This is a genomic window from Defluviimonas sp. SAOS-178_SWC (assembly GCF_039830135.1).
Lineage (GTDB): Bacteria > Pseudomonadota > Alphaproteobacteria > Rhodobacterales > Rhodobacteraceae > Albidovulum.
The window spans coordinates 2165605-2220601 of the sequence record NZ_CP156081.1; the positions used below are offsets into that span (position 1 = coordinate 2165605).

The following is a 54997-nucleotide window of genomic DNA, read 5'->3' on the forward strand; positions in this document are numbered from 1 at the left end:
TCCAGAACGTCTCGTAGCGGTCCCGGTTAGCCTCGAACCAGCTTCGCCGGTTATTTTCCTTCAGATCGGCGAGAAATGCGAAGGTCTCGGGGGGGAATCCGGTGAAACGGGTCATGGGCGTCCTTTCTTGCCGGGGGAGTATTCGGTTGCCACTATAGCGACCGAACCCGAAAGGACCAAACCGATGCCCCTGCCCGACTTCATCCTGGCCTTCCCCGCGATCGACATCCCCTTTCCCGACGACGTGGTCAGAACCAATGTCCTGCGCTCCGATGCCGGGCTTGCGGTGTTCTTCACGTTCCTGAAGGACGTGAACCTGCCCGCCCATTCGCACAAGGGCCAGTGGGGCACCGTCCTTGAAGGGTCGATCGAACTGACGATGAACGGCGAGACCCGCATCTACCGCCCCGGCGCGACCTATTCGATCCCGTCCGGAGTCGTCCACGCGGTGAAGATCTCCGCCGGGACGGTGGCGCTCGACGTCTTCGAGGAACCGGACCGCTACAAGCTCCGGGGCTGACATGATCCCTCCGGCTTGCGCGTGCGCCGGTTTCCCGGCAAAGGACGGGAATGCGCGCACGCCCTGACATCCTCTGCATCGGGTCGGTCCTTTGGGATATCATCGGCCGCTCTGCCGTCCACATGACGGCGGGCGCCGATGTCCCCGGCCGCATCACCCGGCTGCCGGGCGGTGTGGCGATGAACATCGCGATGACCCTTGCCCGGTTCGGCCTGCGCCCGGCTCTTCTCAGCGCCATCGGCCGCGACCCCGAAGGCGATGAACTCATCGCGGCCTGCGCCCGCCTTGGTGTCGCGACCGGCCATGTCTACCGCTCCGACGATCTGCCGACCGACCGCTACATGGCCGTCGAAGGGGCGAACGGCCTTGTCGCCGCCATCGCCGACGCGCATTCGCTGGAGGCCGCCGGCGACAAGATCCTGCGCCCGCTCGGCGACGGCACTCTTGCCAGCGCCGCGGCCCCGTGGTCCGGGCCGGTCGCGCTCGACGGCAACCTCACCCAAGGGCTTCTGGCCGATATCGCCGCCTCGCCGCTTTTTGTCGCCGCCGATCTCCGCATCGCGCCCGCAAGCCCCGGCAAGGCGGAGCGGCTTCTGCCGCTTCTGCCGGTGCGGAACGCGACGCTCTACGTCAACCTCGAAGAGGCGGGCCTCCTCTGCCAGCGCCGCTTCGCGTCGGCACCCGAGGCCGCCGAGGGACTTCTCGACCGTGGCGCGATCAGGGTCCTTGTCACCGATGGCGGTCGCAAGACCGCCGATGGCGCGACGGGCGGCATCGTGACGGCCGAACCGCCCGCCGTCCTCGTCACCCGCGTCACCGGCGCGGGCGATACCTTCATGGCGGCCCATATCGTCGCCGAAATGCGGGGCGAGAGCCGCGAGGCCGCGCTCAGATCGGCGCTCGATGCCGCCGCCCACTATGTCTCCGGAGATATTGGCTCATGACCGACCTGCCCCTGACCGTCGCCCCCGAAGTTGCCGACGCGCGCGCCAAAGGCGCCCCCATTGTCGCGCTGGAATCAACAATCATCACGCACGGTATGCCTTATCCGCAGAATCTGGAAACGGCCCGCCGGGTCGAGGCCGAGGTTCGCGCATCCGGCGCCGTGCCCGCCACCATCGCGGTAATGGCCGGCCGGATCCATATCGGCCTCACCGAGGCCGAGCTTGACGCCCTCGCAAAGGCAAGCGGCGTGATGAAGCTCTCCCGCGCCGACCTCGCGGCCTGCCTCGCCGCCGGCCGGACCGGCGCCACCACCGTCGCCGCGACGATGATCGCCGCCCGCCTCGCCGGGATCGCGGTCTTCGCCACGGGCGGCATCGGCGGCGTCCATCGCGGCGCCGAGACGAGCTTCGACATCTCCGCCGACCTGCGCGAGCTGTCCGAGACGCCCGTCACGGTCGTGGCCGCCGGGGCCAAGGCGATCCTAGACCTGCCGAAGACGCTCGAGGTTCTGGAAACCTTCGGCGTCCCGGTCATTGCCTATGGTCAGGACAGCTTTCCGGCGTTCTGGTCGCGCGATTCCGGCCTTGCGGCGCCGCTCCGCATGGACACCGCGGACGAGATCGCCGCCGCGCATCTGATTCGCGGACGGCTCGGCCTGCCGGGCGGCCAGCTCGTTGCCAACCCGATCCCCGAAGCCGCCGAGATTCCGCGCGCGGTCATCGTCCCGGTGATCGAGAAGGCGCTGGCCGAGGCTGGCGCGCAGGGCATTGCCGCCAAGGAGGTCACGCCCTTCCTGCTCTCCCGCATCTTCGAACTGACCGACGGTCGGTCGCTCGACGCCAATATCGCCCTCGTGATGAACAATGCCCGCCTCGGTGCCGCCATCGCGGCCGGGATCGCGGCCGCAACCTGAACGCCCCATTGTAGGCGCCCGTCGAAGTTCATACATTCAGGCGCGGAGCGGAGGGAAGCGCGCGCGATGGCACCACATGAGGACGGCCCGGACCACAGCATGGTTCATCCGCCGAGGCGGCGGGGTGTGCTTGCACGGCTGCGCGCGAACTTCCTCACCGGCCTTGTCGTCGTCGCCCCCGTCGGCCTGACGCTCTGGCTGGTCTGGACCGTCACCGGCTGGATCGACAGCTGGGTCTGGCCCTTCATCCCGAGCGGATACCGCCCCGACGCGCTGATCCGCTTCTATTTCTGCGACCTCAGCGACCCGACCAACCTGCCCTTCTACTGCCAGCCCGACGCAATCCACCTGCGCGGCATCGGCGTCGTCGTCTTCCTCATCTTCATGGTGTTCGCGGGCTGGATCGCCAAGGGCATCATGGGCCGCTCGCTCATCGCCTGGGGCGAAAGCATCGTCGACCGGATGCCGGTCGTGCGCTCGGTCTACAACGGCGTCAAGCAGGTGGCCGAGACGGTCTTCAACCAGACCGAGGCGAAATTCGACAAGGCCTGCATGATCGAATACCCCCGGCCCGGCATCTGGGCCATCGGCTTTGTCTCCACCGTGGCCAAGGGCGAGATCCTCGCGAAGCTCCCCGATGACGAGGTCATGACCGTCTTCCTGCCGACAACGCCGAACCCGACATCGGGCTTCCTCCTCTACGTGCCGAAACGCGACGTCACGTTCCTCGACATGTCCGTCGAGGACGCGGCGAAACTGGTGATCTCGGCCGGCCTCGTCTATCCGTCGGCGAAAGAACCGAAGGAAGCGAAGGACAACGGCGGCCCGGCGGCCCGCTGATCGCCAGTCAGGAAAAGAGCCCTTCCAGATCGACGCTGCTTTCGTGGTTGAGCGCGCCGCCATGCCGCTCGAGGAACCCATCGGCGGCCGCCCGGCCCGCCCCTTTCAGCTCCCACAAAAGACCGGGCGTCGGCACCAGCTTCGTCGCCGCCGTCAGAGAGGTCATCAGCGCGTCATCGGCGACGATATGGACCAGCACGTCCTTCATCGCGCCGTGTTCGACGCGCCCGTCCGCGATCAGTTCCTTCACGAAGTTAATCGCCCGGAACTCCCGGAGCAGGGAGGAGTTGAAGCTCACCTCGTTGATGCGGTCGAGGATCTCCTGCGCCGACCGCGGCACCGCCTCGCGGCGCAGCGGATTGATCGAGACGACGACGATGTCATCCGGAAGTGCGGGATCGAAAAGCGGGAAGAGCGCAGCGTTGCCGGTATAGCCGCCATCCCAGTAGGCCTCCTTCCGGCCGGTCTCCGCATCGTCGATCTCCACCGCCCGAAAGAGCGTCGGCAGACAGGCCGAGGCGAGGATCGCATCCGTGGTGATCTCGTCGCCGGAAAAGACCCGGATCTTGCCGCTCCGCACATTGGTCGCCGCGACAAAAATGGCCGGACCTTGCGATCCGCAGACCAGATCGAAACGAAACTGCGACACGACCCGCTCCAGCGGATTGACGTAGAAGGGGCCGAAATCGTAGGGGCTGAACAGCCGCGTGAAGGTCTCTGCCGGCGAAAAGGGGGCAAGGCGCCCGGTCAGGCCGGACCAGAGATCGCTGACCGGCAGGAAGGCGCGGAACCACGACGCCATCCGCATGTCGCCCACCGCGCCCACCTGCGCCCAGAGCCAGTCGAGGTTAGCGCGCGCGCCGGCCCGCCCGCCCATCGCCATTCCGGCCTTCAGCGCCGCGCCGTTCAGCGCGCCCGCCGACGTCCCCGATATCCCCGCGATCTCGATCGTCTCGTCCTCGAGGAACCGGTCGAGCACGCCCCAGGTGAAGGCGCCATGCGCGCCGCCGCCCTGCAGGGCAAGGTTGATGCGCCGGACCCGGCTTGCCATGTCATGCCCCTTCTTCTTGGCTCAAATACTCCGGGGGGACCGGGGGGCAGCGCCCCCGGCGGATCGCCTGCGCCAGCAGGCGAAACCGGTCAGAGCGCCGTCCAGCCGCCGTCGACCGAGATCGTCGTGCCGGTGATCTGCGCCGCCGCCGGCGAGCACAGGAAGACCGCCGTGCCGCCGATCTCCTCGACCGTCGCGAACTGGCGCGACGGCTGGCGCTGCAACATCACCTCGCGGATCACGGTCTCGCGGTCCATGTCGTGGACCTTCATCTGGTCGGGGATCTGCGCCTCCACGAGCGGCGTCAGCACGTAGCCCGGGCAGATCGCGTTGCAGGTGATCCCCTGCCCCGCCGTTTCCAGCGCGACGGTCTTCGACAGGCCCACCACCCCGTGCTTGGCCGCGACATAGGCCGACTTGAAGGGCGAGGCGGTCAGCCCGTGCGCCGAGGCGATATTGACGATCCGGCCCCAGCCCTTCGCGCGCATTCCCGGCAGCGCGGCGGCCGTGGTGTGGAAGGCCGAGGAGAGGTTGATCGCCAGGATCGCCTCCCATTTCTCGACCGGAAACTCCTCGACCGGCGCGACATGCTGGATCCCGGCATTGTTGACGAGGATGTCGCAGCGACCGGCCTTTTCAACCAGTGCCCGGCACTCCGCGCCTTTCGACATGTCCGCCGGGACGTAACGCGCCGTCACGCCGAACTCCCCGCCGAGGCTTTCGGCCAGCGCGTGATCCTCGTCCCGGTCAGTAAAGGAGTTCAGCACCACGTCCGCGCCCGCCCGGGCCAGTTCGCGGGCGACGCCCAGTCCGATACCGGAATTGGAGCCGGTGATGATCGCTGTCTTGCCGGTCAATGTCATGGCGCGTGCCCCCTCTTGTTGCGATGCGGCAAGAATAGATGCCGCGAGCGCAAAGAACAGGGGGTTTCTTGGCCGGCGCCGAAGGGGCGATTCCCCGACCGCCGCCGATCTCCCCGCCAGACCGCGAAATGCCCAGAAAAAAACGCCCGCGCGAGGCGGGCGTTAAGTTATTGAGGCAGGTTTCATACAGGCAAGAAACCTATCGAGCAGTAGTCACTTTATACGCGGTCCTTTGCCACTGGCCAAGCTAAAAGTTTGAAAAGGCAGGGAAGCCCGGATAGCGTCGGCGCCAACGAAACAAGGGCAGTCAGGATTGTTGCTGAAATGCGACCGGATTTTTTCATTCGTTTCGGATGCGCGCTGACCCTCGGCCTTGGCCTTCTGGCCGGGCCGGCCGTGCAGGCCGAACCGCAGCACGGCATAGCTATGTATGGCCGCCCGGCGCTGCCACCCGATTTTGTGTCCCTGCCCTACGCAAACCCCGACGCACCGAAGGGCGGACGCATCGTTTTCGGCGAACCCGGCGGTTTCGATTCGCTCAACCCCTATATCCTGAAAGGCAACGCGCCCTGGGGCCTCGGCATCCACACGGTCGAGACATTGATGGGCCGGTCCATCGACGAGCCGTTCTCGCTCTACGGCCTTCTCGCCGAATCGGTGGAGACCGATGCGGACCGGAACTGGGTCGAATTCACCCTCCGCCCCGAAGCGCGATTCTCCGACGGCAGCCCCGTCACTGTCGAGGACGTGATGTGGAGCTACGAGACCCTCGGGACCGTCGGCCATCCCCGCTACAAAGGCACCTGGTCGAAGGTCGCGTCGATGGAACAGACCGGGGCGCGGTCGGTCCGCTTCACCTTCAACGCTCCCGACCGGGAACTGGCGCTTCTCATGGGAATACGGCCGATCCTGAAGAAGGCACAGTGGGAGGGCAAGGATTTCGCCGAAAGCTCGCTCGACGTGCCGATGGGCACCGGCCCCTATGTCGTCGCTGATTTCGAACCCGGCCGGTTCATCACCTTCAAGCGCAACCCCGACTATTGGGGCAAGGATCTTGCCTTCAACAAGGGCCAGAACAATTTCGACGAGATCCGCTACGACTATTTCGGCGATGGCGACGTGGTCTTCCAGGCCTTCACCGCCGGCGAGACGACGAGCCTGCGCGAGGCCAATTCGGCCAAGTGGGCCAGCCAGTACGATTTCGCCGCGATCCAGTCCGGTGAGGTGGTGAAATCCGAGATCGCGAACCAACGGCCTTCGGGGATCACCGGTCTCGTCATGAACACGCGCAACCCGATTTTCGCCGACTGGCGTGTGCGCGAGGCGATGATCCTCGCCTTCAACTTCGAATTCATCAACCAGACCCTGAACGGCGGCACCGAGCCGCGCATCACCTCGTATTTCTCGAACTCGGTTCTCGGCATGGGTCATGGGCCGGCGACCGGCCGGGTGGCGGAACTGCTCGCCCCCTATGCCGCCGACCTGCCGCCCGGCACGATCGAGGGCTATGCGCTGCCCGAGGGGAACGCCGCCAAGGCGCTCGACCGCGGCAATCTGAGAAAGGCCATCGCGCTTCTCGAAGAGGCCGGCTGGTCGGTGCAGGACGGCGCCCTCAGGAATGCCGGCGGCGCACCCTTCGAATTCGAGATTGTCCTGTCGTCCGGCGCGACCGAGACCCAGACGATCACCGACATCTATGTCGAGGCGCTGAAGACCCTCGGGATCACGCCCCGCGTGACCAGCGTCGACAGCGCCCAGTACAAGGAGCGCACCAACAACTACCAATTCGACATGGCCTGGTACACGCGCTCGCTCTCGCTCAGCCCCGGCAACGAGCAGATGCTTTACTGGGGCGCCAATGGTGTCGCCGAACCCGGCAGCCGCAACTGGATGGGCATGAACTCGCCCGCCGCCGAGGCGATGGTGGCCGAGATGACCGGCGCCCGCAGCCAGGAGGATTTCATCGCCGCGACGCAGGCGCTCGACCGCATCCTCACGGCGGGGCGCTATGTGATCCCCGTCTGGTTCTCGAAAGTGTCGCGGATCGCGCATTCGGCGCATCTTCACTACCCCGAGCGGATTCCGCTATACGGGGATTGGCCGGGCTTCCAGCCCGAAGTCTGGTGGTACGAAGAATAGGAATTGGCCCATGCGCAGACTGATCCTCATCGCGCTCCTGTCCGGTCTCGCGGCCTGCAACACGATTGCGGGTGTCGGCGACGATGTTTCGGGCGGCGCGCGCACCGTGCAAAGCTGGTTCTGATCCCGAACGTCGCAAATCCGTTACAGGAGCGCCGTAGAGGACGGGCATGAACATTCTTGTCCTCTGCACCGGCAACTCCGCCCGCTCGATCCTGCTCGAAGCGATCCTGAACCGTGACGGCGCCGGCCGCGTCCTGGCGTTCTCCGCCGGATCGAAACCGGCCGGGCGCGTCCACCCGCGCTCGCTGGCGCTGCTCGCGGCCAAGGGCTTCGACACGGCCGGGCTGCGCTCCAAAAGCTGGGATGAATTCGCCGGACCCGACGCGCCGGCGATGGACCTCGTGATCACCGTCTGCGGCTCGGCGGCGGGGGAGACCTGCCCGATGTGGCCCGGAGCGCCGCTTCGCGCCCATTGGGGGGTCGAGGATCCGGCCTCTACCGCCGATGCCGACGCCCCCGCAGCCTTTGAAGCCGCCTTCTCGGCACTGAACGCCCGAGCCGCGCGGTTTCTCGGCCTGCCCCTTGAAACCCTTGACCGGGCCACGCTTTCGCGGGAGATCGGAGCCATCGGAGTGGAGGCTTAGATGGGCATTTTCGAACGGTTCCTGTCGGTCTGGGTGGCGCTCTGCATCCTTGCGGGCGTTCTTCTCGGTCTCGCCTTTCCGGGCCTTTTCCAGCTTGTCGCAGGGCTTGAGCTTCATCGGGTCAACCTTGTCGTCGCTGCCTTCATCTGGATCATGATCTACCCGATGATGGTCCAGGTCGATTTCGCCGCGATCAAGGATATCGGCACACGCCCGCGCGGCCTCATCCTGACGCTCGTCGTCAACTGGCTCATCAAGCCCTTCACCATGGCGGCGCTCGGCTGGCTCTTCTTCCGCGTCGTCTGGGCGGATTTCGTCGATCCCGGCACGGCCGGGGAATACATCGCCGGGATGATCCTTCTCGGCGTCGCGCCCTGCACCGCGATGGTCTTCGTCTGGAGCCAGCTGACGCGCGGCGATCCGAACTACACGCTCGTGCAGGTCTCGGTGAACGACGTGATCATGATCTTCCTCTTCGCGCCGATCACCGCCTTCCTGCTCGGCGTCACCGATATCGTCGTGCCGTGGGAGACGCTTCTTCTCTCCGTCGTGCTCTATGTGCTCCTGCCGCTCACCGCCGGGATCGTGACGCGCCGGCGGCTGGAGGCGCGGTCGGACAGCCACGCGGTCGAGGCGTTCCTCGCCCGGATGAAGCCCTGGTCCGTGATCGGGCTTCTCGCGACCGTCGTCCTCCTCTTCGGCTTTCAGGCCGGAACGATCCTTGCCCAGCCGCTGGCCATCGCGCTGATCGCGGTGCCACTTCTCATTCAGTCCTACGGCATCTTCGCGCTGGCCTATGTCGGCGCCCATGTGCTGCGGCTTCCGCACACCGTCGCGGCGCCCGCCTGCATGATTGCCACGTCGAACTTCTTCGAACTGGCGGTCGCCGTCGCGATCTCGCTCTTCGGGCTCGAGTCCGGGGCGGCGCTCGCCACCGTCGTCGGGGTCCTGGTCGAGGTGCCGGTGATGCTGTCGCTCGTCTGGTTCGCCAACCGCACACGGGGTTGGTTTCCGGCCGGCTGAATGTCGCGACGCCCCTTTCCCCCGCGCTCAAACGGGGGCAAGATCGGTTCTAACGACAGATCCGAACCGACAGAGATCCCACAATGAAATGGCACCACGTCCAGGAAAACTGGCCCGCATTCTTCGAAGCGATCATCGACAAGTGGCCCGACGCCGACGAGGACGAGCTTGAGGAGATCGACGGCGACCAGCGCGCCTTCATCGCCTATATCGCCCGGCTGACCGAGACCGAGCCCGGCGATGCGCGCGAGGAGATCCGCGACTGGCTCTCGGGCGAACTGCCGTCAGACGTGGTGATGGATCCCCGTCATGACGACCACTCGATCCGGCTTTCGGGGAAGTTCCTGCCGGAGGGCGAGGACGAATCCGACGACGATTCCCGCTTCGGCGACGACGGCGGGGAATAGCCGGGCGACCTGCGGTCGCGCAGACGTGACCGGAGTGACGCAGATGCTCCGCGCCGCGGGATCAGCCGAGCGCATACCCCGCACCGCGCACCGTCCGCACCGGATCTTCGCCGCCATGAATGCAAAGCGCCTTCCTGAGGCGGCCGACATGGACATCCACTGTGCGCGTGTCGACGTAGATGTCGCGCCCCCAGACCCGGTCGAGCAACTGTTCGCGGCTCCAGACCCGGCCGGGCTTTTCCATGAACGTCGTCAGAAGCCGGAACTCCGTCGGCCCGAGCTTCAGCACCTTGCCGCCGCGGTGGACACGGTGTGTTTCGGGATCGAGCGTGATGTCCTCGTATTCCAGCACCTCGCCCATCGCCGAGGGACGGGAGCGGCGAAGCTGCGTGCGCACCCGCGCCATCAGTTCGACCACGGAATAGGGCTTGACCATGTAGTCGTCGGCGCCGGTTTCAAGCCCCCGCACCAGATCGACCTCTTCCGACCGGGCCGAGAGCATGATGATCGGCACCGCCTTGGTCTCGGGCCGCGATTTCAGCCGCCGGCAGACCTCGATCCCGGAGACGCTCGGCAGCATCCAATCGAGCACGATCAGATCAGGCGTTTCCTCGGCGACAAGCAGCAGCGCCTCCTCGCCGTTATCGGCCTGGGAGACGCGGAAGCCTTCCGCTTCGAGGTTGTAGGCGAGAACCTCCCGTTGGGCGGGTTCGTCCTCAACGACAAGAACCGTCGGCGCCTGCATCTCAGTTTCCCTCGACCCCGATCGAGGTCACGCTGTCGGCCTTCGGGCGGCTTTCCTCGGGAACCGAGCCGGTGACGAGGTAGATCACCTGTTCCGCGATCGTCGTCGCATGGTCGCCCATCCGCTCGACGTTCTTGGCGATGAAATGCAGATGCATGCAGGCGGTGATGTTGCGCGGGTCTTCCATCATGTGGGTCAGGAATTCGCGGAACAACGCGTTATACATCTGGTCGACGTCGCGGTCGCGGTTGCGGACGTCCTCGGCCAGGGCCACGTCGCGGGTGTTGTAGGCGTCGAGCGCATCCGAGAGCATCGCGACGACGGTCTTCGCCATTCGCCGAAGCGATCCCGCAGCCCCGGCGACCGCCGCCATCTGGCCGAGGACATTGGCCCGCTTGGCCATGTTCTTGGCATAGTCGCCGACCCGTTCGAGGCTGGCGGCGATCTTCATCACCGACAGAACGGTGCGGAGGTCCGACGCCGTCGGCGCGCGAAGCGCGATGAGCCGGGCCGCCTCTTCGTTGATCTTCTCTTCCAGCGCGTCGATGGCCTTGTCGCCTGCGCGGACCTTTTCGGCCAGGTCCTCGTCGCGGGTCTCGAGCGCCTGCGCCGCTTCGAGGATCGCGGTTTCGACCATGCCGCCCATTCTCATGACCAGGGCCTGGATCGTCTCCAGATCGCGGTCGAAGGCGCGCATGATATGTTGTTCGCTCATGTCCGGGTCTCCCTCAGCCGATCCGGCCGGTGATGTAGCTTTCCGTGCGCGGATCGCGTGGATTGGTGAAGATCTGGCTGGTCTCGCCGAATTCGACGAGGTTGCCGAGATGGAAGAAGGCGGTGCGCTGGCTCACGCGGGCGGCCTGCTGCATCGAATGGGTCACGATGACGACCGAGAATTGCGAGCGGAGCTCGTCGATCAGTTCCTCGACCTGCGCCGTGGCGATCGGATCGAGCGCCGAACAGGGTTCGTCCATCAGCAGCACCTCGGGCGAGGTCGCGATGGCGCGCGCGATGCAAAGCCGCTGCTGCTGGCCGCCCGAAAGCCCGGTGCCGGGCTGGGCGAGCCGGTCCTTCACCTCGTTCCAGAGCGCCGCCTTCCTGAGCGAGGTTTCGACGATCTCGTCCAGCTCGGCCTTGTTGCGGTTCAGGCCGTGGATCTTCGGACCATAGGCAACGTTATCGTAGATCGATTTCGGGAAGGGGTTCGGCTTCTGGAACACCATGCCAACCTTGGCGCGCAGCTGCACCGGATCGACGCGCTTGTCGTAGATGTCTTCGCCGTCGAGAGTGATCTTGCCCTCGACCCGGCAGATCGGGATCGTGTCGTTCATCCGGTTGAGGCAGCGCAGGAAGGTCGACTTTCCGCAACCCGACGGCCCGATGAAGGCCGTCACCGTCCGGTCGTCGATGTCGACATCGACATCCTTGATGGCGTGGTTGTCGCCATAATAGACCTGCACGCCCCGCGCGGCGATCTTGACCTCGGCTGCGCTCACTGTCTTCTCCGCCAGTCGCATATCGTCCATTGTCGCAGTCTCCGCCATTTTTACCAGCGCCGTTCGAATTTGCGGCGCAGCACGATCGCCACCGCGTTCATGATGAGTAGGAAGACCAAGAGCACGATGATCGCGCCCGAGGCCCGTTCGACAAAGGCCGGATCGGCGCGCTGGGTCCAGTTGTAGACCTGCACCGGCAGGGCCGAGGCCGGATCGAAGAATCCCTCTGGCGGGGCCCCCGGATAGTCGCGCACGAAGGCGACCATGCCGATGAGAAGCAGCGGCGCGGTCTCGCCCAGGGCCTGCGCAAGGCCGATGATCGTCCCGGTCAGGATACCGGGCATCGCCAGCGGCAGGACGTGGTGCAGGATCGACTGCATCTTCGACGCACCGACGCCAAGCGCGGCTTCGCGGATCGAGGGCGGCACCGACTTCAACGCCGCACGCGTCGGAATGATGATGCGCGGCAGCGTCATCAGCGTCAGCACGAGGCCGCCGACGATCGGCGCGGATTGCGGCAACCCGGCGAAATTGATGAAGATCGCGAGGCCAAGGATGCCGTAAACGATCGACGGCACGGCCGCGAGGTTGGAGATGTTGACCTCGATGAGGTCGGTCCAGCGGTTCTGCGGCGCGAATTCCTCAAGATAGATCGACGTGGCGACGCCGATCGGCAGCGACAGCACCAGGACGATGATCATCATGTAGGCCGATCCGAGGATCGCCACGCCAAGGCCCGCCGCCTCGGGTCGAAGCTCGGAGGCGTCGGCGGCCGTGAGGAAGTCCCAGTTGAAGTCCCGGCTGAGGATGCCCTTGTCGCGCAAGGCGTCGGCCAGCAGGAGCTGGTTGGGCGAGACGTTGCTGTCGCGCTCCGCGCTCTCTTTCGTCACCCGTCCCTTGAGGTAGCCGTCGATCCGGCCATTGGCGAGAACCTTGAACGACACCGTCTGCCCGACGAGATCGGGATGGGCGAGAACCCGGTTCCTGACCAGCGCGGCCGCCTCCTTGGAGGTCATGTCGGACACGTCTTTGGCAGAAAGCCCTTCGATGGCGATCCCTTCGGCTTCGATCATCGCCTTCAAGGCGCCGTCGATCAGCTTGCCGTAGCCGATGGTCGTGACCTTTTTCATCACCTCGATGTCGCGGGCGCCGGATTTGTCGAGCACCTTTTCGTCGAGATGGATGTCGAGATGCAGGAAGGTCTGACGAAAGGCGCTGCTTCCGTTCCAGAGGATCGAGGTCAAAAGGACGATCAGTGCCGCGATGGCGATGCCGACGGCGACAAGGCCGTAGAGGCGGAAGCGGCGTTCGGCCGCGTTGCGTCGGCGCGTGCGGTCGTCGGCCGACAGAAGCGAGCCGTGGCGCGGCGGCGTGGCGGCGGTGGCGTCGGTCATTCGTACTGCTCCCGGTATTTGCGCACCACGACCAGCGCGATGACGTTCAACCCCAGCGTGAAGATGAAGAGCATCATCCCGAGCGCGAAGGCGACCAGCGTTTCGGGCGAGGCGAATTCGGTATCGCCGGTCAGCTGGCTGACGATCTTCACGGTGATCGTGGTCATCGCCTCGAACGGGTTGAGGCCCAGACGCGCGGCGGCGCCTGCCCCCATGACGACGATCATCGTTTCGCCGATGGCGCGGCTTGCCGCCAGAAGGATCGCGCCGACGATGCCCGGCAGCGCGGCGGGCAGGATCACCTGCCGCACGGTCTCGGACTGCGTGGCGCCAAGGCCGTAGGATCCGTCCCGCATGGATTGCGGCACCGCGTTGATGACGTCATCGCTCAAGGACGAGACGAAGGGGATCAGCATGATCCCCATGACGAGACCCGCCGTCATCACCGACGACGACGAGGACCCGAGGCCCATCGGCTGGGCGAAATAGTCGCGCAGGAACGGGCCGACCGTGATCAGCGCGAAAAGACCGTAGACGATGGTCGGAATGCCCGCGAGGATCTCGATCGCCGGCTTCGCCACCGACCGCATCCGCTTCGAGGCATATTCCGAAAGGTAGATCGCGATCATCATGCCCACCGGCACCGCGAAGAGCAGCGCCACGAACGAGACGTAGAGCGTCCCCCAAAGCAGGGGCCAGATGCCGAGGTCGGAGCCGCCCCGGAACTGCGGGTTCCATGTCAGCGAGAATAGGAAATCCCTGGCGGGGTAAAGCTGGAAGAAATGAATGCTCTCGAAGAGGAGCGAGGCGACGATGCCGAAAGTCGTCAGGACCGCGACCAGCGAGGCGCCGATCAGGAGCGCGACGAGGAAGCCCTCGAAGGCGATGCGGGCACGGAATTCCGGGCGGACGAGCCGGTAGGACAGTGCGAGCCCCGCAAGCGAAACGGCCAACACCGCCACCGCCATCGCCAGGCGCGACGACTTCAGCGCCTCGCGATAGACCGTTGCCGCCTCGAACACGTTCGGCTTCACCTCGGCGCCAAGCGCCACGCCGACAGTGGCGAGCCGGGCGCGGACGGTGGAGACATCGGCTTCCATTGCCTCAAGCTGGTCCTCGCTCAACCCGTCCGACGCGGCAACCGCATCGAGGCCGCCCGCGACCCGGCGCACGTCGCTCATCACCAGATCGAGCGATCCGCCCTCGGGGATATCGGCCGGGGTGATGATCGACGCGACCCGACTCTCGATCACGATGGGCTGCGCGAACAGCCAGGCGCCCAGCAGAAGGAGCGCCGGCACCGAGGCGAAGAGAAAGACGGTCTGGCCGTAATAGCCGATCAGCGAATGCAGCTTCCGCTTGTCCCCGCCCGAAAGCGCCAGGGCCCGGCGGCGGGCCAGGACATATCCGGCCAACGCGATGGCCAGGACGATCAGGACGAGGACGGATATGCTCATGTCGGCCTTCCGGAAAGGGAAACGGGCGGCGCCAAGGCGCCACCCGCGCGTGTCAGATCAGTTCAGCGGAGCCATCGGGGTGCCGGCCGCAACCATTTCCTGCGTCGCCGCAAGCTCCGGATCCGAGACGAGGCCGTATTCGGCGAGCGGACCATCGGGGCCAGCCATGTCGTCGGAGACGAAGAAGTCGATGTATTCCTGCAGGCCCGGGATCACGCCGAGATGCGCCGTCTTGACGTAGAAGTAGAGGGGACGCGAGACCGGATAATCGCCCGAGGCGATGCTCTCGGTCGACGGGACGACGCCGTCCATCGTGGCGACGCGCAGCTTGTCGGTGTTGTTCTGGTAGAACGACAGGCCGAACACGCCGATGGCGTTCTTGTTGGCGTCGATGCGGGCCAGCGTCTCGGTATAGTCGCCGTCGATATCGACCGACGCGCCGTCGGTGCGCAGCGACAGGCAGCCTTCGGCCTTCTCGTCGCCTGCGGCCTTCATGGCTTCGGCGGCGCCGGTGGCCTCGCAGCCCGCTTCCAGCACCTTCACGTCGAAGACTTCACGGGTGCCGTGCTTGGTGCCCGGGATGAAGGCGAGGATGTCCTGCGCGGGAAGCGCCGGGTTCACGTCGGCCCAGGTCTTCGCGGTGTTGTCGACAAGCGCGCCGTCCTTCATCACCTTCGCGGCCAGCGCGCCGTACCAGTCGGCGGGGGTGAAGGCGAATTCGGCGCCGGCGATGTCCGAGGCGAAGACGATGCCGTCATAGCCGATGCGCACTTCCATGATCTCGTTCACGCCGTTCTGGGTGCAGAGGTCGATATCCGACTGCTTGATGCGGCTGGAGGAATTGGCGATGTCGATGGTGTTCTCGCCCACGCCTTCGCAGAGTTTCTTGCGGCCGGCACCCGAACCGCCGCCTTCGACGACCGGGGTCGGGAAGTCGAAGTTCTCGCCGAACGCCTCGGCGACGATCGTGGCGTAAGGCAGCACAGTCGAGGAACCGGCGATCTGGATCTGGTCGCGGGCGTCGGCGGCGGTGGCGGCGGCGGCCATGGCAAGCGCCGAAACGGTGAATTTGACGGTGTTCATTGCATTCTCCTGCAAGTCTCGTTGCGGCCACCATCCCCGGCGGCCTCGTGCACCCTCTAGGCATCCGTGGCTATGCTTTTGTGACAGCGATGTAACGGTTTCATGACACCGTGCCACCCGTGCCGGTTTCTCGTACTGACGCCTGTCATTCCGCCGGCAGGATCACGATGAATCGGCTGCCTTTTCCCACGTCGCTTTCGATTCGGAACCGGCCTCGGTGGCGGTTGACGATATGTTTCACGATGGCGAGGCCAAGGCCGGTGCCGCCCTTTTCGCGCGACCGGTCGCTATCAACCCGGTAGAATCGCTCGGTGAGACGCGGCAGGTGCAAGGGGTCGATCCCCTCGCCGCGGTCGATAACCTCGACCTGCACGGCGGGACCGCGCAGCACCGGCTCGCGTTGCAGTCTGGACACGCGGACAATGACCTCATTTCCCGAACCGCCATACTTCACGGCATTCTCGACGAGGTTATGAAAGACCTGCGTCAACTGGTCGGAATCGGCCCTGAGCGTCACCCGGTCCTCGCCCGCCTCCAGCCGCAGCTCGATGCCGGCGGCCCGGGCCTGATCCCGGTGCGTGGCGAGCGTGGAGCGCAGGAGGCCGACGATCTCCACCTGTTCGGCCGGCCGGCGGCGTTCCTCCGCCTCGACCCGGCTCAGCGACAGAAGATCATTCACCAACCGGATCATCCGGCCGGATTCGCGTTCCATGATGCCAAGGAATCGCTCGCGCGCCGCCGGATCGTCGCGCGCGGCGCCCCGCAGCGTCTCGATGAAGCCGACCAGCGCGGTCAGCGGGGTTCGGAGTTCGTGGCTGACATTGGCGACGAAGTCGCGCCGCATCGCCACCGCGTGCTCAAGCGCGGTCAGATCCTCGAACGCGACGAGGACGCCCCGCCTTCCGCCGACGGGCAGGGCCGAGAAGGTCAACGCCAGATGCGTCTCGCTTGCCGGGCCGGTCATGACGATCCGCGCCGTGCGCCTTTCGCCGTCGGACAGGCAGGCCTCCAGCCCGTTCAGGAAGTCCGGATGGCGCAGGAACGCGCTGCATGACCGGCCTTCGAGCGCAAGGCCGAACAGCGCGGTCGCCGGCTGGTTCGCGGCGACGACCCGCTGATCGGCACCGACCAGTACAAGCGCCGTCGGTACCGCCTCGAGGATTACCTGTGTATCGGTCCTCTGCATGCCGGTCTCCCAATCATTCCCGCCCTCTGTCTCGGGCGAAAATACCGGCAAATCAACCCGTCGGGCGTATTGCTCTTCCACGCAGATCGGCTAAACCTGTCAGGGAAGGCGTGCGCCACAGATCGCCTTAAAGTCGATCCGCGCGGACTTCGCGCCATTCCATGCTGCGGAAATACCGATGCAAAACCCTAACGGCAGGAAACCGACGACACCCCCGGACACGACGGAGGCGGCCGCATCGGCATCGGCCGATGGCGGCCCGCGCGTTCTGGCGCTCGACCTCGCGCCCGGCATTCTCGATGCCCTGCGCGAGGACTTCGGCGGGGCCTGCATCGCGGCGCGTTTCGAGGAGCTGACCCTGCAATTCCTCGCTCAGGTGATGCCCGATACGGTCCTCGCGCCGTTGCTCGGATCGAATTTCGACATTCTCGACCTGGTCGACCGCCTGGCCAAGATTGGCTTTGGCGGCGCCCTTCGCGCCCTGACGCCGCCCCTGCCCGACCTGGATGCGGTGCGCGCCGAAGTGCGCAGCCACGCGGCCGGGCTCGATTTCGACCTGATCATCCTTCCCGATGCCGGGCGGGTCAACGGCTGAGTGCCGTCGCCTTGATGCCGGCGCCGATATCGCGACGGAGAAGGTCGATATCCTCGACACCCACCGACACCCGGAAAAACCCTTCCGAAATGCCAAGCGCGGCGCGGCCCTCGGGCGTCAGCGCGCGGTGGGAACTCGACGCGGGATGCGACAGCGTCGTGCCGATGTCGCCCAGCGTCGGCGCGAAGGCGACATCGGGCATCGCCCGCGTGAGCGCGTTCGCCGCCGCCCGACCGCCCTCAAGCTCGAAGGACAGCATGTTGCCGCCGCGCTTGCCGAGAAGCCCGGCCGCGCGGTTGTGGTCCGGATGATCGGAGCGGCCGGGATAGATCACCCGCCGGACGCCCGGTTGCCCCGCGAGAAACCCGGCCAACGCCGCTGCGTTCTCCTCCGCCCGGTCGTAGCGCAGGTGGAAGGACATCAGTCCGCGCTCGGCCAGCCAGCAGTCGAACGGGCTTGGCGTCATCCCGGTCGTGACGGCAAAATCGCGGATCGCCTGCCTTTGCGATGGGTCCCGCGTCGCGACATAGCCAAGCGTCACGTCGGAATGGCCGGCCAAGAGCTTCGTCACCGAATGGATGACGATGTCGGCGCCATGATCGAACGGCCGATAGCCGCGCGGGGTGGTGAAGGTGTTGTCGACCGCGACGGGAATGCCGGCCTCGCGGCCGATGGTCAGGATCGCCTCCATGTCGGCGATCCGCAAGGTCGGGTTCGACACGACCTCGACCAGGATCAGCCGCGTCTCCGGGCGGATCGCCGCGCGGAACGCCTCTGCATCGGTCGGGTCGGCAAGATCCGCCCCGATCCCGAAGCGCGGCAGGTCCTGCGACATGAGCCGCAGGCTCCGCCCGTAAAGCTGGTTGCCGCCAAGAACCCGGTCCCCGGCCTTGAGAAGGCCGAGAAGCACCGCCGACACCGCCGCCATGCCGGAACCGAGGATCAGCCCGCCCGTCAACGGCGCCCCTTCCAGCGCGTCGATCTTTTGCGCGAGGACATCCGCGTTCGGATGCCCCTCACGGGCGTAGGTGAAGCCCGAAAGGCGCCCTTCGTACTGCGCGTCGAGCTGATCGGGATCGGCTGAGGCGTAGACGACCGAGGGCTGCAACGGCGTCGCTACCGCGCGGCTCACACTTCCCGGCCAGCCCACGCGGCGGACGAGATTGTCGGGAATGTCAGAACCGTCGCTCATCGCGATCAGGACCCGACCGGCTTCAGCCCTTGCCGGAACCGCCCTGCTTTCTCACGGTAGCCTGCTGCCGAGCCGAGGAGTTTTTCCCGCGCGGCCTCGTCGAGCATCCGCACCACCTTGCCCGGCGCCCCCATCACGAGGCTGCCGTCCGGGATCTCCTTGCCCTCGGTGACGAGCGCGCCCGCGCCGATCAGGCAGCCCTTGCCGATCCTGGCGCCGTTCAGGATGGTCGCGCCCATTCCGACGAGAGAGCCGTCGCCGATCGTGCAGCCATGCAGCATCGCCTTGTGGCCGATCGTGCAATCCGCGCCGATCACGAGCGGATAGCCCATATCGGTGTGGCAAACGGTGTTTTCCTGAACGTTCGATCCGCGCCCCACGCGAATCTCCTCGTTGTCGCCGCGCAGGGTCGCGCCGAACCAGACATTGGCGCCCGCCTCAAGAACCACCCTGCCGATCAGGTTGGCATCCGGCGCCACCCAGGCATCTTCGCCGATCTCCGGCGCCACGCCGTCAAATTCATAGATCATCGCGTTTCAAACTCCCGGTTCAGGCCACGCACGAAATCGCTCAGCCACGGCTGACGTTCGCGCCGCATGCGCTCGGCGGTCAAGACGGTCTTCAGGTCGTTTTCGGTTCGGTCGATGTCCTCGTTGACGAGGACATAGTCATATTCGGCCCAGTGGCTGATCTCGGCCTCCGACTTCGCCATCCGGCCCGCGATCACCGCCTCGGAATCCTGGCCTCTTGTCCGCAGCCGCCGGTCCAGTTCGGCAATCGACGGCGGCAGCACGAAGATCGAGACGACATCGTCGCCCATCGCCTGCTTGATCTGCTGCCCGCCCTGCCAGTCGATATCGAAGAGCGTATCGCGCCCTTCGGCAATCGCCTGTTCGACCGGACCGCGCGGCGAGCCGTAGAAATTGCCGAAAACCTCGGCATGTTCCAGCATCTCTCCGGCCGCGACCATCGCCTCGAATTCCGACCGCGTGCGGAAATAGTAATCCGTCCCGTCCACCTCACCGGGTCGCGGCTGCCGGGTCGTGGCAGAGACCGAAAAGCGGAGGCTCGGATCCCAGGCCATCAGCCGCCGCGCCAGGGTCGACTTGCCGGCCCCGGAGGGCGACGAAAGAATGATCAGCAAGCCCTTGCGTTTCATACTCATTCCACGTTCTGAACCTGCTCCCGCATCTGGTCGATGACGGTCTTGAGGTCAAGCCCGATCCGGGTCAGAGCGGCATTGCCGGACTTCGAGCATAGTGTATTCGCCTCGCGCATGAACTCCTGCATCAGGAAGTCGAACTTGCGGCCGATGGCGCCCTTTTCCGCCAGAAGCGCACGGGCGGCATCGACATGGGCGGAGAGCCGGTCAAGCTCTTCGGTGACGTCGGCCTTGACCACGAGAAGCGCCAGTTCCTGCGCGACACGGGCCGGATCGGCGTCCGCAGCGCCGGCAAGGACGCGGGCGAGGTTCTCGGTCAGCGCCTCTTCCATCTCGGGGCGCCGCGCGTCGGCGGCGGTCTTCGCCTCGGCCGCGAGGGTGGCAATCCGGTCAACCTGCCCGGAGATCACGGCGGCGAGCGCCCTTCCCTCGGCCGCCCGCATCGCGGCGAAATCCTTCAGGAGCGGCGCCAGATCGGCGAGAAGCGCGGCCAGCAGCAGCCCGGTTTCCGCGTCCTCGCCGCCCTGATCCGTGACCCCGCGCAGCGCCAGCACCTCGGCCGTCGTCGGATCCGCCAGGGTCAGCCCAAGCGCCTCGGCCCGCGCCCGCACGACGCCGAGGGCATCAATGACGGCATCCAGCCCCGCCGCGTTGACCCTCAGCGCCTCGCCGCCGGCCTCGCGCGCGATTTTGAGTGACAGCGCCACGTTGCCCCGCGCGGCGACTTTGCCGACCTCCACGCGCACCGCCTGCTCAAGCCCTTCGATCCAGTCCGGCAACCGCACCCTGAGGTCGAGCCCCTTGCCGTTGACCGACCGAATCTCCCAGGCCCAGGCATAGCCCCTGCCCTGTCCGCGACGGGACGCGAACCCCGTCATCGAGACCAGTTGTGCGTTTACCATTTAAGACTTTTGTCCCTCTGATCGCCGCGAAAACGCGTGTATTAATACTTGGGTAATCATTCCGGCCCTAGGGTTAACAAAACCTGACCGCCGCCACAACGCGGAGGGAATGCCGGATCGTTTTTGTGACTGCGGCAGGTGTGATGTGAACATGTTTATTGACGGTCGGGACAAGGTCGTTCCGCTTTCGGGATACCGCAAGGATATGAGATTTCCGTGCATTTCTGAGGTCAGGGCCTATTGGGAAGCCCTCCGCGACGGCCGCGCGGTGCCCTACCGGTCCGAAGTCGATCCGCGCGGAATCGAGCGCGCGCTGGAATACGCCTTCGTGCTGGAACGGATCGCGCCGCAGGTGGCCCGGTTCCGGCTGGCGGGCATGCATCTCAACGACCTGATGGGAATGGAGGTGCGGGGCATGCCGCTCACCGCGTTCTTCACGCCGAAGGCGCGGCGGGAGATCGCTGGTCTGCTCGACGCCGTCTTTACCGGGCCGCGCACGGCGGAGCTTACCCTTGCCGCGGAGTCGGGCCTTGGCAAGCCAACGATGGCGGCGAAACTCCTCATCCTGCCGCTGCGCTCCGATCTCGGCGATGTCAGCCGGGCGCTCGGTTGCCTCGCCGCCGAGGGACCGATCGGCCGCACGCCGCGCCGCTTCGACCTTGTTGAGAGCTTGGTGAGCCCGATCGCCGAAAGCCTACCCTCGCGCCGGGTGCCGCCGGTTCCGGCCCCGACGGGGTTCGCCGAACCCGCCGCGCCCTTCGCAGGCGCCGCGCCGCAGCCGGTCCGCAGCCGCGGGCATCTGAGGCTGGTCGTTTCCGACGAATGAAAAGCGGCCCCGAAGGGCCGCCATCGCTGTGCGTTGTGAGTGCCGGCGGCGGGTCCGTGATCCGCCGCCTTTTTGCGTTCACGGTTACATGCCGGCGGCTTTCTGCATGGCCCGGCGTCCCTGCAACTCCTCGGCGACGAGGAAGGCGAGTTCCAGCGACTGCGAGGCGTTGAGGCGCGGGTCGCAAGCGGTGTGATAGCGGTCGCTCAGATCCTCGTCGGTGACGGCGCGGACACCGCCGGTGCATTCGGTCACGTCCTTGCCGGTCATCTCGAAATGCACGCCGCCGGGGATCGTGCCCTCGGCCTTGTGGACGCCGAAGAACTCCTTCACCTCGCGCAGGACCGAATCGAAGGGCCGCGTCTTGTAGCCCGAGGCCGACTTGATCGTGTTGCCGTGCATCGGGTCGCAGGTCCAGACGACCCTGGCACCCTCTTCCTCGACCGCGCGGATGAGGCGCGGCAGGTGGTCGCCGACCTTGCCGGCACCGAACCGCGCGATCAGAGTCAGCCGCCCCGCCTCGTTCTCGGGGTTGAGCTTGCGCAGCAGCACCTTGAGGTCGTCGGCCGACAGCGACGGGCCGCATTTCAGCCCGATCGGGTTCTGCACGCCGCGACAGAACTCAACATGTGCGCCGTCCGGCTGCCGCGTGCGGTCGCCGATCCAGATCATGTGGCCAGACCCCGCGACCGGCAGGCCGGAGGTGGAATCGATCCGGCACAAAGCCTCTTCGTATTCCAAGAGCAGCGCCTCGTGGCTGGTGTAGAAATCGACCGCCGCCATCGCATGGACGGTGTCGGACGTGACGCCTGCGGCCGCCATGAAGTCCATCGCGTCCTGGATCCGGGTCGCGACCTCGCGGTAGCGCTGTGCCTCATCCTCTTCCGTGAACCCCGAGATCCAGCTCTGGACCCGGTGCATGTCCGCGAAGCCCCCGGTCGAGAAGGCGCGCAAGAGGTTCAGCGACGCCGCCGCCTGCGTGTAGGCCTGCAACATCCGCGCCGGATCGGGTATCCGTGCATCGGCCGTGAAGTCGAAGCCATTGATGATGTCGCCGCGATAGGACGGCAGTTCCTGACCGCCGATGACCTCGGTCGGGGCGGAGCGCGGCTTGGCGAACTGGCCCGCCATGCGACCGATCTTGACGACCGGAAGCTTGGCGCCCCAGGTCAGCACGATGGCCATCTGCAACAGCACCTTGAACGTGTCACGGATATTGTCGGCGGAGAATTCCGAGAAGCTCTCGGCGCAGTCGCCACCCTGCAGAAGGAACGCCCGGCCGGCGGCCACGTCGCCGAGCGCGCGCTTAAGCGTACGCGCCTCGCCGGCAAAGACCAGGGGCGGATAGGCGGCAAGTTGCGCCTCAACGGCACCCAGCGCGGCCTGGTCCGGATAGTCTGGCATCTGCACCCGAGGCTTCTTGCGCCAGTCGGATTTGGTCCAGCCCTTGGTCATCTTATCTCTCCTGAAGGCTTTAGCGATAACGCGCGGCTTATAACGAAGTGGCCGGCGGGCTGCAAACCTATATGGGATCGAAATCGCCCTTGCGGCAGCCAACCATTAGTGCTTCTGTTACCAAAACGACAAATACGGGTCGCATAATGTCAGTCGGTTCGGCGCGCGGCACCAAGGAAACGAACTCCGCGCTGCGGCAAAGACGGTTCGTCTTCCTTCTTCTCAACAATTTTACCATGCTCTCCTTCGCCGGAGCAATCGAACCCTTGCGGATCGCCAACCGGGTGATCGGACGCCCGGCTTACACCTGGATCCTCGCCGGTGAAAACGGGACGGAGAGCACCTGTTCCAACGGCGCTTCCTTCAAGCTCGACATGGGGTTGGACGAAATCGAGCGCGAGGATACCGTCCTCGTCTGCGGTGGCATCGACGTCCAGTCGGCGACTTCGAAGCCGATCCTCAACTGGCTCCGCCGCGAGGCGCGCCGTGGCGTCGCCATCGGCGGGCTCTGCACCGCCGCCTACACGGTCGCGAAGGCCGGTCTTCTCGACGGCAAGCGCGCAACGATCCACTGGGAGAACCAGGACAGTTTCCTTGAGGAATTCGAGGATGTGAGGCTGACGAAGTCGGTCTTCGTCATCGACGGCAATCGCATGTCGACGGCCGGGGGCACCGCCTCGATCGACATGATGCTGAAGATCATCGCGCAGGATCATGGCGAGGAAGTTGCCAACACCGTCGCCGACCAGCTCATCTATTCCTCGATCCGCACCGACCAGGACACGCAGCGGCTGTCGATTCCGACCCGGATCGGGGTGCGGCATCCGAAGCTCTCCCAGGTCATCCAGATGATGGAGCAGAATATCGAGGATCCGATCAGCCCGGCGGATCTGGCGGCCGATGTGGGGATGTCGACGCGCCAACTCGAACGGCTGTTCCGGCGCTACCTGAACCGCTCGCCGAAGCGGTACTACATGGAACTCCGGCTTCAGAAGGCGCGCAACCTGCTGATGCAGACCGACATGAGCGTGATCAACGTGGCGCTCGCCTGCGGTTTCGCCAGCCCCTCGCATTTCTCGAAATGCTACCGCGCGCACTACAAGACGACGCCCTACCGCGAACGCGGCAGCCACGGCACGCAGACAATCACGCCGCCGCGCCTGTCGGTGTGACCGTCATCCGCCAGGGGGGCAGACGCGCAAAATTCGTCGCGCGGTTCACGGCCGTCACGCTCATGGCCTCTCGTTGCCATCCCGCGCGGTTGACGTTACGTCCGGCGGCATTCCATTGAAATTGCCGCGATCACCCGTGCAGCGAATGGCTTTTCTTTTCGCCAGACGCACTCTAATTTGCCTTCAGCACAAAGTTGCAACTAGGGAGTAAACACATGAAAAAGCTTCTCGCCGCAACCGCGGGGCTGGCCCTTCTGGCCGGGACCGCCGGGGCGGAAGATATCAAGATCGGGGTGATCCTCGGCTTTACGGGGCCGCTGGAATCGATCACCCCGGCGATGGGTGCCGGCGCCGAGCTCGCGATGAAGGAAGTCACCGACTCGGGCAAGCTGCTGGGCGGCTCCACCGTGACCTCGATCCGCGGCGACTCGACCTGCGTCGACGCCGCCGCTGCGACCGCCGCGGCCGAGCGTCTGGTGACGACCGACAAGATCAACGCGATCATGGGCGCCGACTGTTCGGGCGTGACGGGTGCGATCCTCGCCAACGTCGCGGTGCCGAACGGCGTCGTCATGATCTCGCCCTCGGCCACGTCGCCGGCGCTTTCGACCGCCGAGGATAACGGCCTCTTCTTCCGTACCGCGCCGTCGGATGCGCGCCAGGGTGAAATCGTCCGCGACATCCTGAAGGATCACGGCGTTTCCTCCATCGCCATCACCTACACCAACAACGACTACGGCAAGGGTCTGGCGGAAGCCATCCAGCGCAACTGGGAAGAGGCCGGCGGCACCGTCACCATCTCGGCCGCGCATGAAGACGGCAAGGCCGACTACTCGGCCGAGGTCGGCGCGCTCGCCTCGGCGGGCGGCGACGTGCTCGTCGTGGCGGGTTATGTCGATCAGGGCGGCTCGGGCATCGTGCGCGGCGCGCTCGACACCGGCGCCTTCTCGACCTTCTACTTCCCCGACGGCATGGTCGGCGAGAAGCTGAACGAGAACTTCGGCGCCGAACTCAACGGCTCCTATGGCGCCTATCCGGGCACCGACAGCCCTGGTGCCGCCAAGTTCCAGGAGATGGCGGCGGCTGCCGGCTTCGACGGCACGAGCGCCTTCGCGCCGGAAAGCTATGACGCGGCCGCGCTGATCATGTTCGCCATGCAGGCGGCCAATTCCTCGGCCTCGGGCGACCTCGCCGGCAAGGTCATGGATGTGGCCAACGCGCCGGGCGAAGAGATCTTCCCGGGCGAACTTGCGAAGGGCCTCGAACTGATCGCGGCCGGCACCGACATCGACTATGTCGGCGCCACGGCGGTGGAACTGATCGGACCGGGTGAATCGGCCGGCAACTACCGCGAGATCGAGTTCAAGGACGGCAAGTACGAGACGGTGAAGTTCCGCTGACCGTCCGGACGGAAGAAGGCAGCCCGGCAGAGTCGGGCTGCCTTTCCGTAAAAATAACAAGAACTTCGCGGACATCCTTGATGTAACGCGGAGAATGGGGGAACGCATGATCATCGTCGAGGATCTGCACAAGCTTTTCGGCGGCTTCCGGGCCGTCGACGGCGCGTCGCTGGAGATTGCAAAGGGCTCCATCACCGGCCTCATCGGCCCGAACGGCGCCGGAAAGTCCACGCTCTTCAACGTTATCGCCGGGGTCTACCAGCCGACCGCGGGCCGCGTGATCATGGACGGCGAGGACATCACCGGCCTGCCGCCGCACGATCTCTTCCACAAGGGGCTTCTCAGAACCTTCCAAATCGCGCACGAGTTCTCCTCGATGACGGTGCGGGAAAATCTGATGATGGTGCCCGCCGGCCAGGCGGGCGAGACGCTGTGGAACACCTGGTTTGCGCGCAAGCGGATCCGCGAGGAGGATCACGCTCTTGCGAAGAAGGCCGACGAAGTCCTTGATTTCCTGACGATTTCACACCTTTCCGACGAACGTGCCGGCAACCTTTCGGGCGGCCAGAAGAAGCTTCTGGAACTTGGCCGCACGATGATGGTGGAAGCGAAGATTGTCTTCCTCGACGAGGTCGGCGCCGGCGTCAACCGCACGCTCCTGAACACCATCGGCGATGCCATCGTGCGGCTCAACAAGGAACGCGGCTACACCTTCTGCGTGATCGAGCACGACATGGACTTCATCGGCCGCCTCTGCGACCCGGTCATCGTCATGGCCGAGGGCAAGGTGCTCGCCCAGGGCTCGGCCGACAGCATCATGCAGAACGAGGCGGTGATCGAGGCCTATCTCGGCCGCGGGCTGAAGAACAAGGTCAAGGCGGAAGCGGAGGCCGGGGCATGAGCGGCACGGGCAATCCCTATCAAGACGACCGCGGCAACAAGGACCGCTCGGTCACCAAGGCGGGCGGCGGTGAACTGGAGTTCCCCGCGAAGGGCGGACGCGCCATTTCAGCCCCCGGCGGCCCGTTCCTCGCGGCCGAGAACATGACCGGCGGCTACGGCGCCGCCGACATCCTGCACGATTGCACGCTGACGGTCGAAAAGGGCCAGATCGCCGTCATCGTCGGCCCGAACGGCGCCGGCAAGTCGACCGCCATGAAGGCGGTCTTCGGCATGCTTTCCTTGCGCGGCGGCCATGTGAAGCTCGACGGCGAGGACATCACCCAGCTCACCCCGCAGGACCGGGTGGCCAAGGGTATGGGCTTCGTGCCGCAGACCAACAACGTCTTTCCCTCGATGTCGGTCGAGGAGAACCTCGAGATGGGCGCGTTCCTCCGTCGGGACGATTTCCGGCGGACGATGGAGCAGGTCTTCGACCTCTTCCCGATTCTCAAGGACAAGCACCGCCAGCCGGCGGGCGAGCTTTCAGGCGGCCAGCGCCAGCAGGTCGCGGTGGGCCGGGCGCTGATGACCCAGCCGAAGCTCCTGATGCTCGACGAGCCGACCGCCGGTGTTTCCCCCATCGTCATGGACGAGCTTTTCGACCGGATCATCGAGGTCGCCCGCACCGGCATCTCGATCCTCATGGTCGAACAGAACGCGCGGCAAGCGCTCGAGATCGCCGACAGGGGCTACGTCCTCGTCCAGGGCGCCAACCGTTACACGGATACCGGAGAGGCGCTGCTCGCTGATCCGGAGGTCCGCCGTACCTTCCTGGGGGGCTGAGGCATGGATTTCCTCAACGCGATTGTCGCGCTTCTGAATTTCGTCATCATCCCCGCCACCGCCTACGGCGCTCAGCTCGCGCTGGGTGCCCTCGGGGTAACGCTGATCTACGGGATCCTGCGTTTCTCCAACTTCGCCCATGGCGACACGATGGCCTTCGGCACCGGGATGGTGATCCTCGTGACCTGGTGGATGCAGGGCCTCGGGATCCATCTCGGCCCGCTGCCGACCGCGCTTCTGGCCCTGCCATTCGGCATTGCCATCACGGCGGCTTTGGTTCTTGGCACAGACCGCGCGGTCTACCGCTTCTACCGGAAACAGAAGGCGGCGCCGGTGATCCTCGTCATCGTCTCGATGGGGGTGATGTTCATCATGAACGGCGTCACCCGCTTCGTCATCGGCGTCAACGAGATCCGCTTCGACGACGGCGCGCGGTTCCTGATCAACGCGGGCGAGTTCAAGAAGGCGACGGGCCTCGCCGAGGGTCTCGCCTTCCGCTCCACGCAGGCGCTGACCATCGTTACCGCCGTCATCGTAGTCGCGGCGCTCTTCTGGTTCCTGAACCGGACCCGCACCGGCAAGTCGATGCGCGCCTATTCCGACAACGAGGATCTGGCGCTTCTCTCAGGCATCAACCCCGAGCGGGTCGTCGCCGTGACCTGGATCATCGCCGCCGGCCTCGCCACGATCGCCGGCACGCTCTACGGGCTCGACAAGGCATTCAAGGCCTTCAACTACTTCCAGCTTCTCCTGCCGATCTTCGCGAGTGCCATCGTCGGCGGCCTCGGCAGCCCCCTTGGCGCCATCGCCGGCGGCTTCCTGATCGCGTTCTCGGAAGTGGGCTTCACCTATGCCTGGAAGAAGGTCGCGACCTATGTCCTGCCTGAAAGTCTCGCCCCCGACGGGCTCGCCCAGCTTCTCTCGACCGACTACAAGTTCGCGGTCTCCTTCGCGATCCTGATCGTGGTGCTCCTCTTCAAGCCCACCGGCCTCTTCAAGGGGAAATCGGTATGAACCTGCGCAACATCCTCCTTTTCGCCTTCGTCGCGGCGCTGATTCTCATCGAGGGCACGACGGCCAGCTGGAACACCGCGCTCGGCATCCTCAACATGGGGCTGATCTCGGCGATCCTCGCGCTTGGCGTGAACATGCAGTGGGGCTATGCCGGGCTCTTCAACGTCGGTGTCGTCGGCTTCGTGGCGCTGGGGGGGCTCGCCCCCGTCCTCGTCGCCACCCCTCCGGTGACCGAGGTCTGGACCGCGAACGGGGCCTACCGGTTGATCCTCGGCCTCATCCTCGGGATCGCGATAATCGCGCTGGCCATCGCGCTCAACCAGCGCCTCAAGGGCCGCAATCGCGTCATCGCCCTTCTCGTCACGCTGATCGGCGGCTTCTTCCTCTACCGGGCCGTCTTCGACCCCGCGGTCGAGGTGGTCGAGGCGTTCAAGCCCGCGACCTACTCGAATATCGGCGGGCTCGGCCTGCCCGTGCTTCTCGCCTGGCCGGTCGGCGGGCTCTTCGCCGCCGGGGCCGCCTGGGTCATCGGCAAGACCGCACTGGGCTTGCGCTCCGACTACCTCGCCATCGCCACACTCGGCATCGGCGAGATCATCATCGCGGTGATGAAGAACGAGGACTGGCTGGCGCGCGGTGTCAAGAACGTCATCTCGATCCCCCGCCCGGTGCCCTACGAGGTCGACCTCCAGGCCGATCCCGGCTTCGTCGACTGGGCTGCCGGCTTCGGCGCCGATCCGGTCACCGCCTCGACCGTGGTGGTGAAGCTCCTCTATGCCGGGCTCTTCGTCAGCATCCTCCTCGCGCTCATCTGGGCCTCGCAGATGGCGCTGAATTCGCCCTGGGGCCGGATGATGCGCGCCATCCGCGACAACGAGACCGCCGCCGAGGCGATGGGCAAGGACGTCACCCGGCGGCACCTGCAGGTCTTCATCCTCGGCTCCGCCATCTGCGGCCTCGCCGGCGCCATGATCGTCACCCTCGACAGCCAGCTCACCCCCGGCACCTACAACCCGCTGCGCTTCACCTTCCTCGTCTGGGTGATGGTCATCGTCGGCGGATCGGGCAACAACTGGGGCTCCGTCCTGGGCGGCTTCCTCATCTGGTATCTCTGGATCAAGGTCGAACCCTGGGGCAACCAGCTCATGGACCTCATCACCTCGGGCATGGCCGACGGCGCCCTCAAGTCCCATCTTCAGGACAGCGCCGCGCATATGCGCCTTCTGACAATGGGGCTGGTCCTGCTGCTGGTTCTCAGGTTCAGCCCGAGGGGGCTGATCCCGGAGAAGTGACCGCAGAGGCGGGCCAGAAGCCGTAGTCGAGGCCGTTGTATCGAAGCTGCTCCTCGGGCGCGGCCTCGACGGGAAACCGGGCCACGGGACCGAAGAGAATCCCGCCCGGATGCGCGCGGCTCCAGCTTCGGATCGCGTCGGCATCGGCCAGAACCGCGACCGGCGCGTCGAGCCGAGCGCCGAAGTTGAACTCGGCATTGTAGGCCATCCCCGCGACGGCGAGCCCGCCTGCCTTGGCCGCCTGCAACCGCGCCACGATCTCGCCCGCGTCATAGGCGCGGTAGAGCCCGCTCGTCGCGATCAGGACATGCAGCGCGGCCGCGAGGCCGATTCCGATCACGGCATGGCCCGGGACCAGAGGCAGCCGCCAGCCGGCGATGCCGATTGCGATGGCGAGAAGGCCAAAGACCGCCACCGCCCAGAACGGCCGCAGATCGGCCAGATCGCCGGATGCCGGCAGCACCCCTGCCGCGAAAAGAAGCGCCGCGATGCCGATGAGAACCGGCAAGATCGCGGCGACCGAACCGCCACGCGCGCCCTGCCCCTCCACCCTCAGCGCCCGCGCCATCAGCAAGGCCACGGCCGGGAATTCCGGGATGAGGTAATGTACCTGCTTGCCCGAGATGAGGGAAAAGAGGACCAGACCCGAGGCCGCCCAGATCGCCAGCATCCGCCCCGGCCCGCCGGCTTTCACCTCGCCGGCGACGCCGCGCCAAACCCGCCAGGACCAGCACCAGGGAAACAGGATCACCGGCAGAAGCGCGGCAAGGAACCAGACCGGGCGGTCATGCGCCATCCCGCCCGCAACCCGCGCCGCCGACTGGGTCCAGAGCAACTCCTGCCGGTAGGCGGCGGACCCTGCCACAAGCGCCGGGACGAGCCAGAGCGCGACCAGAGCCAGCCCTACCCCCATCGCCACCCCGAAACCCCGTGCCGCATCGGCGACACGCGGCGGCGCCGCCGCCCAGAACCGCATCGTCAAAAGTACCGGCATCAGATGGACGAAGATCACCGGCCCCTTGGCATAGACGCCGAGCGCAAGGACCGCCCCGAACCCGGCCCAGATCCGCCAGCCGCCCGCACCCTCCCCAATCCGCCACAGTAGGCTCATTCCGAGGATTGTCGCGAAGGCGAGCATCGTGTCGAACATCGTCGCGCTGGCGTAAATGAGAAACACCGTGAAGCCCGCGAGAACGAGCACCGCCCGCGCGCCCGTCGCTCCGTCCTCGGGCCAGAGCCGTCGCCCGAGCCGCGCCATCGCCACCGCCGACGCGACCGCGAAACCGGGCGCCACGAGGCGGGCAGCGAATTCGTTCACGCCTGTCACCTGCCAGACGAGGTTGATGAGCCAGAACAGCAAGGGCGGCTTGTGGGTATAAAGCTCAAAGTTCCGTGTCAGGTGGAAAAGATCGCCGGTCAGGCGCATCTCCCAGGCGACGTCGAGATAGCGCGTCTCGTCGATCGGCAGCAGGGGACGCAATGCCACGAAGAGCACGAGCGCGACGGCCAGAAGCGCAAGCGATCCCAGAAGTCTGGACAGAATCATTCCCCGCTCCGCCTGCCTGCCTCAACTCGTCCCTGCTAGCTGCTGCAACCGCCCCGGCACATCCATCCCGGGTTGCAGATGAGCGATTTCGACGCGGCATCCCCCGAATGCGACCGAAATTGTCGCAGACAATCTCTCCGCTCCGCATGGCATTTGCCATTTTTCGGAAGACAGCGGCGCGGCCCGTCCGCACAGATCAAGGAACGCATCCATGAAAACGCATGCACAGGTCGTGGTCATCGGCGGCGGTGTCGTCGGCTGTTCGGTGCTCTATCACCTGACCAAATACGGCTGGACCGACGTGATCCTGATCGAGCGGTCCGAACTCACCTCCGGCTCGACCTGGCATGCGGCGGGCGGCTTCCATACCCTGAACGGCGACACCAACATGGCCGCGCTTCAGGGCTATACGATCCAGCTCTACAAGGAATTGGAGAAGATCACCGGCATGTCCTGCGGGCTCCATCATGTCGGCGGCATCACTCTTGCCGACAACCAGGCCCGGTTCGAGATGCTGAAGGCCGAACGCGCCAAGCACCGTTACATGGGCCTTCACACCGAGGTCCTAGGGCCGGAGGAGATCGAGAAGTTCACCTATGGCCAAGTGAACCTCGACGGCATCATCGGCGCGCTTTACGACCCCTTGGACGGCCATCTCGACCCCTCGGGCACGACCCACGCCTACGCCAGGGCGGCGCGCATGGGCGGGGCGGAGATCGTGCTGCACAACCGGGTGCTTGAAACCAATCCGCGCGCCGACGGCAGTTGGGATGTGGTGACGGAAAAGGGCACCATCCATGCCGAGCATGTCGTGAACGCCGGCGGCCTCTGGGCGCGCGAGGTCGGGGCGATGGCCGGGGTCTACCTGCCGCTCTTGCCGATGGCGCACCAGTATCTGGTGACCGACGACATTCCGGAAATCATGGATATCCTGAAGACCGGGAAGGAATTCCCGCATGTCATGGACCCGGGCGGCGAAAGCTACCTGCGCCAGGAAGGCCGCGGTCTCTGCATCGGGTTCTATGAGAAACCGTGCGAGCCCTGGGCGCTCGACGGCACGCCGTGGCAGTTCGGGCACGAGCTTCTGAACGAGGATTTCACCAAGATCGAGGACTCCGTCGCCTTCGCCTATCGCCGCTTCCCGGTCCTCGAACGCGCCGGCGTCAAGCGCGTGATCCACGGCCCCTTCACCTTCGCCCCCGATGGCAACCCGCTGATCGGGCCGGTGCCGGGTCTCAGGAACTACTGGTCGGCCTGCGCGGTCATGGCCGGGTTCAGCCAGGGCGGCGGCATGGGAAAATCCTTGGCCGAATGGATGATCCACGGCGAGACCGAGGTCGACCCGCGCGGCTTCGACGTTGCCCGCTTCGGCAAGTGGACGACGCCGGGCTACACCGTCCCGAAGGTGATCGAGAACTACCAGATGCGGTTCTCGGTCTCCTACCCGAACGAGGAACGCCCCGCCGCGCGGCCGTTCCGCACCACGCCGATGTACGACATCTTCGATGGTCTGGGCGCGGTCTGGGGTCAGCAATACGGGCTTGAGGTCGTCAACTACTTCGCTCTTCCGGGCGAGCCGCGCTACGAGACGCCGACTTTCAAGCGCTCCAACGCCTGGGAGGCAACGCGGCAGGAGGTTCTGGCCGTGCGCGAGGGCGTCGGCATCAACGAGGTGCAGAACTTCGGCAAGTTCCGTGTTACCGGTCCGAATGCACGGGCTTGGCTCGACCGGATCATGGCCGGCGCGATCCCGAAGCCGGGGCGGCTCAGCCTGACGCCGATGCTCAGCCCCAAGGGCAAGATCATCGGTGACTTCACCGTCACCTGCATCAGCGAGACCGAATTCCAGATCACCGGCTCCTACGGCGCGCAGGACCAGCACCTGCGTTGGTTCGAGGCGAACCTCGACGAGGGCGTGACGGTCGAGAACATGTCCGACCGCATCACCGGTTTCCAGATCGCCGGCCCGAAGGCGCGCGATCTTCTGGCGCGGGTGACACGCTCGGATGTTTCTAGCGGGGCGTTCAAGTTCATGGATGCGAAACAGTTGACGGTCGGCATGGTCGATTGTCTCGTCCAGCGCGTCAGCTATACCGGCGATCTCGGCTATGAGATATTCTGCGATTTCATGAAGCAGCGCGCGCTCTGGAACGCACTCTGGGAATCGGGGCGGGATCTGGGCCTGCGTCCCTTCGGCATGCGCGCGATGATGTCCCTGCGCCTCGACAAGCTGTTCGGTTCCTGGGCGCGGGAATTCAGCCCGGACTATTTCCCCGGTGAGACCGGCATCGACCGTTTCATCCGCTGGAACAAACCTGCGGAGTGGATCGGCAAGGCGCCCGCCCTGAAGGAAAAGGCGGAAGGTCCGAAGCGCCGGAGCTGCGCCTTCGTGGTCGAGGCGGAGGATGCCGACGTGGTGGCCTATGAGCCGATCTGGGTCGGCGACAAGGTCGTCGGGTTCTGCACCTCGGGCGGCTATTCGCACTGGAGCGGACAATCCGTGGCGATGGGATTCCTGCCGGTCGATCTGATCCGCGACGGGCTTGAGGCCGAAATCGAGATCCTCGGCACCCGCCGCAAGGCCAGGCTGATCCCCGGCCCGCTCTGGGACGCCGACGGCGCCCGCATGCGGGGGTGAGCGGCGCCCGGATACGCTCCGGCGGAGCGTTTCCGGCCACGAACGGCCCGAACGCGAGCGTAGGGCCGGGAGAGGCGTCGGCCCTTCGTCGCCGGCATCCCCCTTGCGTCATCTGCCCTGCAGGCCGATAGTTGGCGCCAAGATCGAATGCAGGCAATCCGGGGCGCCCCGGCGGAGGAGACGCCGCATGACGGACCTTGCCATCCTCATTCCCGCCGCTGGCGCGTCGCGCCGCATGCGCGGCTCCGACAAGCTCCTGGAGGAGGTCCACGGCGAACCGGCCCTGCGACACACGACGGCGCTAGCGGCGGCAACCGGCGCCCAGGTGATCGTGACCCTGCCCTCGTCCGGGCCGCTCTTGCCGGCGCGGCGGGCCGTCCTGATGGGGCTCGGCGTGCGTGTCGTGGCGATCCCCGACGCGCATGAAGGCATGGCAGCGAGCTTACGGGCGGGCGCGCACGAGATTGGCCAGGCCGAGGGGCTGATGGTGCTTCTGCCCGACATGCCCGAGATCGACGGCCACGACCTCGCGCGGCTGATCGCCACCTTTGCCGAAGACCCCACCTGCCCCCTTCGCGCGACCACCGAAGACGGCAGCGAGGCGGGCCATCCGGTGATCTTTCCGCGGCGGCTGATGCAGGAAATGGCCGTCCTCACCGGCGACCGCGGCGGCCGCGTGGTGCTGGAGGGCGAAACGCTCAGGACCTGCGCCCTGCCCGGGCGTCGGGCGGTCACCGATCTCGACACCCCGGAAGACTGGGAGGCGTGGCGGCAGCGGGGCGTTTGATATCGCTTCGAAGCATCAGGCCGCGATGGCGGCCGTAACCGTGGCGGCCGGCGCGAAGGCGGCGCGCGCCAGGTCGAAGGCCGCCTGCCCTTCGGTGTTTGCAAGTTCAGGGAAGATCGTCAGGATTTCGCGGCGCTGGGCCGGATGCAAACCGTCGAGCGCAGCCGCTTCGGGCAGGAAGCTCTCGCTCCAGCAGCCGTTCGCCGACACGATCTCGTGCGCGTCGAACAGGATGTGGACATAGACCACAGCGTCGACGCATGCAGGTTCGGCGACGCCCAGCCCGATCAGGTCCACGGCCGCGAGGAGGATTTCGCTCTCTCCGGCAAGCTCCATCGCCTCGGCCCCGGTCAGGAGCATGCGGTGCTGCGGGCTGACCACGATGTCACGTGCCGGGCGGCCATCGCCGAGGGCGCCGGCGGCAATCCGCACCGGCAGAAACTCGGGGTAGTTGGCAAGCATCGCCCCGTCGAACCGGCGCGCGCCGATCCAGCGGATCGGGCGATAGCCGTTGTCGCGGGTCAGGACCCGGTCGCCGACGCAGAGGCCCTCAATCGGCACCGGACCGCGTCGGGTGGCGATTTCCGTGCCTGCGGTAAAACAGGGAGTATGGGGAGCGGCGGCCTTGTGCCCCGTCGGGCCTTCGTAAGGCGCATCGGCCGCAACACGCCGACCGGATGTTCTTTTTGACTCGCCGTTCATCTCCGGCACTCCCAACACCACAACGTCACGCCCACACCACAGCGTCACTGCCGATTTAGCCCGCTATTCGGACTCCATTAAGGCAGTCGCACGGCATTTGGCGCCGGATTGGCCCGATTTACAGGGGAAAAACAACCATAGCGGGTTGAATACCGTTCGCGGATCGCCCATAGGGGCAGACGGTTGTATCAGGCGGAAAATGCAAGGACGTCGCGTCCTGAAACCTCCGGCCGGACCGGCGCAGGCCCCGACCAACCCGCGTCGCCTGCGTCTGGCAGAATCGCCAACACCTCGGCCCGTGCCACGTCCGACATCGCGGCGAGCGATGCCGCGCCGGGTCGGAAACTCTCGGTCCAGACACCGTCGGCCAGAATGGCCTCGTGACGGGAGAAGAGAACTTGAAGATAGCTGACCGAGACCGGCGCCACGGTATCGATCCCCGGCCGACCGACGAGGTCGGCCGCCGCGACCAATCCTTCTTCGGCCACCGTCCCTCCCTCGCCCCGGGACTGCACCAGCAGCCGGTGATTGGGCGACAGGAGGAGGTCGCGCGCCGGCAATCCACGCCCAAGCGCCCCCGCCCGGATGAGGACGGGCCGCAAGACCGGCAGGAGCCCGAGATCGCGCCAGCCATAGGTGCAGGCGCCGGTCCAGAGGACCGTCTGCACCCCGCTATCGCGCGTCACCACGCGGTCGCCGGGCCGCAACTCCTCGACCGGACACTCGCCGCGTCCGGTGACGATCAGGGCGCCCGGCGTGAAACAGGGAACACAGGGAAGGAGACCATCCAACCCGGCCTCCCCGGCGCAGCGATTCTTCGCGTCCAGTGGTTCGACCTGCCGGAGGGACGCGTCATCTTCGTCGTAGACCAGCCGAACCGCCGCGGGAGCCGCACCGGGGAGAAGCGGCCAGGCTCCGGAGATTGTCTGGTCCAGTCCCGGCATGGCCGTCCCTCCCCCTTTGCCTCAGTGACGCAGAAGACTCGCTTCGTGGCGCTTCAGCGTGCGGCGCGCGGAGGTATAGGCCTTCCGTCCCTCCGCCTGCTCAAGCTCCGGGAAAATCTCGTAGATCTCGTTGCGCTGGGCATTGCCGAGACCGTTCAGCGAATAATCGCCGGGCTGGAACGACTCCGTCCAGCAGCCATTGGCCAGCACCACTTCGTGCTGGTCGCACATGAAATGCACATAGGTCACACCGAGCGTCTGCACCGGCCGGATCGACCGGCTGTTCGCCAGATGCTTGGCCGCAACGAGCACCTCATGCTCCTCGAAATAGAGCATCGTCCGTTCGTTCGCGACGAGAAGGCGGTGGTTCGGGCTGACCAGCATGTCCCGCTCCGGCAACCCGCCGCCGAGGCTGCCCTGCGAGATGAGGACCGGCTTCAGATGTTCGTGCGCGGCAAGCTGGCCGTAATCGAGCGTCCTTTGACCGACCCAGCGGATTTCCTGAATGCCGTTGTCTCGGGTGACGATCCTGTCGCCGACCTTGAGATCTTCGACGGCGCGCTCGCCCTGGGGCGTCGCGATGGCGGTTCCGGGTGTGAAGCAGGGCACGATATTCTCGATATTTTCAAAGGTGAGGGTTCCGACGATGTTCCCCTGGGCATCGAGGAATTCCACGATCCCGTTTTCCGGGTTCGACGGGTCGAAGATGACGTTGGTCAGGGCCTTGCCCCAGTCGCGAAGGTCAAGCGTGTCGTAATCGACCCCGCCCTCGCCGCCATCGATGCTGTCACCGGGGGTCGTGCCGGTGAAGGTGTCTCGGTCGTCCCAGCCGAACTGGGTATCGGCCCCGGCGCCGCCCGTCAGCGTATCGTCGCCGGTCCCGCCATGCAGGTAGTCCGCGCCGTCCCCGCCGTCCAGAACGTCATTGCCGGCATCACCGAAGAGGACGTCGTCGCCCCGCCCGCCCAGGACGGTGTCGTTGCCGCCGCCACCGTCGAGCGTGTCCTGACCGATGCCGCCGTCGATGTAGTCGTTGCCGCCTTGACCGCGTACAAAGTCGTCGCCGGCCTCGCCATAGACCTGATCGTTGCCCGCCCCGGCCAGGACCGTGTCATTGCCGGCGCCGGCAAGCACGTAGTCGTCGTTCGGCGCGGCCCCCGGCAGGATCGCATCGTTGGCGTCGATCCGGTCGCCCTCGGGATCGCCGAGATAGGAGATGTCGATCAGGTCGTCGCCCGCCGTGCCTTCGACGATGCCGTCAAGTGCGGCGGCAATGTTGTCGACGCTGTCAGAGATGCTGAGGCTGTCGACCGACCCGCGAAAGAACTCCGTCAGGTTGTTGGCTGCCCCGTCGGCCGACCGTTCGGCACTTGCCCCGATGACCCACGGCTCGTTGTCGGACGGGCCCATATCCATCGTCAGGGCGGCGCCTATCGCCTCGGACCAAGTCGCCCCCGTGGACCCGTTCGTCACGATGAAAGCGCCGCCCTTGCCCGACGCGTCCCACGAATAGCTGAGCGTGAGCGCGTCGCCATTCGAAAAGAAGCCGTCGGGTGTTGAAAACACGTACTCATGTGTCGCCGTGTTGTGATGGACCACGACCGCCCCGGAGGCCGTCGTGGCAAGGCTGAACTGACCGCCATTGTCCATACCGGCGCTGTCGCGCGAGAGGATCGCGTCCTCACCGCGACCGGTATGGCAGGCCTGGCTGAAGACAAGCTCGATCGTGCCCTGCGACAGCTGGAACGCCTCCGACGTGGCGATCTTGGCGTGATCGTTCCGCCCGTCGAGAACCAGCTTGCCACCCACCATCGACGCGCCGTTCAGCAGAACCCCCTGCTGCTGTCCGGCGGCCGGGGCGGAATCGTCCAGACCCGTCCCCGAACCGTCGAACTCGTAGCTCGCAATGACCGTCATACCAAACGTTCCCCCACCCGGAACCCTTCGCCCGAAGGCGCACCCACACGACGTCCCGGGCACAGGCCCGGCACAAACTGTGCTGAATGCGAAAACGGATCGTTTCCACCCCAGCGGCAGGGAGGTCAGCCCCCTGCAATTTTCAGACTGTTTCGGCCCCGATCGCTGTCGCGGTCCCCAGACCACGGATCGCGGGGCACCTCACCCAGCCACCACACTGCCCCCCACAAGGGCATCTCCAGAATTACTGCCCGCAGCCGGGTTGCGGAAGGGAAAAGTGTCGGAAAAGCGGCACCTTTCGCGTTCTGATTGTTGCAAGACCCGGAGTTCTGCGCCGGACCTCGGGGTGTACGGAGAACCACTGTTTCCAACCCGAAACGGCGGACTCTGCCGCGAAGCCCTTGTTTTTCGGGAAACCTGTGATTGTTCCAACCGGGGCTCCTTCGATCACCCGGCGGCGACCTGTCTATTTCGACAGGTGCTCGTTTCTATTTCAGAAACAACCGGAACCGACGAGCGGCGGACTGTCTGGAAATATGGCAAGAATGGGGCAGATGAAAATCCGTGCACAATCCGGCGCCAAATCCGGTTTCGGCGCGTGATTGTTCCGGGCGCCGCAGGAGCACCTCGCAACGATTCGCCATGACGCGCCGGTCAAAACTGCAAAGGAATAAGATTTGGTGCCCGAGGCGAGACTCGAACTCGCACGCCTTCCGTCATATCTGGATCGTGGGCATGTATGGCTTGCCACGAGGCGGGGAAGGGAAGTTGGATCGACTTTGATCCCATCTGGATCGACGTCGAAGCCGGGCACTATGGGACATGACGAGAACGGAAGGCGATCAAACCATGATTCTCTCAAAGCGTTTTACAAAACCGGATTTTGGCGACTTTCCCGCCGTCGGTCATATCGCGAAAACGTCAATGATTTCAATTTGGTGCCCGAGGCGAGACTCGAACTCGCATGCCTTGCGGCGGCGGATTTTGAATCCGCTGCGTCTACCATTCCGCCACTCGGGCCACCGGAACGCGGTCTAGCGCTCCGCCGGCGCCAAGACAAGAGCCTTGAACCGCTCAGAGTTCGGTGGCGCTGAACGTGTCACATGCGCCGATGGAGCCGCTCTGATATCCGGCCGCGAACCAGCGCTGGCGCTGCTCCGAGGTGCCATGCGTGAACGTGTGCGGCATCGGGCGCTGTCCGGCATTGCGTTGGAGCGTGTCGTCGCCGATCTGTTTCGCGGCATTCATGGCCTCGGCCACGTCGCCCGCTTCGATCGAGCCGAAGCGTTCGTTCGCATGCCGTGCCCAGACGCCCGAGAAGCAATCCGCCTGCAACTCGATCCGGACCGAGATCGCGTTCGACTCGGCCTCGCTCGACTGCTGGCGGATCCTGTTCGCCTCGCCGAGGATACCAAGCTCGTCCTGAACATGGTGGGCAATCTCGTGGGCCACCACGTAGGCGGCGGCGAAGTCGCCCCCGGCGCCAAGGCGCTGGGCCAGCGTGGCGAAGAAGTCGGTGTCGAGATAGGCCTTCTTGTCGAGCGGACAGTAGAAGGGCCCGGTCGCCCCCGATGCATTTCCGCAAGGCGACTGCGTCACTTGCTTGAAGAGAACGAGCGTCACCGGCTCGTAGGTCGCGCCAAGTTCCCGGGTAAAGATCTCGCCCCAGACATCCTCGGTATCGGCGAGCGTGACCGAGACGAAATCGGCCGCGCGCATGTCGGCCTCGGTCAGATCGACATTCTGGGTGCCGCCGATGGGCGCGCCCGTCAAGAGCGGCGTCACGTCGATGCCGAGGAAGTAACCGATCGCCAGCACCGCGAGCATCCCGCCAAGCCCCAGACCGCCGGCGCGGCCCGCGCTCATCCGGCGCCGGTCCTCGATGTTGCGACTGCCGCGACGTCCTTGCCACTTCATGCGAAAGCCCCCCGAAACGGCCTGTTACCACGAACGCCAAAACACTAACCTGTTATCGGCGACCCCGAAAGACCCGACGCGCTTGACGCCGGCCCAGCCGCATGGCCTAAGGGCGCGGGGCATTTCGGGCAGGTTTGGATGATCCGCGCACTCTACGACTGGACGATGCGGCTGGCCGACCATCCGCGCTCACTCAGGGCGCTCGGTGTCGTGTCCTTCGTGGAAAGCTCCTTCTTCCCGATCCCGCCCGACGTCCTGATGGTGCCGATGATCATCGCGCGTCCGTCTCGCGCCTGGGTGATCGCCACGGTGGCGCTCGTCACCTCGGTTCTCGGCGGCTTGCTCGGCTATCTCATCGGCGCGGTGCTCTGGGATGCGGTGGGCCAGCCGATCCTCGAATTCTACGGCAAGACCGACGCGGCGGACGACTTCGCGGCCCGCTTCAACGACTACGGCGCCTGGGCGGTGCTGATCGCGGGCATCACGCCGTTTCCCTTCAAGGTGATCACCATCATGTCGGGCTGGACCGGCCTGTCGCTGCCCATCTTCATCGCCTCGGCCATCGTCGCGCGCGGCATCCGCTTCTTCGTCGTCGCCGGTCTCTTGTGGCAATTCGGCGCGCCCATGCGCGATTTCATCGAGCGCCGGCTCGGACTTGTGTTCACGCTGTTCATGACCCTTCTGATCGGCGGATTTGCCCTGGTGAAGTACCTATGACGTCGCGCCGCCTCATCCTGCTTGTCGCCGGCGGGTCCGCCGCCCTGCTCCTCGGGGCGTTCTTCTTCCAAATGCTCGGTTACGCGCCCTGCAAGCTCTGCCTCTGGCAGCGCTGGCCGCATGGCGCGGCGATCCTCATCGGCGCCGCGATCATCGCCACCGGCTGGCGCGCGCTTGCCTGGGCAGGCGCGGCGGCGGCGGCGCTGACCGGCGGGATCGGGATCTACCACGCCGGCGTGGAACAGGGTTGGTGGCCCGGCCCCGATACCTGCACGTCCGGCGGCGACCTTGCCGGCTCGGCCGAGGATCTCCTGAACCAGATCATGGACGCGCCGCTCATCCGCTGCGACGAGATCGCCTGGAGTTTCGCCGGCCTCTCGATGGCCTCTTGGAACGCGATCCTCTCCTTCGCGCTCGTCGCGATCTGGATTGCCGCCGCCCGCCGCGCCTGACGGCGGGGCTCGCGCGGCCTAGCGCCGTCCGGCCCGGCGCGTGGACAGCAAAAGGCTCGTCTCGCTCGCCAGAACCCCCTCGTAACCGCGCACCTTCAGAAGCACCGCGTCCAACTCCTCCAGCGTCCGGGTGCCGAGTTCCGCGATCAGGTCCCAGCGGCCATTGGTCGAATGCACCGCCGTCACCTCCGGCAGGCCGGAAAGCCGCGCGATGATCCGCTCGGTTCCGCGCCCCTCGATCGCGATCATCATCAGCCCCCGCACCGGCATCGCCGTCACGTCGCCACGGGTGACGACGGTAAAGCCCTGGATCTCGCCGCGCGCCTGCAATCGCTCCATTCGCGCCGTCACTGTCGCCCGCGCGAGGCCGAGCTGCGCCGCGAGATCGGAGAAGGAGGCCCGCCCGTCGCGCCTGAGAGCAGCGATCAGGGCCTGATCGGTATCGTCCAGATCGCTCATTCTTCCCGCCGTTTTGTCAATTCACTTGCGCAATCTGATAATAGCGGCGCTTTCCTCCGGCGCAATCCGGCAAGAGACTCGTATCACCCGAATCCCGAACCGAGCAGACGAGCCATGACCCAGACCACGATCCTGATCGGCGCGCCGATCGACAGCGGCCAGAAACGCGAAGGTTGCCTGATGGGCCCCGCCGCCTACCGCGTCGCCGGGCTGGCGCAAAGCCTCGAGGCGCTTGGCCGGCCGGTCGCGGACTGGGGCGACGTGCCGCCGGCACCGTTCCGCGACGCCGCCTGCCCCAACCCGGCGGTCCATCACCTGAACGAGACCGTCGCCTGGACCGAGGCCCTTGCCGCCTGCGCGGAGGAGGCGATGGGCCAGGGCCTGCCGATCTTCCTCGGCGGGGACCATTCGCTCTCGCTCGGCTCGGTCGCCGGCGTCGCCGCCCATGCGGCGAAGGCGAGCCGGCCGCTCTTCGTCCTCTGGCTCGACGCCCATTCGGACTACCACACGCCGCTCACAACCCAGTCCGGCAACCTCCACGGCACGCCCGTCGCCTACATCGCCGGGCGCGGCGGCTTCGACGCCTTCCCGCCCTTCCCCGCGCCGGTCCCGGCCGAGCGGATCTGTCTCTACGGCATCCGCTCCGTCGACAGCGCCGAACATTCCGGCCTTCTCGAAAGCGACGCCACGATCTGCGATATGCGAGTCCTTGATGAGCGCGGCATCGTCGCCCCCTTGCGCGAATTCCTCGACCGGGTGCGCGCCGCGAACGGCTTTCTCCACGTCTCCCTCGACGTCGATTTTCTCGACCCCTCTATTGCGCCAGCCGTCGGCACCACAGTCCCCGGCGGCACCACCTTCCGCGAGGCGCATCTGGTGATGGAGCACTTGCACGAAAGCGGCCTCGTCACTTCGCTCGACCTCGTGGAGCTCAACCCCTTCCTCGACGAACGCGGTCGCACCGCCCGCCTGATGGTCGACCTCGTCGGCTCCCTGATGGGCCGCAAGGTCTTCGACCGCCCGACCCGGAGCTTTGGATAATGAGCCTAAACATCGTTCCTTTCGTTAGTGTCGACAACATGATGAAGCTCGTTCATCATCTTGGTCCCGAGCGCATGATGACCGAGATCGCGGCCTATATCGAGGCGGATTTCCGGCGCTGGGAGAGCTTCGACAAGACGCCGCGCGTCGCATCGCATTCCGATGTCGGCGTGATCGAACTCATGCCCACCTCGGACGGCGAGATGTACGGCTTCAAATATGTGAACGGTCATCCGAAGAACACCCGCGAGGGGCTTCAGACCGTCACCGCCTTCGGCCTTCTGGCCGAGGTCCAGACCGGCTACCCGATCCTCCTGACCGAGATGACGATCCTGACCGCGCTCCGCACCGCCGCAATGTCGGCGCTTGCCGCGAAACACCTCGCGCCCGAGGGGGCAACCACGATGGCGCTGATCGGAAACGGCGCGCAGGCGGAATTCCAGGCGCTGGCCTTCCGCGCGATCTGCGGCGTGACCCATGTCCGGCTTTACGATTCCGACCCCGCCGCCACCCGGAAATGCATAAGGAATCTCGCCGGTTCCGGTCTGACCCTCACCCCCTGCACGAGCGCGGAGGAGGCGATGGAAGGCGCCGAGATCATCACCACCTGTACCGCCGACAAGCAACTCGCCACGATTCTCACCGACAACATGGTCGGCCCCGGCACACATATCAACGCGGTCGGTGGCGACTGCCCCGGCAAGACCGAGCTGCACCACGACATCCTCCTGCGTTCCGCGATCTTCGTCGAATACCCGCCCCAGACCCGGATCGAGGGCGAGATCCAGCAACTCGCCCCCGACCACCCCGTCACCGAACTCTGGCAGGTCATCACCGGGCAGGCGGAGGGCCGCACCGATGCCCGCCAGATCACGCTTTTCGACAGCGTCGGCTTCGCGATCGAGGATTTCTCCGCGCTCCGCTACGTCCACGACCAGCTCAAGACCCTGCCCTACAGCGAACCCCTCGACATGATCGCCGACCCCGACGACCCGCGCGATCTTTACGGCATGCTCCTGCGCGCCAAGGCCAAGGCGGCCTGACGGCTCTTTCATCTTGCTCGAAATACCTCGGGGGTGCGGGGGCAGCGCCCCCGCCCGGCTCCAAACCCGCTTGCGCAGCGCGGGCCAAAACCCTATTCCCCGGCCATGACACACGCGCATCAACGCCTTCTCATCATCGACTTCGGCAGCCAGGTCACGCAACTCATCGCGCGCCGGCTGAGGGAATTGAACGTCTATTGCGAAATCCACCCCTTCAACCGAGTGGACGACGCCTTCCTGAAGGACTTCGCCCCGAAGGCGGTGATCTTCTCCGGTGGCCCCGCCTCGGTCTTCGCCGACGGCGCGCCGATGCCGCCCGCAAGCGTCTTCGACCTCGGCGTGCCGATCCTCGGCATCTGCTACGGCCAGCAGGTGATGATGCATCTCCTCGGCGGCAAGGTGGAGCGCGGCCACGGCACTGCCGAGTTCGGCCGCGCCTATGTCACCCCGGCTGACGACAAGCTCGCTATCCTCGACGGCTGGTTCGAGGGCGGCCGCGAGCAGGTCTGGATGAGCCACGGCGACCACGTCTCGAAGATCGCGCCGGGCTTTCAGGTCTACGGCACCTCGCCCAACGCGCCCTTCGCGATCACCGCCGACCCGAAGCGGCATTTCTACGCCGTCCAGTTCCATCCCGAAGTCCACCACACCCCTAAGGGCGCGAAGCTTTACGAGAACTTCGTGCGTCTTGCCGGATTCACCGGCGACTGGACGATGGGTGCCTACCGCGAGGACGCGATCGAGAAGATCCGCGCCCAGGTCGGCGACCAGAAGGTGATCTGCGGCCTGTCCGGCGGTGTCGACAGTTCCGTCGCCGCGGTCCTCATCCATGAGGCAATCGGCGACCAGCTCACTTGCGTCTTCGTCGATCACGGGCTTCTGCGCCTTGGCGAGGCGGAAGAAGTCGTGACCATGTTTCGCGACACCTACAACATCCCGCTGATCCATGCCGACGAAAGTGATCTCTTCCTTGGCGCGCTCGAAGGCGTCTCGGACCCGGAAGTGAAGCGCAAGACCATCGGCAAGCTCTTCATCGACGTCTTCCAGAAGCACGCTCACGAGGTCGGCGGCGCGACCTTCCTCGCGCAGGGCACGCTCTACCCGGACGTGATCGAAAGCGTCAGCTTCTCGGGCGGGCCCTCGGTCACGATCAAGTCGCACCACAATGTCGGCGGCCTGCCGGAGAAGATGGGCATGAAGCTTGTCGAACCCCTGCGGGAACTCTTCAAGGACGAGGTCCGCGCCCTTGGCTGCGAACTTGGCCTGCCGGACAAGTTCATCGGCCGCCACCCCTTCCCCGGCCCCGGCCTTGCCATCCGTTGCCCGGGCGAGATCACGCGCGAAAAGCTCGACATCCTGAGGAAGGCCGACGCGGTCTATATCGACCAGATCCGCAAGCACGGGCTTTACGACGAGATCTGGCAGGCCTTCGTGGCGATCCTGCCGGTCAGGACCGTGGGCGTCATGGGCGACTACCGCACCTATGACTATGCCTGCTCCCTGCGCGCGGTGACGAGTGTCGACGGCATGACGGCGGATTACTACCCCTTCACCCACGACTTTCTCGGCGAGACCGCGACGCGGATCATCAACGAGGTGCAGGGCATCAACCGGGTGATGTACGATGTGACATCGAAGCCCCCCGGCACGATCGAGATGGAGTAATTCTTTCCGCGCGGCGCCGGCGTCACGGCGCCGCGTCGCGCCACCTTCGCGGCCCACCCGGCGCCCGCGCCCGAGGTGGATTCGCGGCGGTTGCCCCTACTCCCGGCGGCACGGTCCCGCTTGTTGCCCGTTCCCTTCTGTCGCTCTTACCCGGATCGCCGCGCCGGGTCTGGAATACCGCCACTGCGGTATCCGGACCTTCGTGCTAGACTGCCCCCATTCCATATCTATCTTTTGCGTTTTCGTGTTTCACGCGCCAGCTTCGGCGCCCTTCAATTTCGAAGAGGTGAATTCATGGGCGACAGCATTCGGGATCGTTTTGATCTTCTGACCGAAAACCTCCTCGCGGACGGCAACCTCAAGGTCAAGTATCTCTTCACGTCGATCATCGACATGGAGGTGACCCAGGCGATCCAGTACAAGGACGCGCACCGCCACCTGACCGACCCGGCCGACCGTCAACCCGACAATGCCGTGCCCCTGGTGCGCGGCAAGCCGGCCTGGGTCCGGGTCTATGTGACGAGTTATTTCGGTCCGGCGGAGGTTCTGCGAGGGCATCTCAAGATCGCGCGGAGCATCGGCTGGCTTCCGGTCTTCCACGATGTCGCGACCCTCGCGGCGCAGGCGCCGGGCATCGTGACGACCGCGCATGACAGCTACGCGACCGAGCGCTCGACCCTCGGCACGACGCTGAATTTCATCATCCCGGCCGACCAGATGCACGGGAACCTGAGGCTGACGGCGGAAATCTGGCGCGACGGGACCAGCGCCGCCTCGGTCATCGACAGCCATCAGATCTCGGTGTCGGCGAACCTCGATCAGACCTTGGCGATCCGGGGCGTCTTGATCGCCTATAACGGACCGAACGCTGCCGGTACGGCGACGCTCAATCTGGCCGCGCCGACGCTGGCCAACCTTGCGACCACGGCGGCCTGGTCGCTGACGACGATGCCGGTCAACGCGCAAGGGCAATTCTCAAGCGCCGGCACGATCAACTGGGGCACGCCCCTGACCGGCATGGCCCTGTCGCCCGGCGGCTGTTCGCAGCAGTGGCTCGACCTCAACGCGGCCATCGCGCAGGTCCGCACGAATGACGGCAACCGCACTGATGTCATCTACTACGGGCTTTTGCCGAACGGCATTCCGATCGCCAATGTCGGCGGTTGCGCGTCGAGCGGGGTGACCAGCGGCCGTGTCGGCAATGGTGTGACCATGGCCCACGAGGTCGGGCATGCCTGCGGGTTGCCGCATGCGCCCTGCGGAACGCCGGGGGATCCGAACTATCCGGCCTATGAACCCTATGACCCGGCCGGGGTGCCGATGGCGTCCATCGGGGAATACGGTCTCGATATCAACGACGGCACGATCCGTCTCCCGAGCCGCAAAGACCTGATGTCCTATTGCGGCGGCGACTGGTTTTCCCTCTACAATTACCAGCGGCTTTTCGACAATGTCCGGCTCAACCCGGTCTGGCACCGGTTCCGGTTCCGCATCCCGGAACTCGTCGATCCGTTCCTCTGGCCGTGGGAATACCTGCCCGATCCGCCGCCGCCTTGGCTGACCCAGGACTGGAGACAGATCGTGACCGAATCCCTCGTCTCCGTCATCGCGGTCGTGGGGCCCGGCAACCGCATCGACGTCAAGTGCGTGATGAGGCTCGAAACCACCTCGCGGATCGACGGGGCCGTCACGGCATCAGGCTATGCGCTGCAGATGATCGGCGGGAACGGAACCGTCGTCGCTGAGGTGCCGCTCATGCGCCTGCCCTCTCAGGGCTGCGGCTGTGGCGGCAAGGGCGATTGCGGCTGCGACGGAGGCGGCGGCGCCAGCGACGAACGTGGCCCCTTCCTTGCGCAAGGCTTCCTGCCGGACCGCGAACCGGGCGAGGCGCTGCGCATTGTCAGATACGATGGCGACGCGACGGAACCGCGCGAGATCTGGGTGCGGAAGGCGACCAAGGCGCCGCCCAGGATCGCTGCCTTCGACGTGGCCCTCGACGGCGAGGCCGGACGGGCGAAGTGGAAAGCCGAAGGCGGCGGAGAGCAGCCGCTCGATTTCGCGATCCAGGTCTCCAAGGATGACGGCCGGTCGTGGAACAACCTCGCCGCCGGGCTCAAGGATCGCGATCTGTCGTTCGATGCAACCGGCCTTCCCGCTGGCGAGCTGACATTCCGGCTGCTGGCCCATGACGGCTTCTTTACCGCCAAGGCCACGACCGGGCCGATCAGGATGCGGGAACGGGCGCCGGGCCTCGCGATCCTTCACCCGCGTGAGGGTTCGGCCATCGCCGCTGGTGTGCCGATGCGGCTCTGGGCTGCTGTCGATCAGAGAAACGGCCTGCCCATTGAACCCGCGGCGTGCCGCTGGTCTCTGGACGGCAAGGAGGCGGGAACGGGTTCCGATACCTATGTCACCGCCCCCGCACCCGGACGCCACACCGCCACGGTCAACGTCAAGACGAAGGCGGGGACCGCGAAGGCGACGGTGGCGTTCGAAACCTATCCCGATGACGACGCCCCGCGCTGAGGGGTCGCGGATCGCGTGCGAACGACTGAGGGGGCGCGTGGAACGGCGCCCCCTCGATTTTCCACCGCCCGCGAATGCGGATTCTCCGCGTCTCCGCCGCCCGGGACTTCCCAGACGGCCCGCCCCGCCCTATTCTCGCCGCCATGCCACGCGTGATCCTTTCTGGCTTCCTACGCTGCCGGACCCTCGAAGAGGCCGACCGGGTCTCCGTCCTGCTGCCCGAGCATATCCGCCTGACCCGCGCCGAGCCGGGCTGTCTTAGGTTCGAGGTTCTGCGGTCGCATTCCGATCCGACCTGCTTTGCCGTCACCGAAGCCTTCCGCGACCGGGAGGCATTCGAGACCCATCAGGCCCGTGCCGCAGGCACGATCTGGGCGCGCGCCACCAAGGGAATTCCGCGGGAATACGAGATCAGGGACGAAGCCGGTTAAGGCGTTTCGGATCTACCTCGCACCGGCTTCCGGACGATTCCCCCGCAATCTCCACGACGCGGAACTCCAACGCCAGCCGGGACCGCCTCAGCTGCCGAGGATCGCCAGGACATATCCCTTCGTCTCGGCGTAAGGCGGGACACCGCCATGCTTTTCGACCGCCTCGGGCCCGGCATTGTATGCCGCGAGCGCAAGCTTCCAGTCCCCAAAGCGGTCGTACATCATCCGCAGGTATTTCGCCCCGCCGTTGAGATTGTCGTTGGGATCCGTCGCGTTGACGCCGAGCCGCCGCGCGGTCGCCGGCATCAGCTGTGCAAGCCCCGTCGCCCCCTTGTGAGAGACTGCCTGCGGGTTCCAGCCGCTTTCCTGCTGGACGAGACGCAGGAACAGATCCTCCGGCACCCCGTGCCGCCGCGCCGCGTCCTTCGCGGCGTCGAGGTAAAGCCCCCGGTAACGTCCCGAATAGCTCGGGATCGCCACGGGCACCGCACCCGACTTGCCGTGCGGCGTGAGTTTCACCGAGGCCGAATACTGGGTCGCCGCCCGGGTATCGAGAACAGCCGTCTGCTTGCGGAACATCGCGAGCCGTGACGATGAGGCGTTGCCGAAGACAAGCCCCTCGGCCCGCACAGCCTCCACTTCGCCTCCCGTCACAAGCGTGACGGCAAGGAATGCAACCTTCGAAAATCGCATCGGTCCCCCGCCCAATTTCCCGCGCGCGACTATACCGAAGTTTTCGGCGCGGGCCAGCACGAACCCAGATCGGTTACCTCAACCAGAGGCGGTTGCGACCTCGGGCCGCACAAGCGGTCCACCAAGCAGTTCCTCGATCAGCAGGTTGACGAGCTGCCCGCGCCCCGGAACCCCGGCCTTGCGGTAGATCGCATTCAGATGGGTCTTGACCGTCCCCTCGGCCGACCCGCGCAGCGCGGCGATCTCGGCGATGGAGAACCCCTTGATGGTGAAGGCGGCGACATCCGCCTCTGACGGGGTCAGGCGCCATTCCTCGAAATAGTCCTCCATCACCTCGTGCAACGCGCCCGAGGCGGCGGAGAGCGCCCGCTCGGCATGGGCCTGCCGGCGCAGGAGCCGGACAAGATAGGTGCCTTCGAAAACGACCCCGGCGACAAGACCGAGATTGGCGAGGATCTCCATCACGAGATGCGGGCGTACCCACATCGAGGCTGGCTCCTCGATGAGATCGCCGAAAAGATCGAACATGAAAAACGCCGCGCAGAACCCCTGCACGAGCATCAACACCAGGACCGCCGAGACCTTCGTTCGTTCCGGTCGTTTCGTTCGGATCATCCCTTGTCCCCTGCTTCCGGCATCGACTTGTAGCCGGTCAGCATGGATTTCGGAAGATTGATCCCAAGCCGCCGGCTTTCGAAGATCACGGCGGCGATATGGGCGGCGATCGACAGTTCCGCCCAGGTCACGGCAACCTCGTGCAATTCCTCGACCCAGCCGACACCGAACCAGGTCAGCGTCGTCATCATGTAACCGGTGAGGCCGATGACGAGAATCGAAGCCATGAGATTGTAGATCATCAGCGCGCCGAGCGGCGAATGCCCGATATGGGCGTGGCGCCGTCCGGTCGCCATTTCACGCATCTGCCGGATGGCGCCCGAGAGCGAGGGCGGGAAGTCCGCGAACCGCGCGTGGCGGGTGCCGGTCAGGCCCCAGAGAATGCGCAGCCCGATCAGGGCGACGACCGCGTAGCCAACGATTTCGTGCAGCTTGCCTTCGGCATCTGTGAAGATCGCATTGGCAGTGAACCCCGCCACAAGCGACCAGTGAAAGGCCCGGACGACCGGATCCCAGACTTTGACCTTGGCCATCGCGGCACATCCTTCGCGTTCAGAGGGACCGGCCGCAAGATCTCACCGCCGGCCATACGTGGCTCAGCCTTCTTCCTTGGTCCGCACGACCTTCAGCTCGGCGTCGAGGTAGATTTCGTACATCTTGCCGTCCTTCACAGCGTAGACCTCGATCATCCCGTCTTCATCGTCGATCTTGCGAACGTCGTAGCCCTGAGCCGTCAGGTCGGCGGCGATCTTTTCCTGTGTGGCGGCGTCCGGCGTCGATCCGGCAAGGGCTGGAAGGACGAGGCCGAGGATCAGCGCGGCGGCGGTCGCGAGGGTCTTCTTCGGTGTCATGTCGCATCTCTCTCCATGAGCCGGGGCGGGTTGCGCCGGCTTCCGGGCGTCGAAGTGCAATGCCAGGCGCTGCCTGCCCATCCGTCCGCGGGCACAGATACGGGCCTGCCGGAGGTCTGCAACCGGAGTTGGAGGCCCTGATCCGGACGTGAATTATCGTAATCTTAATCATGAGTGCTTTTCTTGACCGGAACCGAATGGTCTAACGGGGGCCAATTGGAATCGCGACGAGGAGGTCCGCATGGCGGGGTCAGTGAACAAGGTCATTCTGGTCGGAAATCTCGGCCGCGATCCGGAAGTGCGGTCGTTCCAGAATGGCGGCAAGGTCTGCAACCTGCGGATCGCCACGTCCGAGACCTGGCGCGACCGCAATACCGGAGAGCGCAAGGACCGGACCGAATGGCATTCGGTCGCGATCTTTCAGGAAGGTCTGGTGAAGGTCGCGGAACAGTACCTGCGCAAGGGCTCCAAGGTCTATATCGAGGGGCAGTTGCAGACCCGAAAATGGCAGGACCAGAACGGTCAGGACCGCTATTCGACCGAAGTGGTACTTCAGGGCTTCAATGGCACACTGGTGATGCTCGATGGCCGCGATGGCGGTTCGGGCGGTGGCGGCGGCGGCTTCGACGACGACCGCTCCGGGGGCGGCTACGGTGGTGGTGGCTCGGGCGGCGGCTACGGCGGCGGATCGAGCAGCAGCGGCGGCGGCAGGCCGGATCTCGACGACGAAATCCCGTTCTGAACGAAGCTCACGGACAAAAATCAGGGGCGCAGCGTCACGGCCGCGCCCTTCTTTCTGCACGACACCGACGGGCCACCGCTCCGATCACCGCGCGCGGAGCGCATCCTCAAGAACCGCGCGCACGGTCACCGTATCGACATCGGTCGCGACGAAGGCATCGCCGATGCCACGGGCGAGGATGAAGCGCAGCTTGCCGTCGAGCACCTTCTTGTCCTGCGCCATAAGCGCCATCAGCGCCTCCGCCCCCGGAAGATCGCCCGGGATATCGGCCAGATCCACCTTCATTCCCATCGCCTGCAGATGCGCCCGCACCCGGCTCGGCGCTTCCTGGCTGCACAGGCCGAGCCGCTGGGACAGTTCGAACGCCAGCGCACAGCCGATCGCCACGCCCTCGCCGTGGAGCAGTCGGTCGGAATAGCCGGTCGCGGATTCAAGCGCATGGCAGAAGGTGTGGCCAAGGTTCAGAAGCGCGCGGTCGCCCTCCTCGGTCTCGTCGCGTTCGACGATCCGGGCCTTCATCTCGACCGAACGGCGCACGGCAAACTGCCGCGCCTCCCGGTCGCCGGCGGCAAGCGCCGGGCCGTTCACCTCGAGCCAGTCGAAGAAGTCCGCATCGCCCAGAAGCCCGTATTTCACCACCTCGCCGTAGCCCGACAGGAAATCGCGCGCCGGCAACGTGTCGAGGACACCGATATCGGCCAGCACCAGGGCGGGCTGATGGAACGCGCCGATCAGGTTCTTGCCGTGGACCGAGTTGATGCCGGTCTTGCCGCCGACGGAGCTGTCGACCTGCGCCAGAAGCGTCGTCGGGACCTGCACGAAGCGGACCCCGCGCCTGAGGACAGCGGCCGCGAATCCCGCGAGATCACCGATGACGCCGCCGCCAAGGGCGATCACGATGTCGCGCCGCTCTACCTTCTCGGCCAGAAGCCAGTCGACGGCACGCGAGAACTGCCGCCAGCCCTTCGTCGCCTCGCCCGCCGGCAGCGCGAGCGCGGTCATCTCGATATCGCCAAGCCCCGCTCGAAGCGCGTCGAGATGGATCGCCGCGACCGTCTCGTCGGTCACGACGGCCACCCGGCGGCGGCGGAGAAGCGGGGCGATTTCGGCCCCCGCGCGGGCCAGAAGCCCGGCCCCGATCCGCACGTCATAGCTCCGCGCGCCAAGCGCCACCCGGACGCTGTCGGTCTTTTGCGTCATGTCGTCTCCAGAATGTCCGGCCTGAGTGAGAGTGCCTCGATGACCTCTTCGGCCATCTCCTCGACCGAGTAATGGGGTCGCGCCTCGACCGTGATCTCCGCCTTGGCATAGATCCCTTCGCGCGCATTCAGGAGGTTGGCGAGCGTCGCTTTGGGATCAGCGGTCCTGAGCAGCGGCCGTGTCGTCTTGTGCCGGACCCGCTGCCACAGAAGGTCGAGGTCCGCCTTCAGCCAGACGGCGACACCCCGGGCCGCGATCTGCGTCCGATTGCCCTCGGAAAGGAACGCGCCGCCGCCGGTCGAGAGGATGCAGGGACGCCCCCCCAGCAGACGCGCCAGCACCTCGGCCTCCCGCGCGCGAAAGAACGCCTCTCCGTCGCGCTGGAAGATGTCCGCGACGGTCATGTTGGCGGCGCGCTCGATCTCATCGTCGGAATCGACGAAATCGACGCCGAGCATCCGGGCGAGCGCGTTGCCGACCGCCGTCTTGCCGGCGCCCATCATGCCGATCAGAACAACCGTCTTTTTCAACCTGCGCCCCAAACGCTTCTTTCCTGCTTCATCTTCATGCGGCCTCCGCGCGCTTCCGGTGTCGGCACGGCGGCCTCCTGCCCATGCTTCAACTTTCTGCCCTGAATGGCGTGAACTCGCGATAAATGCCATATATAATCTGGGCGTTCGCGCCGCGTTGCACGAACGAAGGCGAACCTGACCCGTCCGAGGCAGGGGCAGGACGACAAGAACGAACAAGAATACGGCAGGACCATATGTTGCGCATTCTCAAGATCCTTTTCATTCTCGCGCTGCTCGGCTTTGCCGGATTGGCGGGATATGCTTATCTTGGCGACATGAACCCCGATAGGGTCGAGATGTCGGAACCGGTTGAACTGAATGTCGACAGGTAGGACGGGCGCCCTTCTGCCCGCACTTCTTTTCGCCGCCACGGGGCTTCATGCCGAATCCCACGGTAAGGAGCCGCTTTCGGCGATAGACTGGCTTTCCAGATCCGTCGCAACGCCGACCGCGATGCCGTTGCCGCCCTCGGTGACGATGGAGCCGCCGGTGGCTTCGGGCATCACCCGCGATCCGATCACGGTCATGCCGCTCGACGCCCCGTCGCTCGACGCGATCGGGCTTCTGCCGGTGTCCACGACCGGATTGCCGCGCGATCTCTGGGGCACCACCGCCTCGTCCGAGCTGGCGCGGCTGATCCGGGCCGAGCGGATCGACGCGCTGCCGGCGATCCAGAGGCTTCTCTACACGCTCCTGCTGGCCGAGCTTGCCCCGCCGGTCGATTCTGACATGCGCGGAGAGCTGTTCCTCGCGCGGATCGACAAGCTCCTCGATCTCGGCGCGCTGGACCCCGCACTCGCCCTTTTGGAGCAGGTGGAGACGCCGCAGGCCGAACCGTTCCGTCGCTGGTTCGACATCGCCCTTCTGACCGGGCAGGAGGATCGCGCCTGCGAGGTGATGAGGCAAACCCCCGATATCGCGCCGACCTTTCCGGCCCGTGTCTTCTGCCTCGCGCGCGGCGGCGACTGGAACGCCGCCGCCCTGTCGCTTAGGACCGGCGAGACGCTGGGCTATATCGACGCCGACATGTCGGCGCTTCTCGAACGCTTCCTCGACCCCGAACTGTTCGAGGGCGAGGACGACCTGCCGATGCCGGCCCGCCCCTCGCCCCTCGTCCTGAGGCTGATGGAAGCGATCGGCCAGCCGTTGCCGACAACGACGCTGCCGGTGGCTTTCGCGCAGGCCGACCTGCGCTCCAATGCCGGCTGGAAGTCGCGGCTCGAGGCCGGCGAGCGCCTGGCGCGCAGCGGCGCGATCGAACCGAACCGGCTCCTCGGTCTTTACACCGAGCGAAAGGCGGCGGCCTCCGGCGGGGTGTGGGAACGGGTTTCGGCCATCCAGGCGCTCGACAAGGCCCTTGCCGGCGGCGGCCCCGATGCCATCGCCCGCGCCTTGCCGGCCGCCTGGCAGAGGATGACGGAGGTGGAGCTGGAAGTGCCGTTCGCCGCACTCTACGGGCGTCGGGTGTCGGCGCTAGACCTGCCCGGCGCGACCGGCGCGCTCGCCTTCCGCATCGGTCTTCTCTCCGACGACTACGAGGCGGTCGCGCGCGGCAGAACGCCGGTCGATCCCGAGGAACGGTTCCTGATCGGACTGGCCACCGGCCAAAGCGCCGGCACCACCCCGACCGATCAGATGGGCGCCGCGATCCACGCGGCTTTCGCGGGGCCATCCGGGCTCCCGCGCGACCTCGCCGCCCTCTTCGCGGAGAAGCGCCTCGGCGAAGCCCTGCTTCTGACCATCGACAGGATCACCGAAGGCACGCGCGGCGAACTCAGGAACATCACCGACGGGCTGCGGCTTCTCCGTCAGGCCGGGGTCGAATCGACGGCGCGGCGGACGGCGCTGGAACTCGTCCTTCTCGAACGGCGAGGCTGAGGCGATGGCGGCGGCGCGGTGGATCTCGGCCTTCCTTGAAGCGCAGGCGGCAGAGCTTGATGCGGCCCGCAACACGCTACTCGCCTATGGCCGCGACCTGAAGGATTTCGCCGGCTGGCTGGAGCGGAGGTCGAAGGATTTTGCCGGCGTGGCGCGGGCCGATGTCGAGACCTACCTCGTCGCCTGCGAGGCCGAGGGCCTGTCGCGCGCCACCCGC

At 65.9% G+C, this 54997-nt stretch carries 57 protein-coding genes and 1 tRNA gene (2 of these 58 running past the window's edge); 30 read left to right on the plus strand and 28 right to left on the minus strand.

Annotation, left to right across the window (positions count from 1 at the left end):
* Positions 1 to 115, minus strand: partial view of a DUF2461 domain-containing protein gene (locus tag V5734_RS11470; RefSeq protein WP_347309798.1) — the 5' end (the start) only. It extends 566 nt beyond the left edge of the window; the window shows 115 of its 681 coding nt (coding positions 1-115); its start codon is at positions 113 to 115; its stop codon lies beyond the left edge, outside the window.
* A 69-nt stretch (positions 116 to 184) separates the two neighbouring features.
* Here V5734_RS11470 and V5734_RS11475 point away from each other — a divergent pair, with 69 nt between their 5' ends.
* The 4 genes from V5734_RS11475 (at position 185) to V5734_RS11490 (ending at position 3218) form a co-directional block, all read left to right on the plus strand.
* A complete protein-coding gene (locus V5734_RS11475; protein WP_347309799.1) occupies positions 185 to 520 on the plus strand; it encodes a cupin domain-containing protein in 336 nt (111 codons plus the stop codon).
* A 50-nt stretch (positions 521 to 570) separates the two neighbouring features.
* Complete coding sequence (locus tag V5734_RS11480) at positions 571 to 1464, plus strand: PfkB family carbohydrate kinase (RefSeq protein ID WP_347309800.1); 894 nt, start codon at positions 571 to 573, stop codon at positions 1462 to 1464.
* Positions 1461 to 2378, plus strand: a complete 918-nt coding sequence (locus V5734_RS11485) for a pseudouridine-5'-phosphate glycosidase (RefSeq protein WP_347309801.1) — start codon at positions 1461 to 1463, stop codon at positions 2376 to 2378. The genes V5734_RS11480 and V5734_RS11485 overlap by 4 nt, the downstream gene beginning before the upstream one ends.
* 66 nt (positions 2379 to 2444) lie before the next feature.
* Entirely contained in the window at positions 2445 to 3218 is a 774-nt protein-coding gene (locus tag V5734_RS11490; protein WP_347309802.1) for a DUF502 domain-containing protein, read from the plus strand.
* 7 nt (positions 3219 to 3225) lie between these two features.
* Here the strand turns inward: V5734_RS11490 and V5734_RS11495 are convergent, their stop codons facing one another.
* On the minus strand, positions 3226 to 4269 hold the full coding sequence (locus V5734_RS11495) for a patatin-like phospholipase family protein (RefSeq protein ID WP_347309803.1): 1044 nt from the start codon (positions 4267 to 4269) through the stop codon (positions 3226 to 3228).
* Positions 4270 to 4358: 89 nt separating this feature from the next.
* Positions 4359 to 5132: a 3-hydroxybutyrate dehydrogenase gene (locus V5734_RS11500; protein ID WP_347309804.1), complete on the minus strand. Its 774-nt coding sequence runs from the start codon at positions 5130 to 5132 to the stop codon at positions 4359 to 4361.
* A 324-nt stretch (positions 5133 to 5456) separates the two neighbouring features.
* Here V5734_RS11500 and V5734_RS11505 point away from each other — a divergent pair, with 324 nt between their 5' ends.
* From V5734_RS11505 to V5734_RS11525, 5 genes are all read left to right on the plus strand, one after another.
* Entirely contained in the window at positions 5457 to 7271 is a 1815-nt protein-coding gene (locus V5734_RS11505) for an extracellular solute-binding protein (RefSeq protein WP_347309805.1), read from the plus strand.
* A 10-nt stretch (positions 7272 to 7281) separates the two neighbouring features.
* Entirely contained in the window at positions 7282 to 7395 is a 114-nt protein-coding gene (locus tag V5734_RS11510; RefSeq protein ID WP_347309806.1) for an entericidin EcnA/B family protein, read from the plus strand.
* A gap of 46 nt (positions 7396 to 7441) precedes the next feature.
* Entirely contained in the window at positions 7442 to 7918 is a 477-nt protein-coding gene (locus V5734_RS11515) for an arsenate reductase ArsC (protein WP_347309807.1), read from the plus strand.
* Positions 7919 to 8941 carry an ACR3 family arsenite efflux transporter gene (gene arsB / locus V5734_RS11520; RefSeq protein WP_347309808.1) on the plus strand — a complete coding sequence of 341 codons (1023 nt, stop codon included), beginning with the start codon at positions 7919 to 7921 and terminating at the stop codon, positions 8939 to 8941.
* An 83-nt stretch (positions 8942 to 9024) separates the two neighbouring features.
* Positions 9025 to 9348, plus strand: coding sequence for a hypothetical protein (locus tag V5734_RS11525; RefSeq protein WP_347309809.1), 324 nt, complete (start codon positions 9025 to 9027; stop codon positions 9346 to 9348).
* A 61-nt stretch (positions 9349 to 9409) separates the two neighbouring features.
* On the opposite strand, the gene phoB is transcribed toward V5734_RS11525, so the two are convergent.
* The 7 genes from phoB to V5734_RS11560 form a co-directional block, all read right to left on the minus strand.
* On the minus strand, positions 9410 to 10093 hold the full coding sequence (gene phoB / locus V5734_RS11530; protein WP_347309810.1) for a phosphate regulon transcriptional regulator PhoB: 684 nt from the start codon (positions 10091 to 10093) through the stop codon (positions 9410 to 9412).
* Position 10094: 1 nt separating this feature from the next.
* Positions 10095 to 10808 (minus strand): phosphate signaling complex protein PhoU, encoded by a 714-nt coding sequence (phoU, locus tag V5734_RS11535; protein ID WP_347309811.1) that lies wholly within the window; start codon positions 10806 to 10808, stop codon positions 10095 to 10097.
* A gap of 13 nt (positions 10809 to 10821) precedes the next feature.
* Positions 10822 to 11619, minus strand: coding sequence for a phosphate ABC transporter ATP-binding protein PstB (gene pstB / locus V5734_RS11540; RefSeq protein ID WP_347309812.1), 798 nt, complete (start codon positions 11617 to 11619; stop codon positions 10822 to 10824).
* A 20-nt stretch (positions 11620 to 11639) separates the two neighbouring features.
* Entirely contained in the window at positions 11640 to 12983 is a 1344-nt protein-coding gene (gene pstA / locus V5734_RS11545) for a phosphate ABC transporter permease PstA (RefSeq protein WP_347309813.1), read from the minus strand.
* A complete protein-coding gene (gene pstC, locus V5734_RS11550) occupies positions 12980 to 14440 on the minus strand; it encodes a phosphate ABC transporter permease subunit PstC (RefSeq protein WP_347309814.1) in 1461 nt (486 codons plus the stop codon). The genes pstA and pstC overlap by 4 nt, the downstream gene beginning before the upstream one ends.
* 57 nt (positions 14441 to 14497) lie before the next feature.
* Positions 14498 to 15523 (minus strand): substrate-binding domain-containing protein, encoded by a 1026-nt coding sequence (locus V5734_RS11555; protein ID WP_347309815.1) that lies wholly within the window; start codon positions 15521 to 15523, stop codon positions 14498 to 14500.
* Positions 15524 to 15668: 145 nt separating this feature from the next.
* Positions 15669 to 16709, minus strand: coding sequence for an ATP-binding protein (locus V5734_RS11560; RefSeq protein WP_347309816.1), 1041 nt, complete (start codon positions 16707 to 16709; stop codon positions 15669 to 15671).
* Positions 16710 to 16887: 178 nt separating this feature from the next.
* Between V5734_RS11560 and V5734_RS11565 the strand changes: the two genes are divergently transcribed.
* Complete coding sequence (locus tag V5734_RS11565) at positions 16888 to 17304, plus strand: hypothetical protein (protein ID WP_347309817.1); 417 nt, start codon at positions 16888 to 16890, stop codon at positions 17302 to 17304.
* Here the strand turns inward: V5734_RS11565 and V5734_RS11570 are convergent.
* Genes V5734_RS11570 through V5734_RS11585 form a run of 4 tightly spaced genes read right to left on the minus strand, consistent with a single transcriptional unit; the run spans position 17294 to position 20560 of the window.
* Positions 17294 to 18496: a trans-sulfuration enzyme family protein gene (locus V5734_RS11570; protein ID WP_347309818.1), complete on the minus strand. Its 1203-nt coding sequence runs from the start codon at positions 18494 to 18496 to the stop codon at positions 17294 to 17296. The genes V5734_RS11565 and V5734_RS11570 overlap by 11 nt on opposite strands.
* 5 nt (positions 18497 to 18501) lie before the next feature.
* Positions 18502 to 19026, minus strand: coding sequence for a gamma carbonic anhydrase family protein (locus tag V5734_RS11575; RefSeq protein WP_347309819.1), 525 nt, complete (start codon positions 19024 to 19026; stop codon positions 18502 to 18504).
* Positions 19023 to 19655, minus strand: coding sequence for a guanylate kinase (gmk, locus tag V5734_RS11580; protein WP_347313622.1), 633 nt, complete (start codon positions 19653 to 19655; stop codon positions 19023 to 19025). The genes V5734_RS11575 and gmk overlap by 4 nt, the downstream gene beginning before the upstream one ends.
* Positions 19656 to 19657: 2 nt before the next feature.
* Entirely contained in the window at positions 19658 to 20560 is a 903-nt protein-coding gene (locus V5734_RS11585; protein ID WP_347309820.1) for a YicC/YloC family endoribonuclease, read from the minus strand.
* 205 nt (positions 20561 to 20765) lie between these two features.
* Between V5734_RS11585 and V5734_RS11590 the strand changes: the two genes are divergently transcribed.
* The gene (locus V5734_RS11590; RefSeq protein WP_347309821.1) at positions 20766 to 21386 is read left to right on the plus strand and encodes a PAS domain-containing protein; all 621 of its coding nucleotides are present in this window, start codon (positions 20766 to 20768) and stop codon (positions 21384 to 21386) included.
* Between the two features lie 84 nt (positions 21387 to 21470).
* Here the strand turns inward: V5734_RS11590 and V5734_RS11595 are convergent, their stop codons facing one another.
* The gene (locus V5734_RS11595) at positions 21471 to 22841 is read right to left on the minus strand and encodes a class II 3-deoxy-7-phosphoheptulonate synthase (RefSeq protein WP_347309822.1); all 1371 of its coding nucleotides are present in this window, start codon (positions 22839 to 22841) and stop codon (positions 21471 to 21473) included.
* Positions 22842 to 22987: 146 nt separating this feature from the next.
* Here V5734_RS11595 and V5734_RS11600 point away from each other — a divergent pair, with 146 nt between their 5' ends.
* The 6 genes from V5734_RS11600 to V5734_RS11625 all read left to right on the plus strand — a co-directional run bounded on the left by V5734_RS11600 (position 22988) and on the right by V5734_RS11625 (position 29444).
* Positions 22988 to 24013: a GlxA family transcriptional regulator gene (locus tag V5734_RS11600; protein WP_347309823.1), complete on the plus strand. Its 1026-nt coding sequence runs from the start codon at positions 22988 to 22990 to the stop codon at positions 24011 to 24013.
* 215 nt (positions 24014 to 24228) lie between these two features.
* The gene (locus V5734_RS11605; protein WP_347309824.1) at positions 24229 to 25413 is read left to right on the plus strand and encodes an ABC transporter substrate-binding protein; all 1185 of its coding nucleotides are present in this window, start codon (positions 24229 to 24231) and stop codon (positions 25411 to 25413) included.
* A gap of 106 nt (positions 25414 to 25519) precedes the next feature.
* A complete protein-coding gene (locus V5734_RS11610) occupies positions 25520 to 26314 on the plus strand; it encodes an ABC transporter ATP-binding protein (RefSeq protein ID WP_347309825.1) in 795 nt (264 codons plus the stop codon).
* Positions 26311 to 27138: an ABC transporter ATP-binding protein gene (locus V5734_RS11615; protein ID WP_347309826.1), complete on the plus strand. Its 828-nt coding sequence runs from the start codon at positions 26311 to 26313 to the stop codon at positions 27136 to 27138. The genes V5734_RS11610 and V5734_RS11615 overlap by 4 nt, the downstream gene beginning before the upstream one ends.
* Before the next feature lie 3 nt (positions 27139 to 27141).
* Positions 27142 to 28152 (plus strand): branched-chain amino acid ABC transporter permease, encoded by a 1011-nt coding sequence (locus V5734_RS11620; RefSeq protein WP_347309827.1) that lies wholly within the window; start codon positions 27142 to 27144, stop codon positions 28150 to 28152.
* Positions 28149 to 29444, plus strand: coding sequence for a branched-chain amino acid ABC transporter permease (locus tag V5734_RS11625; RefSeq protein WP_347309828.1), 1296 nt, complete (start codon positions 28149 to 28151; stop codon positions 29442 to 29444). Before V5734_RS11620 ends, V5734_RS11625 begins: the two co-directional genes overlap by 4 nt.
* Here V5734_RS11625 and V5734_RS11630 read toward each other — a convergent pair.
* Complete coding sequence (locus tag V5734_RS11630) at positions 29413 to 30990, minus strand: ArnT family glycosyltransferase (protein WP_347309829.1); 1578 nt, start codon at positions 30988 to 30990, stop codon at positions 29413 to 29415. The genes V5734_RS11625 and V5734_RS11630 overlap by 32 nt on opposite strands.
* Positions 30991 to 31201: 211 nt before the next feature.
* Here V5734_RS11630 and V5734_RS11635 point away from each other — a divergent pair, with 211 nt between their 5' ends.
* Both V5734_RS11635 and V5734_RS11640 read left to right on the plus strand, forming a co-directional pair.
* Complete coding sequence (locus V5734_RS11635) at positions 31202 to 33628, plus strand: GcvT family protein (RefSeq protein ID WP_347309830.1); 2427 nt, start codon at positions 31202 to 31204, stop codon at positions 33626 to 33628.
* Between the two features lie 187 nt (positions 33629 to 33815).
* Positions 33816 to 34415 (plus strand): nucleotidyltransferase family protein, encoded by a 600-nt coding sequence (locus V5734_RS11640; protein ID WP_347309831.1) that lies wholly within the window; start codon positions 33816 to 33818, stop codon positions 34413 to 34415.
* Between the two features lie 15 nt (positions 34416 to 34430).
* On the opposite strand, the gene V5734_RS11645 is transcribed toward V5734_RS11640, so the two are convergent.
* From V5734_RS11645 to ypfJ, 5 genes are all read right to left on the minus strand, one after another.
* Positions 34431 to 34976 carry a Hint domain-containing protein gene (locus V5734_RS11645; protein WP_347309832.1) on the minus strand — a complete coding sequence of 182 codons (546 nt, stop codon included), beginning with the start codon at positions 34974 to 34976 and terminating at the stop codon, positions 34431 to 34433.
* A 329-nt stretch (positions 34977 to 35305) separates the two neighbouring features.
* Positions 35306 to 36061, minus strand: a complete 756-nt coding sequence (locus tag V5734_RS11650) for a Hint domain-containing protein (protein WP_347309833.1) — start codon at positions 36059 to 36061, stop codon at positions 35306 to 35308.
* A 21-nt stretch (positions 36062 to 36082) separates the two neighbouring features.
* Positions 36083 to 37978 carry a Hint domain-containing protein gene (locus tag V5734_RS11655; protein WP_347309834.1) on the minus strand — a complete coding sequence of 632 codons (1896 nt, stop codon included), beginning with the start codon at positions 37976 to 37978 and terminating at the stop codon, positions 36083 to 36085.
* A gap of 936 nt (positions 37979 to 38914) precedes the next feature.
* A tRNA-Leu gene (locus tag V5734_RS11660) sits at positions 38915 to 38998 on the minus strand.
* A 54-nt stretch (positions 38999 to 39052) separates the two neighbouring features.
* Complete coding sequence (ypfJ, locus tag V5734_RS11665; RefSeq protein WP_347309835.1) at positions 39053 to 39895, minus strand: KPN_02809 family neutral zinc metallopeptidase; 843 nt, start codon at positions 39893 to 39895, stop codon at positions 39053 to 39055.
* 138 nt (positions 39896 to 40033) lie between these two features.
* Between ypfJ and V5734_RS11670 the strand changes: the two genes are divergently transcribed.
* Both V5734_RS11670 and V5734_RS11675 read left to right on the plus strand, forming a co-directional pair.
* Positions 40034 to 40612, plus strand: a complete 579-nt coding sequence (locus V5734_RS11670) for a YqaA family protein (protein ID WP_347309836.1) — start codon at positions 40034 to 40036, stop codon at positions 40610 to 40612.
* Positions 40609 to 41064, plus strand: a complete 456-nt coding sequence (locus tag V5734_RS11675) for a disulfide bond formation protein B (protein ID WP_347309837.1) — start codon at positions 40609 to 40611, stop codon at positions 41062 to 41064. Before V5734_RS11670 ends, V5734_RS11675 begins: the two co-directional genes overlap by 4 nt.
* Positions 41065 to 41082: 18 nt before the next feature.
* On the opposite strand, the gene V5734_RS11680 is transcribed toward V5734_RS11675, so the two are convergent.
* Entirely contained in the window at positions 41083 to 41514 is a 432-nt protein-coding gene (locus V5734_RS11680; protein ID WP_347313623.1) for an Lrp/AsnC family transcriptional regulator, read from the minus strand.
* A 123-nt stretch (positions 41515 to 41637) separates the two neighbouring features.
* Here V5734_RS11680 and rocF point away from each other — a divergent pair, with 123 nt between their 5' ends.
* From rocF to V5734_RS11705, 5 genes are all read left to right on the plus strand, one after another.
* Positions 41638 to 42564: an arginase gene (gene rocF, locus V5734_RS11685; RefSeq protein ID WP_347309838.1), complete on the plus strand. Its 927-nt coding sequence runs from the start codon at positions 41638 to 41640 to the stop codon at positions 42562 to 42564.
* Positions 42564 to 43607: an ornithine cyclodeaminase gene (locus V5734_RS11690; protein ID WP_347309839.1), complete on the plus strand. Its 1044-nt coding sequence runs from the start codon at positions 42564 to 42566 to the stop codon at positions 43605 to 43607. Before rocF ends, V5734_RS11690 begins: the two co-directional genes overlap by 1 nt.
* A gap of 105 nt (positions 43608 to 43712) precedes the next feature.
* Positions 43713 to 45272, plus strand: a complete 1560-nt coding sequence (guaA, locus tag V5734_RS11695) for a glutamine-hydrolyzing GMP synthase (RefSeq protein ID WP_347309840.1) — start codon at positions 43713 to 43715, stop codon at positions 45270 to 45272.
* A gap of 294 nt (positions 45273 to 45566) precedes the next feature.
* A complete protein-coding gene (locus V5734_RS11700) occupies positions 45567 to 47798 on the plus strand; it encodes a M66 family metalloprotease (protein ID WP_347309841.1) in 2232 nt (743 codons plus the stop codon).
* A 143-nt stretch (positions 47799 to 47941) separates the two neighbouring features.
* Positions 47942 to 48229 carry a putative quinol monooxygenase gene (locus V5734_RS11705; RefSeq protein WP_347309842.1) on the plus strand — a complete coding sequence of 96 codons (288 nt, stop codon included), beginning with the start codon at positions 47942 to 47944 and terminating at the stop codon, positions 48227 to 48229.
* Between the two features lie 87 nt (positions 48230 to 48316).
* Here the strand turns inward: V5734_RS11705 and V5734_RS11710 are convergent, their stop codons facing one another.
* The 4 genes from V5734_RS11710 to V5734_RS11725 all read right to left on the minus strand — a co-directional run bounded on the left by V5734_RS11710 (position 48317) and on the right by V5734_RS11725 (position 50388).
* Positions 48317 to 48922, minus strand: coding sequence for a lytic transglycosylase domain-containing protein (locus V5734_RS11710; protein WP_347309843.1), 606 nt, complete (start codon positions 48920 to 48922; stop codon positions 48317 to 48319).
* A 78-nt stretch (positions 48923 to 49000) separates the two neighbouring features.
* The gene (locus tag V5734_RS11715) at positions 49001 to 49537 is read right to left on the minus strand and encodes a helix-turn-helix transcriptional regulator (RefSeq protein ID WP_347309844.1); all 537 of its coding nucleotides are present in this window, start codon (positions 49535 to 49537) and stop codon (positions 49001 to 49003) included.
* Complete coding sequence (locus V5734_RS11720) at positions 49534 to 50070, minus strand: cytochrome b/b6 domain-containing protein (protein WP_347309845.1); 537 nt, start codon at positions 50068 to 50070, stop codon at positions 49534 to 49536. The genes V5734_RS11715 and V5734_RS11720 overlap by 4 nt, the downstream gene beginning before the upstream one ends.
* 63 nt (positions 50071 to 50133) lie before the next feature.
* Positions 50134 to 50388 carry a PepSY domain-containing protein gene (locus tag V5734_RS11725; protein WP_347309846.1) on the minus strand — a complete coding sequence of 85 codons (255 nt, stop codon included), beginning with the start codon at positions 50386 to 50388 and terminating at the stop codon, positions 50134 to 50136.
* Between the two features lie 241 nt (positions 50389 to 50629).
* Here V5734_RS11725 and V5734_RS11730 point away from each other — a divergent pair, with 241 nt between their 5' ends.
* Complete coding sequence (locus V5734_RS11730; protein ID WP_347309847.1) at positions 50630 to 51130, plus strand: single-stranded DNA-binding protein; 501 nt, start codon at positions 50630 to 50632, stop codon at positions 51128 to 51130.
* An 84-nt stretch (positions 51131 to 51214) separates the two neighbouring features.
* Here the strand turns inward: V5734_RS11730 and aroB are convergent, their stop codons facing one another.
* Positions 51215 to 52330, minus strand: a complete 1116-nt coding sequence (aroB, locus tag V5734_RS11735; RefSeq protein ID WP_347309848.1) for a 3-dehydroquinate synthase — start codon at positions 52328 to 52330, stop codon at positions 51215 to 51217.
* Entirely contained in the window at positions 52327 to 52872 is a 546-nt protein-coding gene (locus tag V5734_RS11740) for a shikimate kinase (RefSeq protein ID WP_347309849.1), read from the minus strand. The genes aroB and V5734_RS11740 overlap by 4 nt, the downstream gene beginning before the upstream one ends.
* 227 nt (positions 52873 to 53099) lie before the next feature.
* On the opposite strand from V5734_RS11740, the gene V5734_RS11745 reads away from it, so the two are divergent.
* The 3 genes in view from V5734_RS11745 to V5734_RS11755 are tightly spaced (at most 4 nt apart) and all read left to right on the plus strand, a layout consistent with a single transcriptional unit that may run on beyond the window.
* The gene (locus V5734_RS11745) at positions 53100 to 53234 is read left to right on the plus strand and encodes a hypothetical protein (RefSeq protein WP_347313705.1); all 135 of its coding nucleotides are present in this window, start codon (positions 53100 to 53102) and stop codon (positions 53232 to 53234) included.
* Positions 53221 to 54780, plus strand: a complete 1560-nt coding sequence (locus tag V5734_RS11750; RefSeq protein WP_347309850.1) for a hypothetical protein — start codon at positions 53221 to 53223, stop codon at positions 54778 to 54780. Before V5734_RS11745 ends, V5734_RS11750 begins: the two co-directional genes overlap by 14 nt.
* Before the next feature lie 4 nt (positions 54781 to 54784).
* Positions 54785 to 54997, plus strand: the start of a protein-coding gene (locus V5734_RS11755) for a site-specific tyrosine recombinase XerD (protein ID WP_347309851.1). It continues 723 nt past the right edge of the window; 213 of the gene's 936 nt are visible here — the first part of the coding sequence; the start codon lies at positions 54785 to 54787; its stop codon lies off the right edge, out of view.

What these genes read in the sequence shown, in the direction of transcription:
- V5734_RS11475 (WP_347309799.1), top strand. Translation starts at nt 185, where the DNA reads ATGCCCCTGCCCGACTTCATCCTGGCCTTCCCCGCGATCGACATCCCC.
- V5734_RS11480 (WP_347309800.1), top strand. Translation starts at nt 571, where the DNA reads ATGCGCGCACGCCCTGACATCCTCTGCATCGGGTCGGTCCTTTGGGAT.
- V5734_RS11485 (WP_347309801.1), top strand. Translation starts at nt 1,461, where the DNA reads ATGACCGACCTGCCCCTGACCGTCGCCCCCGAAGTTGCCGACGCGCGC.
- V5734_RS11490 (WP_347309802.1), top strand. Translation starts at nt 2,445, where the DNA reads ATGGCACCACATGAGGACGGCCCGGACCACAGCATGGTTCATCCGCCG.
- V5734_RS11495 (WP_347309803.1), bottom strand. Translation starts at nt 4,269, where the DNA reads ATGGCAAGCCGGGTCCGGCGCATCAACCTTGCCCTGCAGGGCGGCGGC.
- V5734_RS11500 (WP_347309804.1), bottom strand. Translation starts at nt 5,132, where the DNA reads ATGACATTGACCGGCAAGACAGCGATCATCACCGGCTCCAATTCCGGT.
- V5734_RS11505 (WP_347309805.1), top strand. Translation starts at nt 5,457, where the DNA reads ATGCGACCGGATTTTTTCATTCGTTTCGGATGCGCGCTGACCCTCGGC.
- V5734_RS11510 (WP_347309806.1), top strand. Translation starts at nt 7,282, where the DNA reads ATGCGCAGACTGATCCTCATCGCGCTCCTGTCCGGTCTCGCGGCCTGC.
- V5734_RS11515 (WP_347309807.1), top strand. Translation starts at nt 7,442, where the DNA reads ATGAACATTCTTGTCCTCTGCACCGGCAACTCCGCCCGCTCGATCCTG.
- arsB (WP_347309808.1), top strand. Translation starts at nt 7,919, where the DNA reads ATGGGCATTTTCGAACGGTTCCTGTCGGTCTGGGTGGCGCTCTGCATC.
- V5734_RS11525 (WP_347309809.1), top strand. Translation starts at nt 9,025, where the DNA reads ATGAAATGGCACCACGTCCAGGAAAACTGGCCCGCATTCTTCGAAGCG.
- phoB (WP_347309810.1), bottom strand. Translation starts at nt 10,093, where the DNA reads ATGCAGGCGCCGACGGTTCTTGTCGTTGAGGACGAACCCGCCCAACGG.
- phoU (WP_347309811.1), bottom strand. Translation starts at nt 10,808, where the DNA reads ATGAGCGAACAACATATCATGCGCGCCTTCGACCGCGATCTGGAGACG.
- pstB (WP_347309812.1), bottom strand. Translation starts at nt 11,619, where the DNA reads ATGGACGATATGCGACTGGCGGAGAAGACAGTGAGCGCAGCCGAGGTC.
- pstA (WP_347309813.1), bottom strand. Translation starts at nt 12,983, where the DNA reads ATGACCGACGCCACCGCCGCCACGCCGCCGCGCCACGGCTCGCTTCTG.
- pstC (WP_347309814.1), bottom strand. Translation starts at nt 14,440, where the DNA reads ATGAGCATATCCGTCCTCGTCCTGATCGTCCTGGCCATCGCGTTGGCC.
- V5734_RS11555 (WP_347309815.1), bottom strand. Translation starts at nt 15,523, where the DNA reads ATGAACACCGTCAAATTCACCGTTTCGGCGCTTGCCATGGCCGCCGCC.
- V5734_RS11560 (WP_347309816.1), bottom strand. Translation starts at nt 16,709, where the DNA reads ATGCAGAGGACCGATACACAGGTAATCCTCGAGGCGGTACCGACGGCG.
- V5734_RS11565 (WP_347309817.1), top strand. Translation starts at nt 16,888, where the DNA reads ATGCAAAACCCTAACGGCAGGAAACCGACGACACCCCCGGACACGACG.
- V5734_RS11570 (WP_347309818.1), bottom strand. Translation starts at nt 18,496, where the DNA reads ATGAGCGACGGTTCTGACATTCCCGACAATCTCGTCCGCCGCGTGGGC.
- V5734_RS11575 (WP_347309819.1), bottom strand. Translation starts at nt 19,026, where the DNA reads ATGATCTATGAATTTGACGGCGTGGCGCCGGAGATCGGCGAAGATGCC.
- gmk (WP_347313622.1), bottom strand. Translation starts at nt 19,655, where the DNA reads ATGAAACGCAAGGGCTTGCTGATCATTCTTTCGTCGCCCTCCGGGGCC.
- V5734_RS11585 (WP_347309820.1), bottom strand. Translation starts at nt 20,560, where the DNA reads ATGGTAAACGCACAACTGGTCTCGATGACGGGGTTCGCGTCCCGTCGC.
- V5734_RS11590 (WP_347309821.1), top strand. Translation starts at nt 20,766, where the DNA reads ATGAGATTTCCGTGCATTTCTGAGGTCAGGGCCTATTGGGAAGCCCTC.
- V5734_RS11595 (WP_347309822.1), bottom strand. Translation starts at nt 22,841, where the DNA reads ATGACCAAGGGCTGGACCAAATCCGACTGGCGCAAGAAGCCTCGGGTG.
- V5734_RS11600 (WP_347309823.1), top strand. Translation starts at nt 22,988, where the DNA reads ATGTCAGTCGGTTCGGCGCGCGGCACCAAGGAAACGAACTCCGCGCTG.
- V5734_RS11605 (WP_347309824.1), top strand. Translation starts at nt 24,229, where the DNA reads ATGAAAAAGCTTCTCGCCGCAACCGCGGGGCTGGCCCTTCTGGCCGGG.
- V5734_RS11610 (WP_347309825.1), top strand. Translation starts at nt 25,520, where the DNA reads ATGATCATCGTCGAGGATCTGCACAAGCTTTTCGGCGGCTTCCGGGCC.
- V5734_RS11615 (WP_347309826.1), top strand. Translation starts at nt 26,311, where the DNA reads ATGAGCGGCACGGGCAATCCCTATCAAGACGACCGCGGCAACAAGGAC.
- V5734_RS11620 (WP_347309827.1), top strand. Translation starts at nt 27,142, where the DNA reads ATGGATTTCCTCAACGCGATTGTCGCGCTTCTGAATTTCGTCATCATC.
- V5734_RS11625 (WP_347309828.1), top strand. Translation starts at nt 28,149, where the DNA reads ATGAACCTGCGCAACATCCTCCTTTTCGCCTTCGTCGCGGCGCTGATT.
- V5734_RS11630 (WP_347309829.1), bottom strand. Translation starts at nt 30,990, where the DNA reads ATGATTCTGTCCAGACTTCTGGGATCGCTTGCGCTTCTGGCCGTCGCG.
- V5734_RS11635 (WP_347309830.1), top strand. Translation starts at nt 31,202, where the DNA reads ATGAAAACGCATGCACAGGTCGTGGTCATCGGCGGCGGTGTCGTCGGC.
- V5734_RS11640 (WP_347309831.1), top strand. Translation starts at nt 33,816, where the DNA reads ATGACGGACCTTGCCATCCTCATTCCCGCCGCTGGCGCGTCGCGCCGC.
- V5734_RS11650 (WP_347309833.1), bottom strand. Translation starts at nt 36,061, where the DNA reads ATGCCGGGACTGGACCAGACAATCTCCGGAGCCTGGCCGCTTCTCCCC.
- V5734_RS11655 (WP_347309834.1), bottom strand. Translation starts at nt 37,978, where the DNA reads ATGACGGTCATTGCGAGCTACGAGTTCGACGGTTCGGGGACGGGTCTG.
- ypfJ (WP_347309835.1), bottom strand. Translation starts at nt 39,895, where the DNA reads ATGAAGTGGCAAGGACGTCGCGGCAGTCGCAACATCGAGGACCGGCGC.
- V5734_RS11670 (WP_347309836.1), top strand. Translation starts at nt 40,034, where the DNA reads ATGATCCGCGCACTCTACGACTGGACGATGCGGCTGGCCGACCATCCG.
- V5734_RS11675 (WP_347309837.1), top strand. Translation starts at nt 40,609, where the DNA reads ATGACGTCGCGCCGCCTCATCCTGCTTGTCGCCGGCGGGTCCGCCGCC.
- rocF (WP_347309838.1), top strand. Translation starts at nt 41,638, where the DNA reads ATGACCCAGACCACGATCCTGATCGGCGCGCCGATCGACAGCGGCCAG.
- V5734_RS11690 (WP_347309839.1), top strand. Translation starts at nt 42,564, where the DNA reads ATGAGCCTAAACATCGTTCCTTTCGTTAGTGTCGACAACATGATGAAG.
- guaA (WP_347309840.1), top strand. Translation starts at nt 43,713, where the DNA reads ATGACACACGCGCATCAACGCCTTCTCATCATCGACTTCGGCAGCCAG.
- V5734_RS11700 (WP_347309841.1), top strand. Translation starts at nt 45,567, where the DNA reads ATGGGCGACAGCATTCGGGATCGTTTTGATCTTCTGACCGAAAACCTC.
- V5734_RS11705 (WP_347309842.1), top strand. Translation starts at nt 47,942, where the DNA reads ATGCCACGCGTGATCCTTTCTGGCTTCCTACGCTGCCGGACCCTCGAA.
- V5734_RS11710 (WP_347309843.1), bottom strand. Translation starts at nt 48,922, where the DNA reads ATGCGATTTTCGAAGGTTGCATTCCTTGCCGTCACGCTTGTGACGGGA.
- V5734_RS11715 (WP_347309844.1), bottom strand. Translation starts at nt 49,537, where the DNA reads ATGATCCGAACGAAACGACCGGAACGAACGAAGGTCTCGGCGGTCCTG.
- V5734_RS11720 (WP_347309845.1), bottom strand. Translation starts at nt 50,070, where the DNA reads ATGGCCAAGGTCAAAGTCTGGGATCCGGTCGTCCGGGCCTTTCACTGG.
- V5734_RS11725 (WP_347309846.1), bottom strand. Translation starts at nt 50,388, where the DNA reads ATGACACCGAAGAAGACCCTCGCGACCGCCGCCGCGCTGATCCTCGGC.
- V5734_RS11730 (WP_347309847.1), top strand. Translation starts at nt 50,630, where the DNA reads ATGGCGGGGTCAGTGAACAAGGTCATTCTGGTCGGAAATCTCGGCCGC.
- aroB (WP_347309848.1), bottom strand. Translation starts at nt 52,330, where the DNA reads ATGACGCAAAAGACCGACAGCGTCCGGGTGGCGCTTGGCGCGCGGAGC.
- V5734_RS11750 (WP_347309850.1), top strand. Translation starts at nt 53,221, where the DNA reads ATGTCGACAGGTAGGACGGGCGCCCTTCTGCCCGCACTTCTTTTCGCC.